Origin of the sequence: Nocardia sp. CC227C (genome assembly GCF_030767025.1) — a bacterium.
Classification (GTDB): domain Bacteria; phylum Actinomycetota; class Actinomycetes; order Mycobacteriales; family Mycobacteriaceae; genus Nocardia.
Genome location: NZ_JASITE010000014.1, coordinates 1 through 57,161 on the forward strand (window position 1 = coordinate 1; position 57,161 = coordinate 57,161).

The 57,161-nt window shown below is 68.6% G+C and carries 55 protein-coding genes and 3 pseudogenes (1 of these 58 running past the window's edge); 38 read left to right on the plus strand and 20 right to left on the minus strand.

What is annotated here, in order from left to right:
• From infB to car, 5 genes are all read left to right on the plus strand, one after another.
• Positions 1–2,011, plus strand: a 2,011-nt coding sequence (gene infB, locus QMO76_RS25760; protein WP_306363911.1) for a translation initiation factor IF-2, incomplete at its 5' end; no start/stop codon positions are given.
• 137 nt (positions 2,012–2,148) lie between these two features.
• A complete protein-coding gene (locus QMO76_RS25765) occupies positions 2,149–2,439 on the plus strand; it encodes a DUF503 domain-containing protein (RefSeq protein ID WP_306364100.1) in 291 nt (96 codons plus the stop codon).
• A 25-nt stretch (positions 2,440–2,464) separates the two neighbouring features.
• A complete protein-coding gene (gene rbfA, locus QMO76_RS25770) occupies positions 2,465–2,914 on the plus strand; it encodes a 30S ribosome-binding factor RbfA (RefSeq protein ID WP_306363912.1) in 450 nt (149 codons plus the stop codon).
• A gap of 145 nt (positions 2,915–3,059) precedes the next feature.
• A complete protein-coding gene (locus QMO76_RS25775) occupies positions 3,060–4,100 on the plus strand; it encodes a bifunctional oligoribonuclease/PAP phosphatase NrnA (protein WP_372342091.1) in 1,041 nt (346 codons plus the stop codon).
• Positions 4,101–4,428: 328 nt separating this feature from the next.
• On the plus strand, positions 4,429–7,896 hold the full coding sequence (gene car / locus QMO76_RS25780) for a carboxylic acid reductase (RefSeq protein ID WP_306363914.1): 3,468 nt from the start codon (positions 4,429–4,431) through the stop codon (positions 7,894–7,896).
• Here car and QMO76_RS25785 read toward each other — a convergent pair.
• Genes QMO76_RS25785 through QMO76_RS25795 form a run of 3 tightly spaced genes read right to left on the minus strand, consistent with a single transcriptional unit; the run spans position 7,893 to position 9,593 of the window.
• A complete protein-coding gene (locus tag QMO76_RS25785) occupies positions 7,893–8,750 on the minus strand; it encodes a helix-turn-helix transcriptional regulator (RefSeq protein WP_306363915.1) in 858 nt (285 codons plus the stop codon). The two genes, car and QMO76_RS25785, sit on opposite strands and share 4 nt — an antisense overlap.
• On the minus strand, positions 8,747–9,283 hold the full coding sequence (locus QMO76_RS35420; RefSeq protein ID WP_372342082.1) for a DUF6879 family protein: 537 nt from the start codon (positions 9,281–9,283) through the stop codon (positions 8,747–8,749). Before QMO76_RS35420 ends, QMO76_RS25785 begins: the two co-directional genes overlap by 4 nt.
• Positions 9,264–9,593, minus strand: a complete 330-nt coding sequence (locus tag QMO76_RS25795; protein ID WP_306363917.1) for a hypothetical protein — start codon at positions 9,591–9,593, stop codon at positions 9,264–9,266. Before QMO76_RS25795 ends, QMO76_RS35420 begins: the two co-directional genes overlap by 20 nt.
• A gap of 219 nt (positions 9,594–9,812) precedes the next feature.
• Here QMO76_RS25795 and QMO76_RS25800 point away from each other — a divergent pair, with 219 nt between their 5' ends.
• A complete protein-coding gene (locus QMO76_RS25800; RefSeq protein ID WP_306363918.1) occupies positions 9,813–10,313 on the plus strand; it encodes a hypothetical protein in 501 nt (166 codons plus the stop codon).
• A gap of 263 nt (positions 10,314–10,576) precedes the next feature.
• Entirely contained in the window at positions 10,577–11,542 is a 966-nt protein-coding gene (locus QMO76_RS25805) for a DUF222 domain-containing protein (RefSeq protein WP_306363919.1), read from the plus strand.
• 147 nt (positions 11,543–11,689) lie between these two features.
• On the opposite strand, the gene QMO76_RS25810 is transcribed toward QMO76_RS25805, so the two are convergent.
• Positions 11,690–12,013: a cysteine hydrolase family protein gene (locus QMO76_RS25810; protein ID WP_306363920.1), complete on the minus strand. Its 324-nt coding sequence runs from the start codon at positions 12,011–12,013 to the stop codon at positions 11,690–11,692.
• Positions 12,014–12,070: 57 nt separating this feature from the next.
• Here QMO76_RS25810 and QMO76_RS25815 point away from each other — a divergent pair, with 57 nt between their 5' ends.
• From QMO76_RS25815 to QMO76_RS25825, 3 genes are all read left to right on the plus strand, one after another.
• Positions 12,071–12,295: a hypothetical protein gene (locus QMO76_RS25815; protein ID WP_306363921.1), complete on the plus strand. Its 225-nt coding sequence runs from the start codon at positions 12,071–12,073 to the stop codon at positions 12,293–12,295.
• 167 nt (positions 12,296–12,462) lie between these two features.
• A complete protein-coding gene (locus QMO76_RS25820) occupies positions 12,463–12,906 on the plus strand; it encodes a DUF2628 domain-containing protein (protein ID WP_306363922.1) in 444 nt (147 codons plus the stop codon).
• Positions 12,907–13,044: 138 nt separating this feature from the next.
• On the plus strand, positions 13,045–14,475 hold the full coding sequence (locus QMO76_RS25825) for an MATE family efflux transporter (protein WP_306363923.1): 1,431 nt from the start codon (positions 13,045–13,047) through the stop codon (positions 14,473–14,475).
• On the opposite strand, the gene QMO76_RS25830 is transcribed toward QMO76_RS25825, so the two are convergent.
• Positions 14,472–15,599 carry a Rieske 2Fe-2S domain-containing protein gene (locus tag QMO76_RS25830; protein WP_306363924.1) on the minus strand — a complete coding sequence of 376 codons (1,128 nt, stop codon included), beginning with the start codon at positions 15,597–15,599 and terminating at the stop codon, positions 14,472–14,474. The genes QMO76_RS25825 and QMO76_RS25830 overlap by 4 nt on opposite strands.
• Positions 15,600–15,658: 59 nt before the next feature.
• Entirely contained in the window at positions 15,659–16,201 is a 543-nt protein-coding gene (gene grpE / locus QMO76_RS25835; protein ID WP_306363925.1) for a nucleotide exchange factor GrpE, read from the minus strand.
• A 50-nt stretch (positions 16,202–16,251) separates the two neighbouring features.
• Here grpE and QMO76_RS25840 point away from each other — a divergent pair, with 50 nt between their 5' ends.
• From QMO76_RS25840 to QMO76_RS25855, 4 genes are all read left to right on the plus strand, one after another.
• Positions 16,252–17,934: an Hsp70 family protein gene (locus QMO76_RS25840; protein WP_306363926.1), complete on the plus strand. Its 1,683-nt coding sequence runs from the start codon at positions 16,252–16,254 to the stop codon at positions 17,932–17,934.
• Positions 17,935–17,944: 10 nt separating this feature from the next.
• A complete protein-coding gene (locus QMO76_RS25845; RefSeq protein WP_306363927.1) occupies positions 17,945–20,491 on the plus strand; it encodes an Ig-like domain repeat protein in 2,547 nt (848 codons plus the stop codon).
• A 161-nt stretch (positions 20,492–20,652) separates the two neighbouring features.
• Positions 20,653–21,597 (plus strand): metallophosphoesterase, encoded by a 945-nt coding sequence (locus tag QMO76_RS25850; protein ID WP_372342092.1) that lies wholly within the window; start codon positions 20,653–20,655, stop codon positions 21,595–21,597.
• A gap of 118 nt (positions 21,598–21,715) precedes the next feature.
• The gene (locus QMO76_RS25855) at positions 21,716–22,918 is read left to right on the plus strand and encodes an XdhC family protein (RefSeq protein WP_306363929.1); all 1,203 of its coding nucleotides are present in this window, start codon (positions 21,716–21,718) and stop codon (positions 22,916–22,918) included.
• A 53-nt stretch (positions 22,919–22,971) separates the two neighbouring features.
• Here QMO76_RS25855 and QMO76_RS25860 read toward each other — a convergent pair whose 3' ends face one another.
• Positions 22,972–23,115, minus strand: coding sequence for a hypothetical protein (locus QMO76_RS25860; protein WP_306363930.1), 144 nt, complete (start codon positions 23,113–23,115; stop codon positions 22,972–22,974).
• 183 nt (positions 23,116–23,298) lie between these two features.
• A pseudogene (locus QMO76_RS25865) lies at positions 23,299–23,604 on the minus strand (DUF1214 domain-containing protein); the annotation flags it as partial.
• 502 nt (positions 23,605–24,106) lie between these two features.
• Here QMO76_RS25865 and QMO76_RS25870 point away from each other — a divergent pair.
• From QMO76_RS25870 to QMO76_RS25905, 8 genes are all read left to right on the plus strand, one after another.
• On the plus strand, positions 24,107–24,358 hold the full coding sequence (locus QMO76_RS25870; RefSeq protein WP_306363931.1) for an Arc family DNA-binding protein: 252 nt from the start codon (positions 24,107–24,109) through the stop codon (positions 24,356–24,358).
• On the plus strand, positions 24,359–24,787 hold the full coding sequence (locus QMO76_RS25875; RefSeq protein WP_306363932.1) for a type II toxin-antitoxin system VapC family toxin: 429 nt from the start codon (positions 24,359–24,361) through the stop codon (positions 24,785–24,787).
• A 2-nt stretch (positions 24,788–24,789) separates the two neighbouring features.
• Positions 24,790–24,936 (plus strand): hypothetical protein, encoded by a 147-nt coding sequence (locus QMO76_RS25880; RefSeq protein WP_306363933.1) that lies wholly within the window; start codon positions 24,790–24,792, stop codon positions 24,934–24,936.
• Positions 24,937–25,333: 397 nt separating this feature from the next.
• Positions 25,334–26,062: a hypothetical protein gene (locus tag QMO76_RS25885; RefSeq protein ID WP_306363934.1), complete on the plus strand. Its 729-nt coding sequence runs from the start codon at positions 25,334–25,336 to the stop codon at positions 26,060–26,062.
• Between the two features lie 35 nt (positions 26,063–26,097).
• Positions 26,098–26,463 (plus strand): hypothetical protein, encoded by a 366-nt coding sequence (locus tag QMO76_RS25890; protein ID WP_306363935.1) that lies wholly within the window; start codon positions 26,098–26,100, stop codon positions 26,461–26,463.
• A gap of 7 nt (positions 26,464–26,470) precedes the next feature.
• Positions 26,471–26,746, plus strand: coding sequence for a hypothetical protein (locus QMO76_RS25895; RefSeq protein ID WP_306363936.1), 276 nt, complete (start codon positions 26,471–26,473; stop codon positions 26,744–26,746).
• Entirely contained in the window at positions 26,721–27,011 is a 291-nt protein-coding gene (locus tag QMO76_RS25900; protein WP_306363937.1) for a hypothetical protein, read from the plus strand. The genes QMO76_RS25895 and QMO76_RS25900 overlap by 26 nt, the downstream gene beginning before the upstream one ends.
• Entirely contained in the window at positions 26,999–27,979 is a 981-nt protein-coding gene (locus QMO76_RS25905; protein ID WP_306363938.1) for a hypothetical protein, read from the plus strand. Before QMO76_RS25900 ends, QMO76_RS25905 begins: the two co-directional genes overlap by 13 nt.
• A 64-nt stretch (positions 27,980–28,043) precedes the next feature.
• On the opposite strand, the gene QMO76_RS25910 is transcribed toward QMO76_RS25905, so the two are convergent.
• The gene (locus tag QMO76_RS25910) at positions 28,044–29,222 is read right to left on the minus strand and encodes a serine hydrolase (RefSeq protein WP_306363939.1); all 1,179 of its coding nucleotides are present in this window, start codon (positions 29,220–29,222) and stop codon (positions 28,044–28,046) included.
• Positions 29,223–29,554: 332 nt separating this feature from the next.
• Here QMO76_RS25910 and QMO76_RS25915 point away from each other — a divergent pair.
• Positions 29,555–29,764 (plus strand): annotated as a pseudogene (locus QMO76_RS25915) (IS3 family transposase); the annotation flags it as partial.
• A gap of 114 nt (positions 29,765–29,878) precedes the next feature.
• Here the strand turns inward: QMO76_RS25915 and QMO76_RS25920 are convergent.
• A complete protein-coding gene (locus QMO76_RS25920; protein ID WP_306363940.1) occupies positions 29,879–30,091 on the minus strand; it encodes a hypothetical protein in 213 nt (70 codons plus the stop codon).
• Positions 30,092–30,224: 133 nt separating this feature from the next.
• On the minus strand, positions 30,225–30,710 hold the full coding sequence (locus QMO76_RS25925; protein ID WP_306363941.1) for a T6SS immunity protein Tdi1 domain-containing protein: 486 nt from the start codon (positions 30,708–30,710) through the stop codon (positions 30,225–30,227).
• A 334-nt stretch (positions 30,711–31,044) separates the two neighbouring features.
• Here QMO76_RS25925 and QMO76_RS25930 point away from each other — a divergent pair, with 334 nt between their 5' ends.
• Positions 31,045–31,455: a RidA family protein gene (locus QMO76_RS25930; protein WP_306363942.1), complete on the plus strand. Its 411-nt coding sequence runs from the start codon at positions 31,045–31,047 to the stop codon at positions 31,453–31,455.
• A gap of 324 nt (positions 31,456–31,779) precedes the next feature.
• Here QMO76_RS25930 and QMO76_RS25935 read toward each other — a convergent pair whose 3' ends face one another.
• The gene (locus QMO76_RS25935; RefSeq protein WP_306363943.1) at positions 31,780–32,181 is read right to left on the minus strand and encodes a VOC family protein; all 402 of its coding nucleotides are present in this window, start codon (positions 32,179–32,181) and stop codon (positions 31,780–31,782) included.
• A gap of 27 nt (positions 32,182–32,208) precedes the next feature.
• Positions 32,209–33,228: a YafY family protein gene (locus QMO76_RS25940; RefSeq protein WP_306363944.1), complete on the minus strand. Its 1,020-nt coding sequence runs from the start codon at positions 33,226–33,228 to the stop codon at positions 32,209–32,211.
• A gap of 63 nt (positions 33,229–33,291) precedes the next feature.
• On the opposite strand from QMO76_RS25940, the gene QMO76_RS25945 reads away from it, so the two are divergent.
• The 3 genes and pseudogenes from QMO76_RS25945 (at position 33,292) to QMO76_RS25955 (ending at position 35,283) form a co-directional block, all read left to right on the plus strand.
• On the plus strand, positions 33,292–33,645 hold the full coding sequence (locus QMO76_RS25945; protein ID WP_306363945.1) for a nuclear transport factor 2 family protein: 354 nt from the start codon (positions 33,292–33,294) through the stop codon (positions 33,643–33,645).
• A 110-nt stretch (positions 33,646–33,755) separates the two neighbouring features.
• A pseudogene (locus tag QMO76_RS25950) lies at positions 33,756–34,069 on the plus strand (acyl-CoA dehydrogenase family protein); the annotation flags it as partial.
• 185 nt (positions 34,070–34,254) lie between these two features.
• On the plus strand, positions 34,255–35,283 hold the full coding sequence (locus tag QMO76_RS25955) for an alpha/beta fold hydrolase (RefSeq protein ID WP_306364101.1): 1,029 nt from the start codon (positions 34,255–34,257) through the stop codon (positions 35,281–35,283).
• Here the strand turns inward: QMO76_RS25955 and QMO76_RS25960 are convergent, their stop codons facing one another.
• The 3 genes from QMO76_RS25960 to QMO76_RS25970 form a co-directional block, all read right to left on the minus strand.
• Positions 35,284–35,991 carry a TVP38/TMEM64 family protein gene (locus tag QMO76_RS25960; RefSeq protein ID WP_306363946.1) on the minus strand — a complete coding sequence of 236 codons (708 nt, stop codon included), beginning with the start codon at positions 35,989–35,991 and terminating at the stop codon, positions 35,284–35,286.
• Positions 35,992–36,098: 107 nt separating this feature from the next.
• Positions 36,099–37,235 carry a TfoX/Sxy family DNA transformation protein gene (locus tag QMO76_RS25965; protein ID WP_306363947.1) on the minus strand — a complete coding sequence of 379 codons (1,137 nt, stop codon included), beginning with the start codon at positions 37,233–37,235 and terminating at the stop codon, positions 36,099–36,101.
• Between the two features lie 49 nt (positions 37,236–37,284).
• Positions 37,285–37,881, minus strand: coding sequence for a TetR/AcrR family transcriptional regulator (locus QMO76_RS25970; RefSeq protein ID WP_306363948.1), 597 nt, complete (start codon positions 37,879–37,881; stop codon positions 37,285–37,287).
• 61 nt (positions 37,882–37,942) lie between these two features.
• Here QMO76_RS25970 and QMO76_RS25975 point away from each other — a divergent pair, with 61 nt between their 5' ends.
• Positions 37,943–39,316: an FAD-dependent oxidoreductase gene (locus QMO76_RS25975; RefSeq protein WP_306363949.1), complete on the plus strand. Its 1,374-nt coding sequence runs from the start codon at positions 37,943–37,945 to the stop codon at positions 39,314–39,316.
• A gap of 20 nt (positions 39,317–39,336) precedes the next feature.
• Here the strand turns inward: QMO76_RS25975 and QMO76_RS25980 are convergent, their stop codons facing one another.
• The 3 genes from QMO76_RS25980 to QMO76_RS25990 are packed head-to-tail and all read right to left on the minus strand — an operon-like array spanning position 39,337 to position 43,144.
• On the minus strand, positions 39,337–41,601 hold the full coding sequence (locus tag QMO76_RS25980; protein ID WP_306363950.1) for a xanthine dehydrogenase family protein molybdopterin-binding subunit: 2,265 nt from the start codon (positions 41,599–41,601) through the stop codon (positions 39,337–39,339).
• Positions 41,598–42,608 carry a xanthine dehydrogenase family protein subunit M gene (locus QMO76_RS25985; protein WP_306363951.1) on the minus strand — a complete coding sequence of 337 codons (1,011 nt, stop codon included), beginning with the start codon at positions 42,606–42,608 and terminating at the stop codon, positions 41,598–41,600. The genes QMO76_RS25980 and QMO76_RS25985 overlap by 4 nt, the downstream gene beginning before the upstream one ends.
• Positions 42,605–43,144: a (2Fe-2S)-binding protein gene (locus QMO76_RS25990; protein ID WP_372342083.1), complete on the minus strand. Its 540-nt coding sequence runs from the start codon at positions 43,142–43,144 to the stop codon at positions 42,605–42,607. Before QMO76_RS25990 ends, QMO76_RS25985 begins: the two co-directional genes overlap by 4 nt.
• Positions 43,145–43,365: 221 nt before the next feature.
• On the opposite strand from QMO76_RS25990, the gene npt reads away from it, so the two are divergent.
• The 5 genes from npt (at position 43,366) to QMO76_RS26015 (ending at position 49,360) form a co-directional block, all read left to right on the plus strand.
• Positions 43,366–44,040, plus strand: a complete 675-nt coding sequence (gene npt / locus QMO76_RS25995) for a 4'-phosphopantetheinyl transferase Npt (protein ID WP_306363952.1) — start codon at positions 43,366–43,368, stop codon at positions 44,038–44,040.
• 6 nt (positions 44,041–44,046) lie between these two features.
• A complete protein-coding gene (truB, locus tag QMO76_RS26000) occupies positions 44,047–44,982 on the plus strand; it encodes a tRNA pseudouridine(55) synthase TruB (protein WP_306363953.1) in 936 nt (311 codons plus the stop codon).
• Positions 44,983–45,194: 212 nt separating this feature from the next.
• Positions 45,195–46,346, plus strand: a complete 1,152-nt coding sequence (locus tag QMO76_RS26005) for a glycosyltransferase family 4 protein (RefSeq protein WP_306364103.1) — start codon at positions 45,195–45,197, stop codon at positions 46,344–46,346.
• Positions 46,343–48,487, plus strand: coding sequence for a glycogen debranching N-terminal domain-containing protein (locus QMO76_RS26010; RefSeq protein ID WP_306363954.1), 2,145 nt, complete (start codon positions 46,343–46,345; stop codon positions 48,485–48,487). The genes QMO76_RS26005 and QMO76_RS26010 overlap by 4 nt, the downstream gene beginning before the upstream one ends.
• Positions 48,488–48,658: 171 nt before the next feature.
• Positions 48,659–49,360, plus strand: a complete 702-nt coding sequence (locus tag QMO76_RS26015; protein WP_306363955.1) for a hypothetical protein — start codon at positions 48,659–48,661, stop codon at positions 49,358–49,360.
• A gap of 70 nt (positions 49,361–49,430) precedes the next feature.
• On the opposite strand, the gene QMO76_RS26020 is transcribed toward QMO76_RS26015, so the two are convergent.
• A complete protein-coding gene (locus tag QMO76_RS26020) occupies positions 49,431–50,111 on the minus strand; it encodes a metal-dependent transcriptional regulator (RefSeq protein WP_306364104.1) in 681 nt (226 codons plus the stop codon).
• 406 nt (positions 50,112–50,517) lie between these two features.
• Here QMO76_RS26020 and QMO76_RS26025 point away from each other — a divergent pair, with 406 nt between their 5' ends.
• The 5 genes from QMO76_RS26025 to QMO76_RS26045 form a co-directional block, all read left to right on the plus strand.
• Positions 50,518–51,453 (plus strand): bifunctional riboflavin kinase/FAD synthetase, encoded by a 936-nt coding sequence (locus tag QMO76_RS26025; protein ID WP_306363956.1) that lies wholly within the window; start codon positions 50,518–50,520, stop codon positions 51,451–51,453.
• Between the two features lie 105 nt (positions 51,454–51,558).
• Positions 51,559–51,828, plus strand: coding sequence for a 30S ribosomal protein S15 (rpsO, locus tag QMO76_RS26030; protein WP_282784635.1), 270 nt, complete (start codon positions 51,559–51,561; stop codon positions 51,826–51,828).
• Positions 51,829–52,209: 381 nt separating this feature from the next.
• Positions 52,210–54,450 carry a polyribonucleotide nucleotidyltransferase gene (locus QMO76_RS26035; protein ID WP_306363957.1) on the plus strand — a complete coding sequence of 747 codons (2,241 nt, stop codon included), beginning with the start codon at positions 52,210–52,212 and terminating at the stop codon, positions 54,448–54,450.
• A gap of 127 nt (positions 54,451–54,577) precedes the next feature.
• Entirely contained in the window at positions 54,578–55,945 is a 1,368-nt protein-coding gene (locus tag QMO76_RS26040) for a pitrilysin family protein (RefSeq protein WP_306363958.1), read from the plus strand.
• 133 nt (positions 55,946–56,078) lie between these two features.
• On the plus strand, positions 56,079–57,161 hold the 5' portion of the coding sequence (locus QMO76_RS26045) for a tetratricopeptide repeat protein (RefSeq protein ID WP_306363959.1). The gene runs 624 nt beyond the window's last position; only the first 1,083 of its 1,707 coding nucleotides appear in the window; its start codon is at positions 56,079–56,081; the stop codon falls past the right edge of the window.

Here is a 57,161-nt window from a genome sequence, read left to right on the forward strand (position 1 = left end):
CCCGGGTGCCGGTGGCGGCGGTGGCGCCGCGGGTGGTTTCCGCGGTCGTCCCGGTGGCGGCGGTGGCCGTCCGGGTGCCGGTGGCCGCGGTGGCGCGGCCGGTGCCTTCGGTCGTCCCGGTGGCGCTCCGCGTCGTGGTCGCAAGTCGAAGCGGGCGAAGCGCGCGGAGTACGAGTCGATGCAGGCGCCCGCCGTCGGCGGCGTGCGGCTGCCGCGCGGCAACGGCGAGGTCATCCGCCTCGCCCGTGGCGCGTCCCTCTCGGACTTCGCGGAGAAGATCAACGCCAACCCGGCCTCGCTGGTACAGGCGCTGTTCAACCTCGGTGAGATGGTCACCGCCACCCAGTCGGTGAGCGAGGAGACCCTCGAGCTGTTGGGCGCGGAGATGAACTACGTGGTGCACGTGGTCTCGCCCGAGGACGAGGACCGCGAGCTGCTGGAGAGCTTCGACCTCACCTACGGCGAGGACGAGGGCGGCGAGGAGGACCTGCAGGTCCGTCCGCCGGTGGTGACCGTCATGGGTCACGTCGACCACGGTAAGACCCGACTGCTGGACACCATCCGCAAGGCCAACGTCCGCGAGGGCGAGGCCGGCGGCATCACCCAGCACATCGGCGCCTACCAGGTGCTCTCGCACGTCAACAATGCCGACCGGCTCATCACCTTCATCGACACCCCGGGTCACGAGGCGTTCACCGCCATGCGTGCCCGCGGTGCGAAGGCGACCGATATCGCGATCCTGGTGGTCGCCGCCGACGACGGCGTCATGCCGCAGACGGTGGAGGCCATCAACCACGCGCAGGCCGCCGACGTGCCGATCGTGGTGGCGGTCAACAAGATCGACAAGGAAGGCGCGAATCCGCAGAAGATTCGCCAGCAGCTGACCGAGTACGGTCTGGTGGCCGAGGAGTACGGCGGCGAGACCATGTTCGTCGACATCTCCGCCAAGCAGGGCGTCAATATCGAGTCGCTGCTGGAGGCCGTCGTGCTCACCGCGGACGCGGCGCTGGACCTGCGGGCGAACCCGGATATGGACGCCCAGGGTGTGGCCATCGAAGCGCACCTCGACCGCGGTCGCGGTCCGGTCGCCACGGTGCTGGTGCAGCGCGGCACGCTGCGTGTCGGTGACTCCATCGTCGCCGGTGACGCCTACGGTCGCGTGCGCCGCATGGTGGACGAGCACGGCGAGGACGTCACCGAGGCGCTGCCGTCGCGTCCGGTCCAGGTCATCGGCTTCACGTCGGTGCCCGGCGCGGGTGACAACCTGCTCGTCGTCGAGGAAGACCGCATCGCGCGCCAGATCGCGGACCGGCGCAACGCGCGCAAGCGCAATGCCCTGGCCGCGCGCAGCCGCAAGCGCATCTCCCTGGAAGATCTGGATGCCGCTCTGAAGGAGACCTCGGAGCTGAACCTGATCCTCAAGGGCGACAACTCCGGTACCGTCGAGGCCCTCGAGGAGGCGCTGCTCGGTATCGACGTCGGCGACGAGGTGCGGCTGCGGGTCATCGACCGCGGTGTCGGTGGTGTCACCGAGACCAACGTCAACCTGGCCTCGGCCTCGGACGCGATCATCATCGCGTTCAACGTGCGTGCCGACGGCAAGGCGACCGCGCTGGCCAACCGCGAAGGTGTGGACGTCCGGTACTACTCGGTCATCTACCAGGCCATCGACGAGATCGAGAAGGCCCTCAAGGGCATGCTCAAGCCGATCTACGAAGAGGTCGAGCTGGGTCGGGCGGAGATCCGCCAGATCTTCCGCTCCTCCAAGTTCGGCAATATCGCCGGTTGCATGGTGCTGTCGGGTTCGGTCAAGCGCAATGCCAAGGCTCGCCTGCTCCGCGACAATGTCGTGGTCGCCGAGACCATGACCATTGCCTCGCTGCGACGCGAGAAGGAAGACGCCGTGGAGGTCCGCGAGGGCTTCGAATGCGGTATGACCGTCACCTTCAACGACATCAAGGAAGGCGACATCATCGAGGCCTACGAGCTGCGGGAGAAGCCGCGCGACTAGGCGAGTGACAACACCGTCCCGCCGGACCCTGGAGGTCCGGCGGGACGGTGCTCCCGCCGCGATGAGCGACGGGTTCTGATATCCCTGTCCGGGTAACTCACGCGCATTTCCCGGGGCGCGTTCATATGACTGAAAAGCTGTTTTTCGGAGCGCTCGAATTCGATATCTTGCTCGGTGACGTGCGGTCGCTGAAGGAGAAACGTTCCGTCATCCGTCCGATCATCGCCGATCTGAAACGCTTCGGCGTGAGTGTCGCCGAGGGCGGGGAACACGATCTGTACCGGCGTTCGCTGCTCGGCGTGGCGATTGCCGGCTACGGCATGAATCATCTGACCGAAGTGTTGGACAAGTGTGAACGGCACGTCGCGTACCGGCCGGAGTTAGAGTTGCTGTCGGTACGCCGCCGCGTCTTCGGACCCGAAGACTGAAAGACCGAGTTAGGAGGGACGTCCCATGGTTGACCAGGCCAGGGCACGCCGACTCGCGAAGCGGATCTCCACGATCGTGGCTTCTGCCATCGAATACGAGATCAAGGATCCGCGGCTGCGTTTCGTGACCGTTACCGATACCAAGGTGACCGGCGATCTACGCGAGGCCACCGTCTACTACACGGTGATGGGGGAAACCCTGGACACCGAACCGGATTACGCGGAAGCCGCGGCCGGACTGGAGAAGGCCAAGGGCATTCTGCGTTCGAAGGTGGGCGCGGGTACCGGGGTGAAGTTCACCCCCATCCTGTCCTTCGCTCTCGACACCGTGCCGAACGCGGCGCGCGAGATGGAGGAGCTGCTCGCCCGCGCCCGGGCCGCCGACGCCCAGGTGGCGCAGGTGGCGGCGGGAGCCAAGCCCGCGGGCGACGCTGATCCGTACAAGTCCGACCGTGACGACGATGCCGAGGACTGAGGCGGGTGACGGCGCGGGCCGGTGGGTACTACCCCGGTAGTGAGTATTACCGACCGGTCCGCTATCGGGCGGGAATGGAGCCGTCGTGAGTGAGGCCGTGGATGCCGATAACAGCACCGCCGCGAGCGCCGATCCCTCCCCTGTGATGAGCGAATCGGGTGTCGCACCCGTGGTGGCCGGGATCGGCACCGAAGAACCGAGCGGTCCGGTCGACCTGGCCGCCGCCGTCGATGTGCTGGACACCGCCCGATCGGTCACGGTGCTCTGCCACGTCCAGCCCGATGCCGACACCATCGGCAGCGGGCTGGCGCTGGCGCAGGTACTGCACCGGCGCGGGGTGCCGGTGTGGGTGTCCTTCGCGGAACCGGCCGAGGTGCCGATCTCCATGCGCTCGCTGCCCGGTATCGAACTCCTGGTGCCGCCGGACCGGGTGCCAGCCGAGGTCGACGTCCTGGTGGCCGTGGACTGCGGCAGCGTGGGCCGCCTCGGCGCGCTGGGCGACCGCCTCGCCGCCGCCCGGGTGAGCCTGGTGCTCGATCACCACCGCTCCAACACCCGCTTCGGCACCGTCAACGTCATCGACGAATCCGCCGAGTCCACAGCGGGTTTGGTGGCCCGCGTCCTGGATGCCTGGGGCGAGCCGATCGACCGCCCGGTCGCGCACTGCCTCTTCGCGGGGCTGGTCACCGATACCGGTTCCTTCAAATGGCCGCGCCCCGGTTCGCACACTCTCGCCGAACGCCTGCTGGCCACCGGCATCGACGGTCCGGCCATCACCCGCACCCTGATGGACACCCACCCCTTCGCCTGGCTGCCCATGCTCGCCAAGGTCCTCGGCTCCGCCCGCCTGGAGCCCGCGGCGGCCGACGGCGCGGGCCTGGTCTACGCCTTCGTCCGGCGTGACGACATCGCGGGCGTCCGCTCCGAGGAGGTGGAGAGCGTCGTCGATATCGTCCGCACCACCGCCGAGGCCGACGTCGCCGCCGTATTCAAGGAATCCCGCACCACCCCCGACCTCTGGACGGTCTCGCTGCGCTCGCACGCCCGTCCCGACGGCACCCCGGGCGTGGACGTCGCCCGCATCGCCACCGCCCTCGGCGGCGGCGGTCACCGCTACGCGGCGGGTTACACCACCTCCGGCGCGCCGGAGCAACTCGTGGTCACCCTGCTCGCCGAACTCGGCTGACGCGCAGGACGATTCACGCCGTCGTGCCCGCCCGGCTGCGATAGCCGGTCGGCCGACGTGACGACTGTCACGATCGGTCTAACTCGGCGGTTCCGTGCGGCCATCCCGACCGAGGGCAGCGGCGTGATCGTGGGGACCGAGCGGCCGGCAGCCGCATCCGGCACCGCTGTCGGGCAGCGCACCGCGCCATGTTGTGACCCGATGGTTCTTGACAGTGGCCGTTGTAAGGCGGACCCTGAAATAGTTACTAAAGCTAAGTTAATTGTGACATGTCCTGTCCGCCACGTGCGGATGTCCTTGATGCGGCAATTGTGCAGGAGGTTTGGTCATGCTCGACGACGCACGCACCACACGGCGTGAACGGCGGATCGCGGACGCACTGGCCGATCACCAGGTGCGCGAGGCGGTGGCGGACGCTGTCGTGAGCGAATCGGTGCGCCGGGACGGCGCGCGACTCGCGGAGATCGTCGACGTGGTGATGACGGGGTACGGGGAGCGGGCGGCCCTGGCGTGGCGGCGGTCGGAGATCGTCGACGGGGCGGTGCGGCTGCTGCCCGATTTCTCGACCATGACCTATCGCGAACTGTGGCGACGGGCCGGTGCGCTCGCCGCCGAGTGGGACTCCGACGCCGAATCCCCGGTGCGTGCGGGCGATTTCGTATGCACGCTGGGATTCACCAGCCCCGATTACGCGGCGGTGGATCTGGCCTGCGTGCGACTGGCGGCGGTGGCGGTGCCGCTACAGGCCGGTGCGTCGGCGGCGCAATGGCGTTCCATCATGGCCGAGACCGAGCCCCGGATGCTGGCGGTCAGCGCCGAAACGCTGTCGGCGGCCGTGGATGCCGTATCGGGCGGCTTCGTGCCGCGCCGGGTGCTGGTCTTCGACTACCGGCCCGAACTCGAGGGGCAGCGGGCGGCGGTCGACTCGGCACGGGAGCGGTTGGCCGAGGTGGGCTGCACGGTCACCACGGTCGCCGATGCCGTCGAGCGCGGGGCGGATCTGCCCGCGCCACCGCGCATTCCATCCGACGCCGACCGGCTGGCCCTGCTCATCTACACCTCCGGCAGCACCGGCGCCCCCAAGGGCGCCATGTACACCGACCGGCTCGTGGCCAGTATGTGGTCGTCGGCGAACGCCATTCGGGTGCCGGCGCTCACCGTGAACTACATGCCGCTCAGCCATGTGGCGGGCCGGATGACCCTCTACGGCACGCTGGTGCGCGGCGGTACGGCGCATTTCGCCGCCGCCAGCGATATGTCCACCTTGTTCGACGATATCGCCCTCGCACGGCCGACCGAACTGGTGTTCGTGCCCCGGGTGTGTGAGATGCTGTTCCAGCGCTATCAGGGCGAACTGGATCGGCGGGTGCTCGCGGGAGACGATCCCGAGACCGCCGCCGCGGCAGTGCGAACCGAACTGCGGGAACGGGTGCTGGGCGGCCGCTACCTCACCGCGCTGTCGGCGAGCGCCCCGCTGGCCGCCGAGATGAAGACCTTCATGGAGGCGCTGCTCGAGGACGAGTTGCACGACGGCTACGGTTCCACCGAGGCCGGTGGCGGGGTTCTCATGGACAACCGCATCAAGCGGCCCCCGGTGCTCGACTACCGCCTCGCCGACGTCCCCGAACTGGGCTACTTCCGCACGGACAAGCCGTATCCGCGCGGGGAACTGCTGCTCAAGACCGAGACCATGTTCCCCGGCTACTACAAGCGCCCGGAGATCACCGTCGAGATGTTCGACGCGGACGGCTTCTACCGCACCGGTGACGTGGTGGCCGAACTCGGGCCGGATCACCTGGTGTACGTGGACCGCCGCAACAATGTGCTGAAACTGTCGCAGGGCGAGTTCGTCACCGTGGCCGCCCTGGAAGCCGTGTACGCGACGAGTCCGCTGATCCGGCAGATCTTCGTGTACGGCTCGAGTGAACGCGCGTACCTGCTGGCCGTGGTGGTGCCGACGGATGAGGTGCTGGCGCTGCCGCCCGACCGGGCGCGCGCGGCGGTGGGGGAGTCGCTGCAACGCATCGCGAAGGAATCCGGCTTGCAGCCCTACGAGATCCCGCGCGAGGTCCTCCTCGAATCCGAGCCGTTCACCCTGGACAACGGTCTGTTGTCGGGTATCGGGAAACTGTTGCGGCCCAAGCTCAAAGAGCGTTACGGCGAGCGGCTGGAGCGGCTGTACGCCGAACTGGCGCGGCAGCGCGAGGACGAGCTGACGATGCTGCGGCGCGGCGCGCACGACCGCCCGGTTCTGGAGACCGTGACCCGCGCGGCCGGTGCCGTGCTCGATCTGGCCGCCGGGGAGGTGCGGCCCGATGCCCACTTCGCCGATCTGGGCGGCGATTCCCTGTCCGCGCTGTCGTTCTCGACCCTGCTGCGGGACATCTTCGGGGTGGAGGTGCCGGTCGGAGTCATCGTCGGACCGGCCACCGATCTGGCCCGGATCGCCGAATACCTGGTCGCCGAACGCGATTCCGGCACCCGGCCGACCGCCGCCACGGTGCACGGCGACGACGGCCTGCTGCGCGCCGACGATCTCACCCTGGAGGCATTCCTCGACTCCGCCACCCTCACGGCGGCCGCACGGCTGTCGGCCCCGACGGACCCGCCGCGCACGGTGCTGCTGACCGGTGCCAACGGCTACCTGGGCCGCTTCCTCGCACTCGAATGGCTACAGCGCCTGGATGATTCGGGCGGCACGCTGATCTGCCTGGTCCGCGGCCGCGATGCCGACGCCGCCCGCCGCCGTCTCGACTCGGTCTTCGCCACTGGCGATCCGGAGCTGGAAGCCCGCTACCGCGACCTCGCCGGACGGCGGCTGCGGGTGCTGGCGGGCGATATCGGCGAACCGAATCTCGGTCTGAGCGAACAGGACTGGCGCGACCTCGCCGACACCGTGGACACGATCGTGCATCCGGCCGCCCTGGTCAACCACGTGCTGCCCTACGACCAGCTGTTCGGCCCCAATGTGGTCGGCACCGCCGAGGTGATCCGCCTGGCCCTCACCTCCCGCCTGAAGCCGGTCACCTACCTGTCCACCGTGGCGGTATCCGCCGGCATCGATCCGGAGACCTTCACCGAGGACGGCGACATCCGCGAGATCAGCCCGGTGCGCCGCCTCGACGACGGCTACGCCAACGGCTACGGCAACAGCAAATGGGCCGGTGAGGTCCTGCTCCGCGCCGCTCACGACCGTTTCGGCCTCCCCGTGGCGGTCTTCCGCTCCGACATGATCCTGGCCCACAGCCACTACGCCGGGCAGCTCAACGTGCCCGACATGTTCACCCGCCTGCTGCTGAGCGTCCTGGCCACCGGCCTCGCGCCCGGCTCCTTCCACGACGCGCACGGCCGCCGCCACCGCGCCCACTACGACGGCCTCCCAGCCGATTTCACGGCCGCCGCCGTCACCGCCCTCGGCGCCGCGCCCACGAGCGGCTTCGACACCTACGACGTCCTCAACCCGCACGACGACGGCATTTCCCTCGACACCTTCGTCGACTGGCTCATCGAAGCGGGCCACCCCATAGACCGCATCGACGACTACGCCGACTGGTTCACCCGCTTCGACACGGCCCTGCGCGCCCTACCCGACCAGCAACGCCAACACTCCCTGCTACCCCTCCTGCACGCCTACCGCCGCCCCAGCCCACCACTGCCCGGAGCCGCCCTCCCCGCCAAGCACTTTCGCGCCGCCGTCCAGCAGGCGAAACTCGGCCCGGACAGCGACATCCCGCACCTGAGGCGGGAGTTGATCGAGAAGTACGTCAGCGACCTGCGGCTCTTGGGGCTGCTCTAGAACCGCGGGCCCTTCGGTGGCTGGCTGCGAGCGCCCATCGCCCTATGGATGAGCGCTCGCGCCTCGTCGCCGGTTACCGATTTCCGCACCAGGATGTCGAATGTGCGGTGGTACACCCTGATCTCGCTCGGCTGGGTGATGGTCAGTTCGGCAGCGATCGTCTCGACCGTCACGCGCCGCTCGTCGAACATGACGAAGTTCGTCAACTGCATCGGCAACTCCGCGCCTATCGGGACGATCCCGAAGCTGACCCGCGGTAGCACCGTTGTCGCGAGCAGCCGGTCCAGCTGGCCGAGCATGACGGAGTCTCCGCCCACTGCGTTGTACAAAGCCAACTCGCCCATCAGGATATGGAACTTTCGCATGCCCTGATACAGGATCTGTTGCCGTTCCATCCGCTTGGAGACGCCTTCGTCGATATCGTCCGGGATGTTGTGGAACTTGATCGATCTTCGCAGCACCGCGTAGGCGTACTCGGTTGTCTGTAGAAGTCCGGGAACCAGCGAGGGCTGATACATCCGCAGGTTTGCGGATTGCCGCATCATGCGCGAAATCTCATGTTGTTTCCGCTTCGTACCACCGCTGAGGGCCCGCCGCCATTCACGGTAGGCGGCGTCGATGTTCCGAAGGGTGGCGATCAGGTCGGGAACTTCGCCCTCGGTGCCCGTCAGGGCGCACCACGTCCTGATGTCCGCTTCCGACGGCTTCGTCTTTCCGTATTCGATTTTCGGAACCCTGGTCTGATGCCAGCCTGCGCGCCGAGCGAGTTCGCTCCCACTGAGTCCTGCGGACAGGCGAAGCCCTCGCAGTCGTTCCCCGAGGGCAACGCGCGCTTGCTGCACTGGATCGGTCACGTGATCGGTTCCACCGCGTTACCGGCCGCGTACTCGTGGAACGGAATGGCTAGCCGCCAGAGCCGTTCTTTCACGCCCCGACAGTATGCGGCAATACCCGCGTCGGTGGTTATCGCCGCACCAGCAGGTCTCCCGTCCTCGTCTACGAGGTTGAAACCGACCTTTTCGTCATCGAACAACCACCAGTCGTCGGTAGGGACTTCCCCGGCCGACTGGCGGGGTAGATAGCGAATATCTTCGCCAGCCGCCACGTTGCTGGCCGTTACGGACAGCAACCAGCGCTGATAGTCGCTGTGCGGCACGGTAACCACGCGGACTCGGGTAACACGCGCTCCACGGCTCACGGTCTGTCGCACCAATTCCGTCCAGGGACGCTCGCTGTATTCCGGTAGTGGTGGTTCACCGTTCAGGAACCGGCGCAGCGGTTCTGACTCACCGGAGACGGAGTAGGTATCTCTGACCTCGAGATGGAATGCTTCCCTCTGAGTTTCCCGAAAGAGTTCGGGCCACGGGCTAGGCTGCCGCAGTAACACCGAAATATGTCCTCTCCGCCTTCGGTACTTCGATGGCGGCCTCGTGGGGCTGCATGCTCATCTGATCCAACGTCGCACGATCGGTGATCGGTCGACCGGACAGCAGGAAGGTTCCCCTGCCCGTGTCGCTCATGGTCGCACCGATGAAGGTATCCGGCTCGGTGAATCCGAGCAGCAGGTGGGGGATTTCGACCGTTTCCGGGGTCTGAGTCCTCCAGCCCACCACCACGTACGTGCCCGAGTCCGCCGCGAACAGCGACGGGCACTCGCCATCGGCTGAACCGCCCTTGCCGAGGAATGTCAACCACATGATGAGCCTCCCGTGCAGGTTAGGCGCAACTATGCTTGCGCGCGTCCATCATCGCGCCACTCACTTCGCTCTGACTAGGATTCGACGCAATTTCAGCATAGTTCGGCATAGATGTCGCGCTCGGCGGTCAGGAGTTCCTAGCGTGAAGTCCGAGCGCTCGAGGGCGGTGCGGTAATCCCGCCCCCGAGCGTCGACCAACCACCGGACAAGGGGAGCGGGATGGCGAGGCGGACCTGGCTCGGCGAGTTCCCCGGCGGCGTACTCGAACTCAACGCCTACGACGATGACCCCGCCGATGGGCATCCGGGCGTGTATCTGGAGATGCACGGCGCCGTCGACGATGCACTGCGAGGAGACGAGATGCGTTACAGGCCAACGGCAGTCGGGTACCTGCGCACCGACATCTCCGGCGCGGCGCGGCTCCAGGACGAGGCCCTGATCCGAAAGCTGGCCGCCCGACTCGGCTACGACTTCGCCGACATGATCGTCTACGACCCGAAATTCGGTCGTCCACCACTGGCCCGGCTGAAGGCCCAGGTCGGCCGGCTCGGCGCGCGAGCTGTCATTGCGCCCGGTCTCGAGCATTTCGAGGGCGGGCAGATACCCGGATCGCTGACCGAACTGGTGGACGTCGTCACCGTGTCGCCGGAGGCGACCTTCGAGCATCGAGCAGTACTACCATTACCAAACCTGCCACCCCGCAAGGCAAATGGAGCCTAATGGCATCCTCGCCCCGTGTGCCGAGCTGGATAGCCGTCATGGTCGTATTCGCCTCGACTTTTTCGTTCCGATAACCGGCTCGGAAATCTGCGCGTAGGCGGCAGCGGAGATTCGGGTAATCTCCGGCTTTGCTCAGCTTGTCTTTCGATGCCGGGGACGTGCCCTGACGAAGGGCGATGAATCCGGCATATCGGGTCTGAATATCCGCAGTTCGGATAGCCTGTTCGCTTCTGCCGCAACCGATTTCGCGATAGAATAGACGCATGAATCCGGGGGAGGGAATCCACGACACCAGCGGTCTCGCCGCTGTGCGCGCGGGCTTGACCGCGTTGCAGACCGTGGACCTCACCGGCCTCACCGATAGCGAGTTCGAGGGGTTGCTGGCCGAATTCGAAACCTGCCGCCGCATAATCGAATCCGTCTCCCATCGCCTGCTCGTCGAGACCGGGGACCGGGACCTGCCCCGCATGATCGGACGGCGGGGCCTGCACCAGTACTTGGTGGAAACCCTGCGCCTGTCACGGTTCGAGGCCGCCTCCCGCATCGACGCGGCCGAGGCGTTGGGGGTATTCCGCGAACCCAGCGGCGCGGTACGCGAACCCGCCCTGCCCGCCACCGCGACCGCGCAGTCCGAGGGCGCGATCTCGGCCACCCACGCCCGCGCGGTCATGCGGGTGATGAACCGGCTCCCCGACGCCGTCGACACCACCACCCGCGCGGTCGCCGAACACCACCTCGCCGACGCCCGGATGTTGGCTCCCGAACAGGTCACCCACGTCGGAGACCGACTGCTGGGATACCTCGACCCCGACGGCACCCTCACCACCGATCGTGACCGCGCCCGCCTGCGCGGGCTCACCCTGTCCCCGCAACGCATCGACGGCATGTCCGAGATCATCGGCTGCGTCGACCCCGAACTGCGGGCACTGCTCGACACCGTCCTGGCCAAGTGGGCACGCCCGGGCATGTGCATGCCCGACGACCCCGACAGCCCCCACCCCGACAGCCCTCACCCCGACGGACACGACTCCGACCGACACGACTCCGACGGGCACCACCCCGACCGACACGACTCCGGCGGGCGCGACCCTGCCGGGGACACCCCCGACGGGCATGTCCCCGGCACCGCCCACTCCTCCGGACGCGGCCCCCGATCGACATCGACCCGGCCCGCCGCCCGCAGGTCAACCACCTGCACCACCCCGAACACATCCTGGCCGAAAGCATGAAACGCTACCGCGCCAAACTCACCCACCTGCGCAACTAACCCATCCGCACCGAGACCGCGCGAGCCCGCTCACGGTGTCGGCACCGAGACAGCTGTTTCATCCCAATAGCTGGCGTCACGCCCGTAGTTGGGTGTGGTAGGCGCGATCTCACGCAGCACCATCGGCGAGCAGTTCGCGCCAGGGTGCGACCTTGACGTAGAGCACCCGCATGGAGTCGAGGACTCCGTGGTGCAGCGCGGGTCCGTCGGTGGAGACGACGTCTTCGGCGACCGCCACCTCGTAGTTGCGCTCCAGTGCCGCGCGTACGGTCGCTTCGACGCAGACGTTCGTCTGCAATCCCGCGACGAGGAGGCGTCGCACCCCGAGGTTTCCGAGAATCGGGTCCAGTTCGGTGTAGACGAAGAAGCTGTTCCGGGTCTTCTCGAGTACCAGATCGCCCGGCAGCGACGGCCGCTTCGAACCCTGGCTCATCGGCAACTCGTGATGTCAGGAGCGGATGTCCGCTCCGTTCGAACGTAGAGTGAGCGCGTGGAGTCGGACAGCCAACTGGAGAACTTACGGTCGGTCCTCTCATGCGTATTCGAAAAGCTCGGCGCCGAAAGCCTCACCGAGCCCGACCGGATCGAATTGGTGGCGCGCGCCGAGGTCATGCAGGACCGGATCGACGCGATACAGGACGCCGTCGGCGACGAGGAGCACGCACCCACCCGGACCACGCCGGTGCCGGAGCCCGCGGGCGATCGGTTGTTCTGATGCGGCGCTGAACCGCGTCTCGGATCCACGGTCGAATGTCCGCTTCGTGGCTTGTGCTACCGTCCTGGACGCTCCGGCCGATCAGGCTGAACCGTATGTGTCCTGCCGGTGTCGAGCGCGGGCCACGAGGCTGGAGATGCCGAACGACCTGGATGGGGGAAACACCGATGGGGTATCCGACGAGCACACCGGCCACGTACGACGATCTGAAGCCGAAGTGGCGCGAGCGGTTCGCGTTCTTCGATGCCAACGGGCATCCCGGAGCGCCGGAATACCGGCAGGCGATGCGTGGTCTGTCGTTCGGCAAGCAGATGCGCGTGGGATCGAATGTCGTCGCCTTCTTCTTCGGGCCGATCTACTTTTTCGTTCTCGGGCTGTGGAAGAAGAACCTTTCGCTGCTCGGAATCTGGCTCGGCGTCGTCGTCGCGCTCGTCGGACTGGAAGCGATCACGGGGGTGACGGTGTCCGATCTGGTGGCCCGGGCCGTCGGTTTCGGTATGGCCGCGCTGTACATGTCGACCGCGAATTACGCCTACTACCTCCACCGCACGCGAGGAATCCAGGGCTGGAATCCCTTCGAGGGCACGGGGAAGCGCGCGCCTGTCCGGTGATCGCGCCGGGGCGCCGCACCCGGACACGTTCCGGCTGGTGCCCGGGGCAGCCCGCCAACCGACGGCTTCGCGCCCGGCCTGTTGGCTCGCCGCTACCGGTGACCAGAGCGTGTCGGCGGAGTGTGCGATCGTGATCGAATGCGCGAGGGTGATGGTGAAGTGGTCGAGGCCGGGGAGTCGGAGGTGGCGGCGCGGGGTGACGCGGCCACGGTGACCTCCCCGCATCCCGGCCGGGGCGCGGATGCGGCTGACGCGGGCCCGCGCCGGATTCTCCGGATTGCCGTGCCCACGCTCGGCGTGCTGGTGGCCGAACCGCTCTACCTGCTGTTCGATATGGCCGTCGTGGGTCGGCTCGGGGCGTTGGCGCTGGCCGGGCTGGCGGTCGGGGGATTGATTCTGGTGCAGGTGTCGGCGCAGTTGACGTTCTTGAGTTACGGCACCACGGCGCGGGCGGCGCGGCGGCACGGGGCCGGGGATGAGCGCGGGGCCGTGGGGGAGGGGGTGCAGGCGAGTTGGATAGCGGTCGGGGTGGGGCTGGCGATCGTCGTTGTCGTGCAGGCGTTGGCGGGGCCGGTGACCCGGGCCATCGCGGGTGGTTCCGAGATCGCCGACGAGGCGCTGCCGTGGTTGCGCATCGCCCTGTTCGGGGTGCCGCTGATTCTGCTGTCGATGGCCGGGAACGGGTGGATGCGCGGCGTGCAGCAGACGCGGCGTCCGCTGCTGTATGTGGTTGCGGGACTGGCGCTGTCGGCCGTGGTGTGCCCGGTGCTGGTGCACGGGCTGCTGGGCGCGCCGCGCCTGGAGCTGGCGGGTTCGGCCGTCGCCAATCTCATCGGGCAGTGTGTGACCGGCGGGCTGTTCGTGCGTGCGCTGTTCCGCGCCCGGGTGCCGCTGGCTCCGCGACCCGACATCATGAAGGCGCAACTGGTGCTGGGCCGCGACCTCATTGCCCGCAGCCTGGCCTTCCAAGCCTGTTTCGTTTCCGCGGCGGCGGTGGCGGCCCGCTTCGGCGCTGCCTCGGTGGCCGCCCACCAACTGGTCCTGCAACTGTGGAATTTCCTGGCCCTGACCCTGGACTCGCTGGCCATCGCGGCGCAGACGCTGGTGGGTGCGGCGCTGGGCGCGAACGACGTCCGGGGCGCACAGGGACTCGCGCGCCGGATCACCGGCTGGTCCACGATCTTCGCGGTGGCGCTGGCGGTGGTTTTCGCCTTGGGGCACATCGTGATTCCGCTGCTGTTCACCGACGACGCCGGAGTGCTGGACCGCACCCACGTGGTGTGGTGGTTCTTCGTCGCCATCATCCCCATCGCGGGCGTCGTCTTCGCGTTGGACGGTGTGCTGCTCGGCGCGGGTGACGCCGCCTTCCTGCGCAATGCCACCCTCGGTTCGGCCCTGCTCGGGTTCCTGCCGGTCATCTGGCTCTCGCTCGCCTACGACTGGGGGATCGCCGGAATCTGGTGGGGCCTGGTCGCTTTCATGGTGCTGCGCCTGATCGCGGTGTCGTGGCGGACGCTGTCGGGACAATGGGCGCGCACGGGCGCGGAGCTGCCGCGCCGCCTCGCCTAATCCCGCTGTTCCAGGTTGGCGGCCACCTCGGCCTGCCAGGCCCGGTTGGCGTGCGCGGTGTCGACCTCGAATTCGAAGCGCTGCGTCATCTCCGGCGTCACATCGGCGACATCCACGTAGAACTGCTCGTACCAGCGGCGGTGCTGGTACACCGGCCCGTCCTCCTGGGTGAGCAGCGGATTGTCGATGCGGGTCTTGTGCTTCCAGATCTCCACGTCCTGGAGGAAGCCGACGCCGAAGCTCTTGGCGAACGCCTTGGCCAGCTTGTCGGCCTTCTCCGGCGGCAGTCCGGGTATCCGCTGCACGCTCACCCCGTACTGGAGGATGAACGAGTCCTGGGTCACCGGGTAGTGGCAGTTGATCAGCACGGCCTCGACGGTGTAGTCCTCGAAGTCGTTGTGCAGGTAGTTGATCATGTACGAGGGCCCGTAATACGAAGCCTCCGAACGCAATAGCGCCATCTGTGAATAATTCGACCCGGTGGCCGTATCGGGCCGACCCTTGGATCGCAGATACTGCGTCGCCACATGTCCTTCGAAGACGTTCTTGAAGTACACCGGATACGCGAAGTGGATATAGAAGAAGTGCGCCATATCCACGTTGTTGTCCACGATTTCGCGGCAGTGCGAGCCCTCGATGAGCATGGAGTTCCAGCTCCAGTCGCTCCACAGGTCGGTCTCGATGCCCTCGATGTGCGGAATGGCGACCTCGGGCGGCGGGGGATTGCCCTCCGGGTCGTTCCACACGAACAGCTGGCCGTTCTCCTCACAGGTGATCCACGACCGCGTGCGCGCCAGCGGCGGCACCCGGCGCGCGTAAGGGATTGCGGCACAGCGTCCGTCGCCGCGCCAGCGCCAGTCGTGGAACGGGCAGGCGATATCGTCGCCCTTGATGCTGCCGTAGGACAGGTCCGCGCCCATATGGCGGCAGTAGCCGTCCAGCACGTGCAGTTCGTCGTGGCTGTCGGCCCACACGACGAGCTTTCCGCCGAAGGCCTGGATTGCGTGGGGTTGCCCGTCGCGGAAGGTCTCCGCCAGTCCGAGGCAGTGCCATCCGCGCGCGTAGCGGGTCATCGGCTGCCCCACATCGATGGACCGATAGGTCTGGCTTCGAGTGTGCGCCATGTGCCGAGGTTAAGCGCCTCGGCCCAAAATTGCAACCTGTTCTAGTTTTGTGGTGCCGCTCAGGGGCGGTGCCGACGCACCACCACCCGCGCCGGACGCACCGACCGCTCCGCCACCAGCAGTCCCGGCTGCACCACCGCGTCGACCGTGCGGTCGGCCTCCGGATCGTCGGTGGCGGTCACCTCGGCGGCCTCCATGGTCAGCGCATCGAAGGCGGCCCCGGGTGCCGGCTCCACGAGCCGCCCACCGCGCCCGGTGAGCAGGCGCTCCACCCGCCCCGCGAAGGTCTCGAACGCGGCGCGCTCGGTATCGGATCCCGCCGTGTCCGCGAGCGTCCGGGCGTCGCCGTAGAGCGAGAACAGCTCCACCACCAGCGGCAGATCCGCCCCGGCGCGCTCCCGCTGCGCCCGGGCCTTGGCCTCGTCGACCAATCGCTCGATGGTGCCCGCCTGCCGGGCGATCACCCGGGCGAGATCGTCCACGCGCTCGAGCACCCGCTCGGCGAGATGGTCGGTCACCGGCGCGGACACCCGCGGAGCGGGTCCGGTCCCGGCCGTATCGTTGGTCTCGGATTGTCCGGCGGCTGCGGCGGATTCGGTCACCGGCAAACTGTATCGCCGCCGTCGGATTTCGGCTGCTACGATCGCCAGCCATGGGGGTCTTCGGCATAGACCTGGGCACGACGAATTCCGCTATCGCGCGCATCGACGCGGATGGTCGCCCAGAGGTTCTGGTTGGGTTGAACGGTGAACCGACGGTCCCCTCGGTGGTGCTGTTCGCCTCCGCGCACGACCACGTGGTCGGCGAGGGCGCGCGACGGCAGGCGCGACTGGATCCGGAGCACGTGTGCGCCCTGGTGAAGCGCCGGATGGGTGATGCGGACTGGCGGTTCATGGCGCACGGGCAGGCGTGGTCCGCGCCCGCGGTGTCCTCGCTCATCCTCGGGAGCCTCGCCGCCGACGCGGAGTTCGCGGGAGCGCAGCCGGTGCGGCGGGTGGTGATCACGGTGCCCGCGTACTTCGGTGACGAGGAGCGCCGCGCCACCATGCAGGCCGGTAGCTACGCCGGATTCGATGTGGCGGGCGTGCTCTCCGAACCCATCGCGGCCGCGCTGTCCTACGGTTTCGGGCGGCTCGACGGCAGCCTCGACATCGGCAAGGGCGACACCCGGGAAACGGTCCTCGTCTACGACCTCGGCGGCGGCACCTTCGACGCCACCGTCATCGAACTGGCCGACCGGCGCATCTCCGTCCTCGCCGTGGAGGGCGATCACCAACTGGGCGGCGCGGACTGGGACGAGCGCATCGCGCTGCACCTGTCGCAGCGGTTCTGCGCGGAGCATCCGGACGCCGAGGATCCGCTGGACGATTCGGCCGGATCGCAGATGCTGGTGCTCGCCGCCGAACGCGCCAAACATGAACTGAGCGAGGCCGAGAGCACCGAGGTGGTGATCGCCCACGACGGCGTTCGCGCGGTCGTCACACTCACCCGCGCCGAGATGGAGGCCATGACCGCCTCGCTCATGCGCCGCACCCTCGACCTCACCAAGGCGTGCCTGGCCGCCGCCGGACAGCGCGGCGTGCACGCGGTGGACCGGGTGCTGCTGGTCGGCGGTTCGTCCCGCATGCCCATGGTGGCGCGGGAATTGCGGCGCGAACTGGGCTTGGTGGGCGAACTTCGCGACCCGGACCTGTCGGTGGCGCGCGGCGCGGCCCTGTACGGCGAGAAGCTGGAGATGGAACGCCTGGTGGTCGCCGATCTGGTGACCCGCGGGCGGCTGCGCGACGGTGCGGAACTGCGCGAGGCGTCCCCGACCGACCTGGACCAGTCCATCGCCCGGGTGGCCGACTCCTTCGGCCAGCCGGTGGGCCTGGTGCGCCGCATGCTGGAGATCCGGGTGGACACCGTGGTGTCGCGCGGATTCGGGGTGCTGGCGCTGGACCCCTACAGCGGCCTGGCCGCCAGTTGGCTGGTGCACCGGAATCAGACCCTGCCCATCCGGGTGCGCCGCTCCTACGGCACCGTGCGCGCCGATCAGGATCAGATCGAACTCACCATCGTCGAGCAGCAGGGCCAAGCCGCCTCCACCCGGCCCGATGATGCGAAGGTCTTGGTGGCGGGCCATATTCGCAATATCCCGCCCGGCTATTCGGCGGGCAGCGAAGTGCAGGTCACCTTCGAGATGGGGTTCGACGGGGTACTGCACGTCACCGCCTATCACGTGGAGGCGCGCATGCCGCTGACCCTGTCGGTGCAGACCGGCGCGACCCTGTCGCAGGCGGATGTGGCGCGCGAACTGGACCAGTTGCAGCGCACCCGCCGCCGCTCCGCCTAGGCGAGAACAGATGCAGCCCTTCAGCCCCAACGACTATCGCAAACGCGTGCTCGCCGCCGTGGAACGCCGCGGCGGCCCGGAGCATTCGGATGCCTTCGAGCTCTACGACATTCCGCTCGACGAGGCGACCACGCTCACCGACGCCGCGGTGGCGGCGCGGATGGAGGAGGTGTGGGGCTTCTGGCAGAAGCAGCGCGACCATCCGAAGTACCGGGTGCTGGTCGGACTGCTGGTGGACGGCCACGAAGAACTCTCGTACCCCTTGTTGTCGGCGGCCTCGCGGCGGGTCGAGGCCGATCGGGTGCGGCAGCTGCGGGCGCGGCGCGAGGGTGAGCGCTACGAGATGCTCGATACCGCCATCGAGCGAATGATCAACCGGCACGGCGGTATTCCCGCCGCGAAGCTGCCCGGTCTCGAGGATATCGGCAAGCTCAGCGGGCTCGACGCCGACGAGATCGCCGCCCGCCTGCGCCGACACCGGATTCTCGACGAAACCCCCACCGCCGCACCACCGCCCACGACCGAGGTGACCGCGCAGCGGCGACAGCAGATCCGCCAACTGCTCACCGAATACGAACGCCTGCTCCCCGGGGACCCCGTGCCGACCCTGCTCGTCCTGCTCGGTCTGGACTACGGCCGCGCTCACGAGACCGCCGAGATCCGGCTGCGCGCCGAAGCACTGCGCGCCCGCACTCGCGAACTGCCCCCCGGCCGCGTCCGCGTTGTACTGGACGAACTGCTGGTACACGTCCAGGACCTCCTCGAACCCGGCGGCCGCACCGTCGACGAGTATCTGCGCGCCATCGCCGCCGATGTCGCCGACCAACTGCGCCCCCAGGTCCGCGCCGCCGTCCTGGTGGAAGATCAACTGGTGGAGGCGGATTACGACTTCCTGGTGCACGAGGCCATCGCGGGCGGACTGGACCACTCGACCGCGCAACAGGTGGTGATCGGGCTCGCGACCGAGCTGGGATCGACCGTGGCGGGCGTCACGGGCTCCTCGCCCGGTGCGGGACCCGGCGGCCCGGCCCGAGTGCCCTCCGGCCGCGATGCCCAACCGGGTGGCGCGACCCACGAGCCGTCGCCTCGGGACGGGGCCCACGGTGGTTCGGCCCACGGTGCGTCGCCCGGAGGTTCCGGGTGGGAGAGTCCGGCGCGCGGTGCCGAACCTGTTGGGGCGCAGGGCAGTTCGACGCCTCGTTCCGAGCGCGACCGCGCGCGCGGAGGAAGCGCGCACGGCGGCAGTGGCTCCCACGCGAGTCCGCGTCCGCGTGCCTGGGAGGAACCCCTGAAGGCCGCGCGAGCCGCGCTGCGCGCCGGACACCCGCGCAAGGCCGCTCACCATGTGGAGCAGGCACGTCGCGCGGTCGGCGCCGACGGCACCGGTATGACATCGGTGCGCCCCGTCGCCGAGGAGGTGGATCGGGTTCTCGCCGAGGCCGTGGTCCGCTGGCGTTCCGCCATCGTCGGCTGCGCGGGCAAACGCTATGTCGAGGCGCTCGACCACCTGCGATACCTGGAACGCCACGCCTCCGACGTCCCCGATCCACAAGGCGGCCAGGATCTCTCGCGGCTCCTCGCCGAGGCCCGCGCCGCCATCGCCGAGGCGGATCGTCTGCTCGCCGCCGCCCCCACCGGCCCCCTGGACACCCGCATGCGGGCCATGCGCGCCGTCCTCGAGCTGTGCGCCGACCACACCGGCGCCCGTGCCGCTCTCGCCGCGGTCCCCATCGACCCGCCCGGCGCGCTCACGGCCGCCCGTCGACCCGATGGCACCGTGACCCTCACCTGGGCTCCCTCAACTACGGCGGATGTCGAATACCGTGTCACCCGTCTCCAACCCGACGACTCCTGGCGCGTGGTCGGCCGTACCCGCATCACCGAACTGGAGGACGGCGGCGCACCCGACGGCCCGCTCCCGGTCTACGGCGTGGTCGCCTCGCTGTCCGGCCGCACCTCGGAAATGAGCCGCACCGACACTCCGAGCGCCCCGCCGCCGACCGCCACCCCGCCGCCGACCGCCAGCCCGTTGCCCTCCGGCCGCATCGACATCACCCGCCCGGACCGCCGCGCCGCCCGCGCGAATGCCGCCACGGCCGCTGCCGCTGGGAGTGCGGCTGGCTCGGGTGGCGCGATGGATGCGAGTGCCCCCGCTGATGCGAGCGGCACAGCGGTCCCGGCCGCCGCGTCGGGTTCGGCCGCGCCCGCTGGGTTCGCCGGTGCCGACGACCCCGCCACCCCCGCTCCCAGCGGCATTCCGGTCGTGGCCGCTCTCGCGATCCGGGGCGGCCTGCTGACCTTCGACTGGCCGCTCGGCGTCACCGAGGTCATGGTCGTCGTCCGTACCGATGCGCCACCGGTCGCTCCCGACGATCCCGACGCCCGCGCCTGGAAGGTGACCAACACCCGCTACCAGATCGACGGCGGTGTCCACCTGCCCGCCGGTATCCCGCGGCCCTGCCATATCGCCATCGCCTCCACCCGTCGGGAGTCCAATGGAATGCTCACGGTGGCGGTCGGGTTCGCGCCGTCCGCCCGGATCCGCTGGGAGCCGTGAGCCCGCACCTTCGTGGGCGTATTGATCAGCACAGCCGTGGGCGGGTTGAACGGCGTGGGACCGCGCATGGGAATCTGGTGGGGGCCGCCGCTGTTGCCGCAGAGAGTGTGCGCGGCGCGTGGTCGCGAGCAGAGAGGCGGAGCTGGGTGAATCCGAAGCTGATGGCGGTGAGCGACATTCATGTCGGTCACCAGGGCAACAAGCCGGTGGTGGAGCGGATCCGGCCGGACTCGCCCGAGGACTGGCTGATCCTGGCCGGTGACGTGGGTGAGAAGACCGACGACATCCGCTGGGCGCTGGAGACCCTGCGCGGCCGCTTCGCCAAGGTGATCTGGGTTCCCGGCAACCACGAATTGTGGACCACCGCAAAGGATCCCGTACAGATCCACGGTGCGGCCCGTTACGACTACCTGGTCTCGCTGTGCCGGGATCTGGATGTGCTCACCCCCGAGGATCCGTTCCCGGTCTGGACCGGTGCGGGCGCGGAGGAGTACGGCGGCGCGGTCACCCTCGCTCCGCTGTTCGTCCTCTACGACTATTCGTGGATGCCCGAGGGCGCGCTCACCAAGGCGCAGGGCCTGTCCATCGCCCGGGACCGCAATGTGGTCGCCACCGACGAGTTCCTGCTCTCGCCGCAGCCGTACGCCACCCGCGACGCCTGGTGTCACGCCCGCGTCCAGTACACCCAGCGCCGCCTGGACGCTCTCGCCCCCGACACTCCGCTGGTGCTCATCAATCATTTCCCGCTGCTGCGCGACCCCACCAGGATGCTGTTCTACCCGGAGTTCGCGCTCTGGTGCGGCACCGAGCTGACCGAGGACTGGCATATCCGCTACAACGTGGTGTGCTCGGTCTACGGTCACCTGCATATTCCGCGCACCACCTTCCACGAGGGCGTCCGCCACGAGGAGGTGTCGCTGGGCTATCCGCGCGAGTGGCAGCGGCGCGGACTGCCGGACAAGCTGCTGCGCCAGATCCTGCCGACGCCGCAGTACGGCCCGGACGACCTGAATGCCTGGGGCGGGCACTTCAAGATCACTCCCGAGATGGAGAAGATGGCGGCGGAGATGCGGGCGCAGGCCGACAAGCGGCGCGGACTGGCCTGAGGGAACGGGATTTCGCTGGTTGAAGGCTTGCGGATGGCACAGCTATTCCGATAGCTGAATATTCGCCACATCCGTGCTGCGGCGTGCATACCGACCGCCTCGCTGTGATGATGGGGGAGTGCGCGAGCTGCTGCCGCAACTGCTCGACCGGGTCCGTCGCGGACCGGTCGCGCTCGCACGCGTTATCGACGTCACCGGCGCGGGACCTCGCGAGGTGGGTGCTGCCATGCTGGTCACCCCGTCGGGTGAGGTCATCGGTTCCCTGTCCGGCGGCTGCGTCGAATCGGCCGTGGTGGACTCGGCGGCCACCGTCCTGCGCGGCGCGGACGCCGTTCTCGAACGCTTCGGCGTGGCCGACCCCGACGGTATCGCCGTCGGGCTGACCTGCGGCGGCGAGATGGAGATTCTCGTCGAGCGGGTCGACGCCGCGCATCTGCCGCTGCTCGAGGCCCTGTACCGCGACATCTGTGCTGGTCACCCGGTCGCCCTGGTGACCAGTGTGCACGCCAGCCCGTCCTGGCAGCTGCTCCACCCCGGCCGGACCGGTGCCCCACCCCGAGCCGCGTTGTCCCGTGACGCCCTGCCCGGTGACGCGCCGTCCCGTAACGCCCCACCCCGAAACCGTCCGGCCCGGGGTGCCCCGGCCCCGTCCCGAGAGGCCCCGGCCGCGTCCGGAGAAGCCCCGGTCCTGTCCCGTGACGCCGTCGGCATGGCCAGGGCGGGGCGCACCGGTGCGATCGGCTCCGACGAATGCGAGGGCTCCGCCTACCCGGCGCGCGCCTTCGTGCAGAGTTTCGGTCCGCCCGCTCGCATGATCCTGGCCGGAGCCAATGATTTCGTCCGCGCCCTCAGCCGTACCGCCGCCCAACTCGGCTACCGCGTCACCGTCGTCGATGCCCGCGAAACCTTCACCACCCCGGCTCGTTTCCCCGCCGCCCACGAGGTGGTCGTGGACTGGCCGCACCGCTACCTGCGCCGGGAACGCGAGGCCGGCCGACTCGACCCCCGCACCGTGGTCTGCGTTCTCACCCACGACCCCAAGTTCGATGTCCCCCTGCTCGCCGAGGCGCTCACCATCCCCACTCTCGCCTTCGTCGGAGCGCTCGGCTCCCGCCGGACGCACCACAACCGTCGCACCCGTCTCATCGAGGCGGGTCTCACCACGGATCACCTGCGCAGCCTCCACAGTCCGCTCGGTCTCGATCTCAACGCTCGCACTCCGGAGGAAACCGCCATCTCCATCGCCGCTCAGATCATCGCCGAGACCGGTGGCGCCTCGGGCCGCCCGCTGGCCGCCCTGGACGGCCCGATCCATTACTGAGGCAGCATCTTTCGCCAAAGCCGGGATGGAAGTCATCGGCGCGGAGGTCGGCGCTAGCCGATCGCTCGGTTGACGAGCAGCAGGGCGGCGACGAATCCGGCCGCCACTACCAGAGGATAGTTACCCGATGCCGTGGTGTAGTCGAGCATCGACGCCACCAGGAGAATCGCGAGGATGAGGAAGAGAAGCCGCTTCACTGGATGCCCCCTTGACCGGCTTCCAGCATAGAAAGTGCGGATTACTCAGTGCCACAGGCGGACTCGTTCGTGGCAGTACCCGGTCATCGATGGGGCAGGGGAGGGGCGGGCCTGCCCTCCGCAACGGCGTCCGGCAGCTGAATTACGCTGCCGGACGGTCGGTTCCGTGCGTCGGCTGCGTGTGACGGCGGGCGGGTTCCAGCTACCGTCGATAATCCCCTGATCGGGCCAGTAGAGCCGCAGCAGCATAGTGAAATCTCCGGCCGCGGGGGTGGGCAGCCAGTTGGGTTCCTTGTCCGCGCCGGGGTTTTCGCGCTGAATATAGATGTCGACCGACCCGTCGGGATTCTTGGTCGGCCGCTCGCCCCGCACGGCGTAGCGGTTGTCCGGATTGTCGACGAAGAATCCTTGTTCGTCGTACATGGTGAGCGACCAGAAGCCTTGGACGGGCGGGAGTTGGTCGGCGTCGAAGTGCAGCACATAGGAGTGCTCGGAGGACCGGCGTAGGCGACGACGGCGCGGGCGGCGCGGTCCTTCCGGCGAGAAGAACACCAACCTGATCAGGGACAACTGTCGCGGCCAGATCGACGGCACGCAAACCTGGCCTGTTGTCGAACTCTGCCGCCGGAGGAGATTCCGAAACGCGGGTGGCGAGTGCGGATCTTCGGTTCAGGACGCCTTCGCGCTACTGCTGAGGCTGGATGAGCCGGTGCTCGAGATAGCCAGACAGCTTGGCGTTCCGGGCTAGGTAGACCACGACCCTGCTTACGTCGTGGGGTAGTTCGTCGGTGTTCATGATCGAAGTCTTCCCGGCGCAGCCGAGCGGGAACGGACCGCCTGTGCCAATCTACGGCGCACCTATCACCCCATATATCCACTGTGTCCCATATGGCTGGCCGTCTATAAGCGTCCTTGTAGGCGGCCGAACAGTCCGGCGATATCGCCTCCAATTTCTGATATCGTTGATATCGAGTCTAGGAGTTGATATCACATGAAGAGTGTCGTAGTCCGCAATCTCAGCGACGAGGTACACCGCGCGATCCGTCAGCGCGCGGCCGCGCACGGCCGCAGCGCCGAGGCCGAGATCCGCGCCATCCTCACCGAGGCCGTGCAACCGCCCGACCGGATCAAGCTCGGCACCTATCTGGCCCAGGTCTGGGGACAGGACCCCCTGACCGAGGAAGAGCACGCCGCCCTCGACAACCGCGACCGCACCCCCCACGAACCCATGGAGTTCGCCTAAGTGATCATCCTGGACACCAACGTCATCAGCGAACCCATGGGCCCCACCCCGGACCCGCGCGTACTCGCCTGGTTCGACGCCCAGAACTTCGAAACCCTCTACCTGACCGCCGTCACCGTCGGCGAACTGCGCTACGGCCTGGCCATCCTGCCCGCTGGCCGCCGCCGCGAAACACTCATCGAGCGGCTGGAAAAGCACACGCTACCGCTGTTCGAGGGCCGTATCCTGCCCTGCGACCTCGCCGCCACCACCGAATACGCGCAGCTCATGTCGGCCGCCCGCGCATCCGGGCGCGCCATCGCCCTCGCCGACGGCATGATTGCCGCCACGGCCGCCGCCGCGGGCTTCACCGTCGCCACCCGCGACACCTCGCCCTACGAGGCCGCCGACGTGCCCACCATCAACCCCTGGCAGGCGGAGACCCCCTGATCATGCGTACCGCAATCGGCACGACGAAGCTGGCCGAGATCGAGGCTGCACTGACCGACGACACCTTGACCGATACCGAACCCATCGAGCGGTTGCGCGCGGCGGGCCTGCCGGAGGTGGCGCGCGTACTCGCGCAGTCGGTTCGGTGACGGCCTAGGTCACCTGGCCGCGCGCTGGCGGCGCGACCGCCCGGTCCCCGCGCGGGTAGAGCGGGTGCCAACTGCGGAGTCGGAAAAGTCAGCTCACGCGAGGGGGACCGGGCGGCCGGTGCCACCGGGATATGCTGGGACAACGCCGGCTCGGAGAGCCTGTGGTCGTGCGTAGTCGGCGAGCGACCCGTTTCCTCTGCCTCGGTCGCGCGGCAGTGCACCCTCTTGGTTGCTACTCGCTGCTCTGAGGCTGCATGAACCTATCATGAGTTCTCATATGATATGTATTCGATCGCCATGAACTCATTGCGAGAGTGGTGTGAGCGTTCTGTGGTGTCATAGCTTGGATTCAAGGTCGGAGGAGATCATCGAACGTGGGTCGCATAGGGTTCGGCCTGTGGTGACACGGGATCTGCAGCAGCGCTTCGGTCGGATCGTTGCTGACCGGCGTGAGGAGCTCGGGCTGTCGCGACCGGACGTTCGCGGGGCCGGCGGGCCTTCGGTTGCGACCATGGCGCGCGTGGAGAATCCGGGGGCGGGCACGGCGGCACCGAGCCCTGCGACGCTGCGGTTGCTTGATATCGGTCTGCGATGGACCGAGGGCAGCGCGGCGAGAGCGCTGCATGGTGGTGATCCAACGCGTCGAGGCGAGCAGGCGCCCGACGCGGGTGGTCGCGATAGATGCCCTGGCCGCGAACGCGATCCGCTGAATTTCCGCCTGGTGGAGCTCGATATCGATGTCGTGGATGCGCTGATCGCTGCCGCGGACCGTTGCTTTCAGCTCTGCGACCGTGCTGATCTTCCCGCGCCAGCTCAGGAGGCTGCTCGGGCGGTGAAGGATCAACTCGGTGTCGCGGTCGGCAGGCTCGCGGCTGCGCAGGCGACCGAAGTACTCGAGCGGGCCGGTGGGCCGGGAAACGAAGTTCCAAGGAACATAGAGAGGCTCATCGGTGCGCTGCTGGCGGCGCCGCCGACGGCAACGGGAATCGAGCGGGAGAACCAGCAGTACCGGAGGTGGCTCGCGGGAAACGCAACGGATCTGGATCCCGTTCTCGCGGAGAGTTTCGTCAGGCGGTGGCGGTCTAAGCTGGACCGGATCAGCTTGATTGAGGGAGAAGGTTGTTGAGTCAAAGCAGCGGAGTCGTGCCATTGGAGGAGCGGGTGAACCTGCTGTTCGCCACCGTTCTCGACGGTGCCGGAGCTGAAGTGAGTACGACGACTGTGGCGCAGGCACTTTCGGATTCGCTGGGGCGGGGCGTTGAGGTGCGAGACATCGAGGTCCTGCGGCAGCCCGGTGCAGGGAGGACCGACGATGATCTGCTTGACGGGCTGGCTCGCTATTTCGATATGCCGGAGAGCTTCCTTTCCGATTATCCGGAGCAGTACTACAGCTCGTTCCTTCAGCTGAGTCTGCTGATCGTGCAGCGTGACAAGAGAATTCCGTTCGTGGCACTGCGTTTGAGTTCGGACCGAGTGGGTGACAACGGATTACACGAGTTGAAGAGGTATCTTGAATCGCTCGGTTAGGCAGGGTGTGGACGAGGATCGTCTCATCGCCGAACGGGCAATCGCGAAGCTGACGCTGCGGCGCCCGTGGTCGATGCAGCGTTTCGTGGAAGAACTCAGTCTGCAGCGCGACCGGCCGATCGAGATCGTCGAGGGGTTAGGCGAATTCGAGAGCATCGACTACTCCGGCATCTGGATCCCGTTCCCTGAGAAGGACCTCATCCGGCATCGATCAGGCGTCACCCAGGTCGAGCGCGACGGAATCATTGCGCACGAACTTGGGCCACATCGTCCTCGGGCATGAAGTCCCACCCGAAGAGCGGATCCAATACTTCGAGCGGACCGCACCCTCGATCCCAACGGCCGTCATCAAACGGCTCCTCGATCAGCAGGCATGTCTGCGCTCGAACTTCGATCTGCCTTTGGAGCGTCAGGCCGAGTGGTTCGCGACCTTGCTGATGGAAGCCGCGGCCGCCCTGAGTCAACCACTGTTCCCGGCCCGGAATCTCAACCCGAGGCAACGCCTCATGCTCGAACGCGCCGCCGCGATCTTCGGATGGACATCGTGAAAATCGTTATCGGCGCACTCATCCCAGCGGTGCTACTCGCGCTGGCACTACACCGAATTCGAACGAACCGGCACGGCAATCGACTCCGAACCCCGACCGGGCTCACCAACCCGCTGACGCAGCTCTTGCTCGTTCTCGGGCTGGCGAAACTGTGCCGAGTCCCGGTAATCACCGACGATGTCATCAACCCTGTGCTGCGCAGCGCGACCGGCGTCGCCAACATCATGCCCCTCGCCGGAATGACATTCGGCGCGCTGGCAGCCATCCCGGTCCTGGGCGTGAGCTCGTACATCACCGGCCGCAACGTCACGCCACGTACCCAGCTCGGGATTGCGCTCGTCATCGTCGCGGCGATGATTACGACATTCCTGCGCACACCTATGGCAAACACCCCGACGTCGTATATGAGCAACGATTTTCCGGTGTCAGGGCCAGTCATGGCCTATTGGCTCGCCTTCCTGATGCCGTTGGCAAGCGCGTTGGTCGTCGGCTGCGTGTACATCGTCCGCGAGCTGTTGTGGGTCCGTAGCGGTCCGTTCGCGCGGGCGTTGGCCGGCATCGCCCTGTGCGAGATGCTGGGCTTGGTCTACTGCGTGTTCAAGGTCTACAACCTTTATCTGCAGCGTGCGGGGATCGACAACTTCTGGCACCGGAACGCCGCAACGGTTTCCATCGCGCTCGGGCTGGCGGCATTGGCCGCTGCGGGGATATCCGCCGGAATCTACGCCTCGCACATTCTCCGGGATCGGTTCGAGCGCTATCACCTGTTGAGGCGTTTCGGTGACCGGTGGTTGGCGGCCCGGGCCGCGAATCCCGATGTCGTGCTGGATAAGTCCGATGAGTTCCGCCCTACACGGCGGATGTGCTGGGCAGCGTCGCGGTCGGGGGCGACGGCTTATCGGCTGCAGATAGAACTGGCCGATCATCTGCACCAGAGCGGAGCGGGAAGCTCCCCCGCGGTCGCCTGACCACCGTATCGCGACACCGTGCGGGGTTCGACCATGGCCGAACCCCGCGTACGTTCTGCTTACCTCAGGTGAGTGCTGAGCGCAGTGCTTCGGACCAGTGCTGCCAGCGCGGATCGGGGCCGCCGGTGTCGTCGCCGACCATGTTGGTGCACGTGTAGCCGACTGCGACACCGGATTCGGGGTGGGCGAAGCCAATTCGCCCGCCATTGCCGACCTGACCGAAGGCTCCATCCCCGAGCAGTTGGGCAGGGCGAGTGAGCTCGTAGCCGTGGGCAAAGTAGTTGCCGCGCGGCATCATGCCCAATGGTGCTGGGTGGCTGAGGCCCTCGGTTTGTGGCTGCCGTGCCCGCTCGACCGCCTCGGGCGTGAGTATCCGGACACCGTCGATCTCACCGATCGTCGCCGCAAACATCCGCGCCACCGAGCGCGCGTTCCCGATTCCATTGCCGGACGGCACCTCCGCTGCGTGACCATCCCGCGTATTCAGCAGCGAGAGACCCTCGTCCCGCGCCGCGACCGTTGCAAGGGTCGCGCGCACCAGCCGCGCGGTCATATCGACACCCATACGGCTCAGCATCGCTTCCACGTCGGCGACGCCGGGCAGGTGTCGGCGGGTGAACTGCGGGACGACGCGGTATTCCTGGCTTTCCGGTAGACCGATCCACAGGCTCAGCCCGAGAGGCTCGGAGACCTCGGCGGCTAGGAACTCACCGACGCTCTTCCCGGTGACTCGGCGGATCAGCTCGCCGGCCAGGTAGCCCCAAGTGAGGGAATGGTAGTAAAACGCAGTGCCCGGTTGCCACAGCGGAGTCATCGATTCCAGGGCGGCCACGCACGCCGACCAGTCCGTCAATTCCCAAGCCCCGATGCCGGATTCGGCATCGAAACTCGACAGGCCGCCACGGTGTGACAGCATGTCGGCGACCGTGATGTCGGCCTTTCCGCTCGCCGCGAACTCCGGCCAGTACTCGCGAACCGGGGCATCGAGGTCGAGTAGGCCGCGATCGACCAGAATGTGGACACAGGTCGCGGTCATCCCCTTCGACACCGACATGAGCACCGTCAACGACTCCGCGTCCCACGTCTTCCCGGATTCCGGGTCCTGCCCCGCCCAGAGATCAACAACAACGCGCCCGTGCTGGTAGACGCACAGCTGCGCGCCGCCCGCATCTCCGTCCTGCGCGTGCGCGAAGCCGTCCCGGACCCTCTCGAACCCACGCTCGACAAACCCTTCCACCAACACCTCGAACCTCCTCGACGAGCGTCACAGCGTGCCGAAACCTCAACGCGCCCGAACAGTATCTATACGACCGGCTGACGGTCCATGTAGCCTCTTGCCATCATCCAGCGCGCCACCAACACCAGGCCCGGCACAGCCCTTCCGCGGCCAGCGACCAGCTCGGGTCCGCCGCCGTTCGGGTTGGGCACCCTTTTCTGACCCTCCGGTCGGACGGCCGGAATCAGCCTTCGTACAATACTTCTGGTTGGTTGCATCGTTCGTAGGGGATGCCTGTAGGATCTTGTGCGGGGCAGCTGTTTACCCCCCTTAACAGTTGGCTCACGATGGTGGGCACCACCGTCACCGAGGTCCTGGCCGGCTACTACGAGCCCGACGAGCACGGCAAACGCCCACCAGAGTGCCTGTACGGGGCGGCGAAGATGTGGGCGCACCTGCAACGCCGGGGTATCCCGGTCGCCCGGTGCACGGTGGAACGGCTGATGCGGGCCAACGGTTGGCAGGGTGTGGTGCGGCGCAAGAAGATCGGCACCACGCAGGTCGATCCGGCTTGGCAGGGACAACTGTCGCGGCCAGATCGACGGCACGCAAACCTGGCCTGTTGTCGAACTCTGCCGCCGGAGGAGATTCCGAAACGCGGGTGGCGAGTGCGGATCTTCGGTTCAGGACGCCTTCGCACTACTGCTGAGGCTGGATGAGCCGGTGCTCAGCAGTTGCAGGATGTTCTGGAAGAAATCGCACCCGCCCGGCGCGCCGATGGGGAACTCGACGCACGCGGCGACCGGGGCCACAGGTTCGGTGGCGGCTTGGGCGGTGGCCAGTGGGGTCAGTATCAGGCCACCGGCCAGTGCGGCCGTAGTGAGCGATCGTTTCATCGGAGTTCCTTGCTGCTCAGAGCCTTCGAACCGTCCATCTGCCCCCCGGACAGCGAAGGTCACGCTAATTGACGCAACAGTTCGGCTCCAGCCCCAGATTCCGTGGCCCACTGGTCCGGGGGCACTGCTCGGTTCACCCGCGACGTGACCACCAACGCCGCTTGGTCCTGCTCGCGCCCGCCCCCAGAACCTGCCCGACCAGATCGAGGAACACCCACACATCGCCTGCCTTGTAGGTCTCCGGCTCCTCGGTGCCGCCGAGAATTGGGTACGGCACCGGGATGTACACCTGATCGGTTCCCAAGGGCCCTTCGAGATCTCGAATCGCCGCGACATGATCCGGCTGAAGCACATACTGGGCGAATACCGGTTCCCGCAGCACCTCGTCCACAAACGCTGCAGTGTCCGCGAACACTCCATAGCTCTTAACCGCGAACTTGAATGGGTGCAGCACCGCGTGCTCTCCCGTGCGTCGGTTGGCGAGGAAGATGTGTCCCAGGTCGGAGTACCCGACAACGGTGTCGAAGCCATGGAAGTGCGGTGTCCGATCCGGCATCGCTGTAGCCATGGCGATCGGCCCGACTACCCGGAAACATTCTTGATTCACAAGGAGATTCAAGCACGCATGGGTTATGGTAAGCCCTGAACTCTTACGACAGTTGCCGCGCGCAGGCATGTTCATCGGGTTCACAGCCGTCGGAGGCGCGACCTGATTCCTCGACGGTTACGACAACCACCTTCGCCGAGGAAGCGGTCCTCCTGCTCTGGCCTGATTACGCGCCCAACTCGTCGAAAGGCAGGCGGCGGTGGACGGCTGGGTGGGGGGCAATCGAAATCGGGAACGTCAGTGATGCGCACCCTCGTGCGGAAGCTCGCGCGGTTCGCCGCCGGTCCGCTGACGTCGAGCTCGCCCCGCTCAGCACAGCGGAATGTGCTTGCGGGATTATGGCCCCATGCCTGAACATATCTCCCTCATTCGCTCCGGCGCTCTCTCGGACACCGCCGAATACGCTTACGCAGCAACAGCTCCTGCCGATGCCCGCTTGATCTTCATGGCCGGAGCCTGCCCGCTCGAGTCCGACGGCTCCACCGCCGCGGTCGGTGATTACGCCGGTCAGGCGAGCAAAGTCATGGAGAATCTGCGGATCGCACTTTCCGATGCCGGCGCCTGCCTGGACGATGTGATCAGTACCCGTGTATATGTGGCCTCTTCGAATCAAGCCGACCTGGTGGCGGCCTGGGAGGTGGTCAGGGACACCTTCGCCCCGCATGACCCACCGAGTACGTTGCTCGGCGTCACCGTACTCGGCTACGACGATCAACTCGTCGAGGTGGAGGCCGTCGCGGCGGTGGTGAACGGCTGATCGGGGACAATCCGGATCAGCCCCGCGCGATGTGCACCCGGTCCACCGTGCAGGTACAGCGCAGGTATCGACACGGCTCGAACCTATCGCAGGCTGCCCCGCTCATCGACGTACCGCGTCGGGGTTCCGAGGAATGTGTCCGGTTCCATCGGGCCGTAGGCGAGTCGGGCGCTTCCGGGCCGAGATGCGACGGCGGACCTTGCTGCTGTGGGGAACTGGGCGTGAGGATGCGTGGCGGATCGATGTTTCGGACGGGCCGGTGGATCCGCGGTGGGCAGTGTTTCGGCAGATCATCGGCCCGGTGACGGTCTGATCGCTGCCGTATCACTGTGCGCCCGAAGCGCTTCGCACCGCCTCCACACGCCGTCGCAGGAGGCAGAATTCGTTGCCCTCCGGGTCGGCGAGGACGTGCCAGGAGACGTCGGGGCCCTGGCCGATGTCGACCGGGCGGGCGCCGGCGGCGAGGAGGCGTTGCAGTTCGGTGTCCTGGTCGCGGTCGGTGGGGTTGAGGTCGAAGTGCAGGCGGAGTTTGGTGCGTTTGGGTTCGGGGTGGGGGAGGAACATGAGGGTGGGTTGGGGGCCGCCGAATCCGGTGTCGGGTGGGCCTATTTCGAGGGCGCCGTCTTCCCAGCCGAGTTCCACGTAGCCGAGGACCTCGCACCAGAAGTCGCCCAGTCGTCGCGGGTCGGCGCAGTCGATGAGGAGTTGGGTGATTCGGCAGGCCATGGAGGTGACGGTACCTGCGCGGGAGTGTTACGGACAGTCGTTCACGCCGCTGGTCGGCGATGGCTGGGCGGGGTCGGGGGATGCCTCGTAGTGGCGCACGAGCGCGGCGGCCCGGTCCCGCAGGGAGGTGCGCAGCCATTGCGGCGCAAGGACTTCCGCGTTCGTGGCGAGCTGCCACAGCGCCCATTCGGCGTGTCTCGCATCCTGGAAGGTCACCTCGAGACGGAGCCAGCGGTCCGGGTCCTCGGTTTCGGCGCCGACCGTCAGCGCGGTGCCCACCAGTTCCGCCCGCTGCGCCGGGTGCACCCGTGCCAGCACGGTGACCTGCTCCCCGCCGGTCCGGAATCGCGTGGCGCGCTCCTGCCAGGCCCGGCCCAGATCGACGCGGTCCGGTCGCCGGGCGGGTTCGGGCAGTGCCTCGGCGGCCCGGATCCGGGACAGTCGATAGGTGCGCTCCTCGCCGGAACGCATGGCCAGCAGATAACCCAGACCGCGCACGGTGACCAGGCCGATCGGGTCCACCGTGCGCCACATCGGGGCCTGGTCCACGGCGGCGTAGTGGATGCGCAGCCGGTACCCGGCGAATACCGCGCGCCGGACCTCCGCCCCGATCGAGTCGGGCACGTCCTCGGCGATCAGGCGGCGCGCGAGCAGATCGGTCTCCGGTTCGATGAGCAGCCGCTGCGCCGCGCCGGTCGCGGTGGCTCGATTGCCTTCCGGGAGCGCGTCGACCACCTTGCGCATGGCCGAGGACAGCGCCGTGCCGAGGCCGAAAGCCAGTGCGCCGCGCCGTGATCCGGCGACCAATAGGGCGAGCGCCTCGTCGTGGTTGAGTCCGGTGAGCTCGGTGCGGAAACCGGGCAGCAGCGCGAAACCGCCCCGCCGCCCCCGTTCGGCGTAGACCGGAACCCCGGCCGCCGACAGCGCCTCGATATCGCGCAGCACGGTGCGGGTGGATACCTCGAGTTCGCGGGCGAGCACGGTGGCGGACAGCCGACCGTGCTGGCGCAGCAGCAGCACCAGCGAGACCAAGCGGTCGGCGCGCATGCCGAGAACTCTATCGGAAATACCTGACAGTAGATGTCGTGTTTCGTTGGCAGGGTTGTCGGCATGACACACAACGACAAGGCCACCGACCCCAACGACCTGGGCAAGTACTTCATCGAGCGCGCCAATGCGGGCGACGTCGACGGACTGGTGGCGCTGTACGAGCCGGACGCCGTACTGGCCTTCCCGCCCGGCAACCTCGCCACCGGACACGCGGAGATCCGCAAGGTCTACGAGCAGTTCGTCGCGGTCGCGCCGGTGCTCACCCCGGGGAGGCAGCATGCGGCGCTGGTGAGCGGCGACCTGGCGCTGACCGCGTCCACGCTCACCACCGGCGAGATCACCGTCGAGATCGCCCGGCGTCAGCCGGACGGCTCCTGGCTGTGGGCCGTCGATCAGCCCGCACTCGAGGCGTAGCGCGACGGTGGTGGGCCGGTACGAACCGGCCCGCCACCGTACGACGACCGGACCGGGAACGGTGATCCGAACGCGCGGTTCGATGACACCGGACCGGGTATCGACCAATCGTGACCTTCGATCTGACACCGACGGCGGCGCAGCACGAACTGGCCGAGCGGGCACACGAGTTCGCTCGCGACCACATCAGACCGGGGGCGCCCACTACGACCGGGTGCGGGAGTTCCCGTGGCCGGTCCTGGAGGAGGCCGCCGCACGCGGGTTCTACAGTCCGCTGTTCTACCGCGATCTCATCGGGGACCCGACCGGGCTGTCCCTGCCGATGTTCATGGAGGAACTGTTCTGGGGTTGCGCCGGAATCGGTTTGGCCATCGTGATGCCCGCCCTGGCACTGTCGGCGATCGGCCGCGCCGCGACGCCCGAGCTAGATGATCCGCTGCGCGCGCGCCGCCATGAAGGTACTGCGGCCCCCGCGCTGAACCGGCCCACCTAGGTGGCGATTCGCGCCACCCTGGGCGGCGGCGCCCACCCCTCGGTGGGCTGATATCGGCGGTCCGGACGGCGGACAGTGGAACATGTCCCGCCCAGCAACCGGAGCCACCGATGTCGATGACGAGCACCACCGCCACCTCGGCGCACCGTCGTGCCACGGTGCGGACAGCGGACGGCGTCGCCCTGGCGGTGCGGGAGTACGGCCCGCGCGACGCGGAGCTGACGGTGGTGCTGCTGCACGGGCACTGCCTGCGCGCCGAATCCTGGACCTATGTCCGTGACGCCATGGCGCGGTATCCCGGCGCGCGCATCGTCTGCTACGACCACCGTGGCCACGGCGCGTCCGCCGCCGCGCCCCGGCGCACCTACCACCTCGACCAGCTCGGCCGCGATCTGCGCGACATTCTCGACGCGGTCGCCCCGACCGGACCGGTGGTCCTGGTCGGACACTCCATGGGCGGCATGACCGTGCTGACCTACGTCAGTCAGCAGCCGCACGAGATCGGCACCCGCATCGTCGGCGTCGTTCTCATCGCCACCGCCGCGAGCGGTCTGGCCGCCGCCGGCTTCGGCCGTCTGCTGCACAACCCGCTCATCTCCCTGTTCCAGACCGCCGTCCGGTTCGCGCCCACGCTGATGCAGCGGGCGAAACTGTTGGCCTGCAAGGTTTTCGCGCCCATCGTACGGGCAGCCGAATTCGGTGACCGCAAGGTCAGCCCGCGCGTGCTCGCACTCGCCAACGCCATGCACAACCAGACCTCGATCGTCACCATGGCCAGCTTCCTGAACTCCTTCATGACCTACGACCAGACCGACGCCCTCGCCGTCCTGTCGAAGATCCCCACCCTGGTGGTGTGCGGTGCGGCCGATCTGATGACGCCGCCCGCGCACTCCGTCGCCATCGCCGCCGCCGTCGACTACGCCGATCTCGTCATGATCGACACCGCCGGTCACTCGGTGATCCTCGAACAGCCGGTGCCGGTGGCCGCGGCGATCGGCCGCCTGCTCACCCGGGTGGTTCGGGACGCCGCACCCCGCAGCGTCGCCGAGCATCCGACCGGGCTGCCGCAGCCGCTCCGCCGTCCGGTCCGCGCATCCGGGTGCGGCGTGCGGGGTGCGGCCGAGCCGTTCCCGGACGCGGCGTGATCACGGCGTGGCCGCGACCGTCGAATCCGCGCGGGATCGCCGCCAGAGCCGGTAGCCGCGGTGGGCGGTGAACGCGCCGAGGACCGCGACCACGCACCAGACCGCGATGGCGGTGTAGGCCAGCGGGGCGGACAGATCGCCGATCGACGCGCCGAGCGCGGTGTAGACGAAGGCACGCGGGGTGGAGCCGATGAGTGCGCCGACCGCCATCTGCCACAGCGGGATTCCGAGCCCGCCGAACAGATAGGCGGCCATGGCATCGGAGACGCCGGGAATGAATCGCTGGCCGACGACGGCCCACAGGCCGCGGCGGCGGAGTTGGGCGTCGAGCGCTGCGGCGCGGTGGGTGCCGAGCAGTTCGCGGGCGCTCGCATGACCGGCGCGTCGTCCGAGGAAGGCGCAGCAGGTCGCCGAACCGACCGTGCCGCCCAGCGTGACGAACGTCCCGACCAGGGGACCGAACAGGATGCCGCTGCCCGCCGCCAGGATCGGCCCCGGGACGAAGGTCGCGCCGAGCAGCGCCGCCGTCGCCGCGTAGGCCAGGGGCGCGGCGGGGCCGGTCGCGGCGACCAGGGTGCGGATACCGTCGACGTCGATCACGCGCGCGATGGCTACGAGGTAGAACATCGTAGACAGGAACGCCAGGCACAGCGCGAGGCGCAGAACATGCCGCCGCCGGCTGGTCGGCGGCCCGTCGATCGCGGTCATGGTGCATCACCCTGCCGCATCCGAGACCGACCCCGCGACCCGGGCGCTCATTCGCGACCGACCCAGCGACCCGGGCGGTCATCCGACGTCGACCCGCGCGCCTCGGATCACCGCGCGGCCGGAACGCGCACCCGTCGGGTATTGCGTCGGGGTGAGCGCGGGGCGCGGCGGCGTTCCGGTGCGGGAGCGGGTAGGTCACCGAGTTCCGCGAGCAGTTCGCGCCGCCGGGCCGCGGAGACGCTGCGGCGATCGCGATAGGTGAGCGCGGCCTCCATCGCCCACAGCATGTCGAGGGTCAGACCCGGCACTCGCGCGGCGTGCAGGCGGCGATAGGTCTCGACCACGCCGAGGTCGGCGAGCTCGCCGAGAGTGGTCACATCGGCATGCGCCAGCATCGCGGCGGCGTCGCGGCCGAGTTCGTAGCCGCGATCGCGCCATTCGCGGATGCTGAGATGAGCGTCGCCCCGGACCGATTCGGCCTCGCGCCAGACCGCGAAGCGCAGGGATTCCGGATCGGTCGGTGCGTTGCCGCGCGACAGGACCTGCGCTCGGGCCTGGTTGGCCACGCTCACCATCGGTTGGAACCGCCGGAAGATCTGGATCTCGCCGTCGTATCCGTGGTCCCAGGGGCCGAGGTAGGCGTAATCGCTGCCGTATCCGTTCGCCGTGTCGAGCCCCGCCGCGTGCAGCGCCCATGCGCGCGCCTCGTCGGGAGTGCGCGGGGCCAGCACGAGTAGGCCACTCTGACGGCTCACGCGGCCACCCTCCTGGTGTCGGCGGTAGCCGTCCCACCAGGCTTCCCGTGTCGCGGGGTCCGGTGTCCGATCGAGACCGAAGGTGTGCCAGCGCACGGTGCCGACCGGTTTCGACAGCGGCAGCCGGTTCTTCAGGTGCCGGGCGACATGGTCGTCGAAGGGCGTGCACCAGCCGGGGACCAGCACGATGGGGTCGGCCGGGTCCGCGTCGAACGGGTTCGGGCACAGGAACGGGCGGTCGATGAGCACGACCGTATGCGGGCGCGCCTGATACGCCAGCCCCCACAGCAATCGGGCCAGCAGCCGCGCGCCGTGGTCGTCCGAGAGCACATGCCAGGTTTCGTGAAACCGGTTGGTGCTGAACCTGGCGCGGGTGCCCGGTCGCAGGGTGATCACGGTGTGGACGCGACCGGGTGACCGCACCGCATGCCGGTGCAGTTTGAGGCCGTCGGATACGGATCGGGCGGTGGCCGGACGTTGCTGCTTCATCGTGATCCATGACGCCACATCGGTGTTCGCGCCACAACCGAATTTCGCGCTACGGCCGGTCGGTGGCCAGCCCGCCGAGCAGTTCGCGCACCAGTCCGGCGCTCAGTGCCCGAGCGTGTTCGGGGTCGGCGGTCTCGGTGATGGTCAGCGGCAGCTCGGTGAGCGCGCCGTAGAAGGCGCTCGCGATCAGCTCGGCCGGGTAGGGGCGGATGAGTTCGGCGGCCAGCAGTTCGCGGATCGCCTCCAGGAGCAGGCCGCCGAGATGCCGCTGGTCGAGTTCGCGCCAGCGCCGCCAACCCAGTGCGATCGGGCCCTGTTGCAGCACGATGTGCCGGTAGTCGGGTTCGGCGCAGATCTCGAGGAATTCCGCGATGCCGCGGTCGATCCGCTCGAACGGGTCCGGCACCGCGGTGATGGCACGCCGGATGCGTTGTGCCGCTCGGTCTTCGAGCAGTTCGACCACAGCCTCGAACAGGCCGCGTTTGCCGCCGAAATGGTGGTAGAGCGCGCCACGGGTGAGCCCCGCGCTCCGCACCAGTTCCTCGGCCGAGAGGTTCGCGTACTCGCGTTCGGCGAACAGGCGCGCGGCCGTGTCGATCAGTGTCTGGCGGGTGTTCTCGGCGTACTTCTCCCGCAGGGATTCCATACGCCATGATTATCACATACCGTGTGCATGTCAGATACATTGTGTATGAGAGTGGGCGGTCATGGACGAGTCGGTGGATGTGGTGGTCGTCGGCGCCGGGATCGCGGGACTGGTCGCCGCCCGCGATCTGGTCCGCGACGGGGCCGACGTGCTGGTGCTGGAGGCGCGCGACCGGGTCGGCGGACGGCTGCTGAACGGCGAACTGCCCGGCGGGACGCCCATCGAGGTGGGCGGCCAGTGGGTCGGGCCGGGGCAGCATCGCATTCTCGCGCTGCTCGAGGAACTGCGCCTGGACACCTATCCGACGCATACCGCCGGGCGGAGTATCGCCGAAATCGGCTCGGGCCGATCGGAATACACCGGCCGCATCCCGAAGCTGAACCCGCTGGCGCTGGCCGATGTCGCGCAGACGCAGTGGCGGCTGGACCGGACGGCACGGCGCGTCGCGGCGGCGGAGCCCTGGCTGGCGACGGGGGCCGAGGCGCTGGACGGGCAGACCTTCGCGACCTGGTTGCGGCACACCGCCCGTACCCCCGGCGGCCGGTCGTTCTTCCGGATCATCACCGAGGCGGTGTTCTCCGCCGAACCCGAGGACATGTCGGCGCTGTGGGCGGCGTTCTACGTCGGCGCGGCGGGTGGTCTCGACGCCCTGATCGGCACGGCGGGCGGGGCGCAGCAGGACCGCGTCGTCGGCGGTTCGCAGACCATCGCCACGGTGCTGGCCGAGGAACTGGGGGAGCGGGTCGTCCTCGGGGTTCCGGTGCGCGATATCGAATGGGACGCCGCGGGGGTCCGGGTCGTCGCGGGCCGCACCGCCGTGCGCGCCCGGCGCGCGGTCGTGGCGGTGCCGCCGCCGCTGGCGGCCCGCATCCGCTACACGCCGGGGCTGCCCGGTGATCGTGATCAACTCGTGCAGCGGATGCCGATGGGCCGGGTGATCAAGGTCAATGTCGCCTATGATGAACCATTCTGGCGGCGAGCGGGTTTCAGCGGTCAGGCCAACAGCGATCGACGTGCGCTGGGCACCGTCTTCGACAACACCCCGCACGACGGCGCACCCGGTGTGCTGGTCGGATTCCTGGAGGGACGGCACGCCGACGCCGCGGCGCGCCTGAACCTCGCCGACCGCCGCGCCCGGGTCATCGACGACCTCGTCGGCTATTTCGGCCCGCGGGCCCGCAACCCCATCGACTACCTCGAACGCGACTGGGCCGAAGAGGAATTCAGCCGCGGCTGCTACGGCGCGTTCACCCCGCCCGGCGTCCTCACCCGCTTCGGCCCCGCCCTGCGCGCCCCGATCGGCCCCCTGCACTGGGCGGGCACCGAAACCGCCACCCGCTGGGCCGGATACATGGACGGCGCGGCCGAATCGGGCCACCGGGCCGCCCGGGAGGTTGCCGCCGCCCTGGCCGCCGCCCCGCGCCTGACCGCGTGAACCCACCCGCTAGCCGACCGTCAGGGCGTCGTCGGCCTGGCGAGCAGATGTTCGATGCGGAGTGGAATCTCGTGGACGGTCCGGCCGGTGGCGTGGCGAACCGCGTTGACGATCGCCGCCGCCGCGCCGACCATGCCGAGTTCGCCGAGCCCCTTGACGCCCAGGGGATTCACCACGGAATCGGCGACCTCGACGAAGGAGATGTCCACCTCGGGCGCGTCGGCATTGACCGGCAGCAGGTACTCCAGCAGCGACGAGTTCGCCCAGCGGCCGTCGCGGGTGTCGGGCAGGCTGGCCTCCATGAGGGCCTGCGACAGACCCCAGTTCATGCCGCCGAGCACCTGGCTGCGGGCCAGCTTGGCATTGAGGACGCGGCCGGGCGCGAACGCGCCGACCATGCGCCGCACCCGCACCAGGCCCAGGTCCGCGTCCACGGCCACCTCGGCGAACTGCGCGCCGAAACTCATTCGGCCGTAGGGCATGTCCTGCGCCGGGGGATGCCAGGTGCCGATGGTTTCCACATCGGTGAGATGGTTGCGCGACAGCAGATCCGAATACGCCTCGGCCACACTGGGATCGGACTTCAGGCGCAGCATGCCACCGCTGCCCTCGATGGCATGCGCGGGCAGTCCGTGCAGGACCGACTCGGCATCGGCGACGGCCAGCGCGATCAGCTGGCCCAGCAGTTCGGTGCAGGCCGTGTGCACCGCCGCGCTGATCATGCCCGCGCCCATGGAGCCCACCGCCGCCGCGATATTCGGATAGTCGGTGTCGCCGATATCCACCCGCACCCGCGCCCACGGGACGCCGAGCGCGTCGCCCGCCACCTGCGCCATGGTGGTCGCCACCCCGGTCCCGAAATCCTGGGTGCCCGCCTGCACGATCAGCGAGCCGTCGGCCAGCAGGCGGGCGTGCGCGCGCTGCGGCTGACCGGGCAGGAAGACCGGATATCCGGCGGTCGCCACACCCCACCCGATGAGCCAGTCGCCGTCCCGGCGCATCCTGGCGCGCCGGTCGGCCGCCGACCAGCCGAAGCGTTCGGAGGCCAGGTGCAGGCATTCGGCGTAGCCGTCCGACGACCACGGATGCCCGCTCTCGGGATCGAGCGCGGCGTGATTGCGCAGCCGCAGTTCGACCGGATCGATCTCGATGGCGTCGGCCAGTTCGTCGATGGCGCACTCCATGGCCACCATGCCGGAGGTCTCCCCGGGTCCGCGCATGAAGGTGGGCGTCATGGTGTTGCCGCGCACCAGCCGATACCGCCCCTCCCAGTTCGGGATTCCGTACGCCTGCCCGGCCACGCCCAGCGACAGTTCCGCCCAGTCGTCGAACGGGGAGGTGACCGACAGCTTGTGGTGCCGCAGCCCGGTGAACATGCCCTCGTTGTCGCAGACCAGCGTGACCCGCTGCTCCTGCTCCTCGCGCAGGCCGGTGCCGTAGAACATCTGCTCGCGGGTGAGCACCAGTTTCACCGGCCGGCCCAGTTCCCGCGCGATCATGGGCGCGAGCGTCACATGCGGCCACATCATGGCCTTGGCCCCGAATCCGCCGCCCACGTAGTGCGCGATCACCCGCACATTGCTCGGTGAGATGCCGAGGTAGGCGGCGATGGTGGCCTGGGTGGCGCTCACCCCCTGGGTGGTGTCGTACACCGTGACGGTGTCGCCGTCCCAGACCGCCGCCGTCGCCGAGCATTCGATCGGATTGTGATGGTTGGCGGCGAAATGGTAGGTGGCGTCGACGGTGTGGGCGGCATCGGCGGCGGCCGCGGCGAAGTCGCCGCGCGACTGCACGGCGGGCACCAGTCCGCAGAAGACCGTGTCCGGCTGATACTCCCGATCGCGGCCGTCGGCCAGCCGCACCAGCGCCGGGCGCTCGTCGTAGTGGGCGTCCACCATCTCGGCCGCCTGCTGCGCCGCCTCGAAGGTGTCGGCCACGACCACGGCGATGGGTTGTCCGAAGTAGTGGATCGCGGTGTCCTGCATGGGAAAGAAGGTCTGCCCGGGTGCGGGGCCGCCGAAACCGGACGGGAAGACCGGCGGCACCGCCGCCACCCGGGGCAGGTTCTCGTGGGTGAACACCGCGACCGCGCCCGCCGCCATGGCCCGGCGGGTGTCGATGTACCGCACCGCGCCGCTGCCGATCCGGGCACCGACGATCACCGCGTGCGCCACCCCGGGCAGCGGGATCTCGGCGGTGTAGTGCGCCGCGCCGGTCACCTTGGCGCGGCCGTCGACCCGGTCGAACTCCCGGCCGACGAGCGGTCCGGAGACGGTGGCGGTCATCGCGGACCTCCCAGCGGATTCACCTGCGGGCGAACGGCTTCCAGGGCTCGGACCAGGGTGCGCTGGCCGAGCTCGATCTTGAACCGGTTCAGGGGGTGGGTGTCGTCGGCCGCCTCCAGCTCCGCCGCCGCGGCCAGCGCGAAATTCGGTGTGGTGGCGGACTTGCCGAGCAGCAGTTCCTCGGCGATCCGGGCCCGCCAGGGTTTCGTCGCCACTCCGCCGAGGCCGATCCGCACGTCCACCACGGTTCCGTCGGCCACGTCCAGGGCCACCGCCGCCGAGGCGAGGGCGAATTCGTAGGATTCGCGGTCGCGCACCTTGAGGTAGTGCGAGTTCCGCGCGAACGGCAGCGCGGGCACGTCGATGCGCGTGATGAGTTCGTCCGCGGCCAGCGGATGTTCCAGGTGCGGGGTCTCACCCGGTGCCAGGAAGAAGTCGTCGAAGGCGACGGTCCGTTCCCCGCGCGGCCCCCACACCGTCACCGCGGCGTCCAGGGCGATCAGCGGAACCGCCGCATCCGAGGGGTGGGTGGCGAAGCACAGCGGACTGGTGCCGAGCACCGCGTGCCCGCGGTGGATGCCGTCGACGGCCGCGCAGCCCGATCCGGGATCGCGCTTGTTGCAGGCGGTTCCGGGCTCCCGGAAGTAGGCGCAGCGCACCTTCTGCATGAGGTTGCCGCCCATGGTCGCCATATTCCGCAGCTGCGCCGACGCGCCCTTCCACACCGCCATCGCGAGGAAGGGAAACCGGTCCACCACACCGGAATCCGCCGCCACCTCGCTCATCTTGGCCAGTGCGCCGATGCGCAGCCCGCCGTCGGCGGTGTGCTCGATGCCGCCCAGCGGCAACCAGGTGATGTCGACGAGATTGTCCGGCTCCACGGCTCCGGTGCGCAGTAGGTCCACCAGAGTCGTTCCGCCCGCGAGGAATACGGTGTTCGGGCGGGAGTTCACGGTGCTGACGGCCTGCTCCAGGCTGGTCGGGCGGGCGTAGGCGACCGGCTTCACCGCGCACCCCCGCGCATGGCGTCGCGGCCGGTGCGCACCGCGTCGCGAATGTTCTGGTAGGCCGCGCAGCGGCAGATATTGCCGCTCATCCACTCCGCGATCTCGGTGTCGGATTCGGCGTGGCCCTCCTCGATGCACTTGATGGCCGACATGATCTGCCCGGGCGTGCAGTATCCGCACTGGAATCCGTCGGCCTCCAGGAAGGCCCGCTGCACCGGATGCAGGTTCTCGCCGTCGGCGACGCCCTCGATGGTGGTGATCTCCCGGCCCTCCGCCGCCAGCGCCAGGGTGAGGCAGGCCAGCACCCGGCGCTTGTCGATCCACACCGTGCATGCCCCGCAGCCGCCTTGATCGCAGCCCTTCTTGGTGCCGGTGAGCTGGAGGTGTTCGCGCAGTGCGTCCAGCAGGCTGGTGCGCGGCTCCAGCACCGCGTAGCAGTCGTGCCCATTGACGCTCAACGTGGTCATGATGCGGGACGGCCCGATGAATTCGGCCGGATCCGCGGTGGACCGGCTGGTCGACGGCTCGACGGTCATACCTCACCCTCCTGCCCCGCGGTCGTGTGGACGTGCCGCGGAAAGTGCTGGACTGCGTGCGGATATGAATCAGCAACATCGTAGCAACCGGTTGGTGTGCGCGGGTGGGACGGATCGCCCGGTCGCGCGTCCGGGGCGGCGGGATAGGCTCGTGACGGCACAATCACGAGCAGGAGGCGGTCATCGAACAGCGGGCAGTCGCGACCGAGGGGTCGGCGCGTTTGATCGGCAGAATTCTGCCCATCGGGGTCGCCGCGGCCGAACTGCTGGCGTACCCGCCGGAGCTGAAGGCCCATCCCGGCGAGGAGCATCTCATCGCCAAGGCGGTGGAGAAGCGCCGCCGCGATTTCATCGGCGCGCGCCACTGCGCCCGCCAAGCCCTGGCCGAACTCGGCGAACCCGCCGTCGCCATCGGCAAGGGCGAGATGGGCGCACCCGTCTGGCCGCGCGGGGTCGTCGGCAGCCTCACCCACTGCGACGGCTACCGCGCCGCGGCGCTGGCGCACCGGCTGCGTTTCCGCTCGGTCGGCATCGACGCCGAACCGCACGGCGCCCTGCCCGACGGAGTCCTGGACTCGGTCAGCCTGCCCGCGGAACGCTCCTGGCTGGCGGCCGCGCTGCCCGGCACCGACCTGCACCTGGATCGCCTGCTGTTCTGCGCCAAGGAGGCCACCTACAAGGTCTGGTATCCGCTCACCGCGCGCTGGCTGGGCTTCGAGGACGCGCACATCACCTTCACCGTGGACGAGGAGTCCGAGGGCGGCGGATCGGGCACCTTCCGCAGCGAACTGCTGGTCCCCGGCAACACCACCGACGGCGGCCCGCCGCTGACCTCGTTCGACGGCCGCTGGCTCATCACCGACGGCCTCATCCTGACCGCCATCGTGGAGGGCTGAGACCGCATGGGTGAGAAGCGAACCCCCGTCGTGGACGCGCTCGGCGGCCTGCTGATCGTGGACAAGGACGGCGGCTGGACCAGTCACGACGTGGTCGCCAAGGCTCGGCGGCTGCTGCGCACCAAGAAGGTCGGGCACGCGGGCACCCTGGACCCCATGGCCACCGGGGTGCTGGTGCTCGGCGTGGAACGGGCAACCAAGATGCTGGGCCTGCTCACCCTGACCACCAAGGCATACACCGCCACCATCCGGCTCGGGCAGTCCACCGTCACCGACGACGCCGAGGGTGAGGTCACCGCGACCACCTCCGCCGGACATCTCACCGATGCCGAGATCGCCTCGGGCGTGGCGGCATTGACCGGTGACATCCAGCAGGTGCCCGCCACCGTGAGCGCCATCAAGGTCAACGGCGAACGCGCCTACGCCCGCGCCCGCGCGGGGGAGGACGTCCGACTGGCCGCGCGCCCGGTCACCGTCGGCCGTTTCGACGTGCTGGCGCGCCGGGATGTCGAGGGGGATGCCGGGCGGTTCGTGGACCTGGATGTCGAGGTCGAGTGCTCCTCGGGCACCTATGTGCGGGCGCTGGCTCGCGATCTCGGCGAGCGGCTGGGCGTGGGCGGGCATCTGACCGCCCTGCGCCGTACCCGCGTGGGGCCGTTCACCCTCGAGCACGCGCGCACCCTGGCGGAGTTGACCGCGGCGGCCGAGGCGGAGGAGCCGCTGCTGAGCCTGGATGTCGACACCGCCGCCCGGACCGCGTTCGCGGTGCGGGAGATCGACGAGCGGCAGGCCGACGATCTGCGTAACGGCCGCTGGCTCGAACCGGTCGGTCTCTCAGGTGTTTACGCCGCCATCGACCCCTCCGGCCGGGCCATCGCCCTGCTGCAAGAAAGCGGCAAACGTGCTTCTTCGGTCATGGTCGTGCGACCGGCTAACCTCTGAATCCGGCCCGCCACCTCGCTGAGGTTTGAGTTCCGCGCATTGGTGGAATGTGCTACGCGGAGTCATTCACCTCAATGAGGAGGCTTGGAATGAGTTTCGAGGAGCCGGAATCCGACGAGGATTATCCCGCCACCATTTTCGATTTCGTACGTACGGTCAGGGCGGTTTCGCCCGGTTCGGGCACAGGTCCGGACAGGCCGTTGAATATCGTCATGGTGGCTCCGCCGTATTTCGATATCCCACCGGCAGGGTATGGCGGCGTAGAGGCGATAGTGGCGACACTGGCCGATGAACTCGTGGATCGTGGACATCGAGTGACCCTCATCGGCGCAGGTCGGCCTGGTACCAAGGCCCGATTCATCCCGGTTTGGAATGAAATTCAGGCGCATCGGCTCGGCGAGCCGTATCCTGAGATCGTGCATGCCATGAAGGCTCTACGCGTCATCATGGAATTGAACGGAGAAGACTCCGTCGATATCGTGCACGATCACACTTTCGCCGGTCCGCTGAACGCCGCGGCGTATCGCACGCTCGGCATTCCGACGGTGGTCACCGTGCACGGACCCGTTGACCCGGACATGCACGAGTACTACCGGTCCTTTGACCAGGACGTGCAACTGGTCGCCATCAGCGACCGGCAGCGCGCATTGGTGCCGGATCTGAATTGGATTGCCCGCGTACACAATGCGATTCGGCCCGAAGAATGGCCGTTCCGCACCGAGAAGCAGGATTACGCGCTGTTCCTCGGACGGTACGCGCCCTACAAGGGGCCGCATCTCGCGCTCGAGGCCGCGCACGCGGCCGGACTGCGCCTGGTGCTGGCGGGCAAGTGCAACGAGCCGCCCGAGAAGAAGTACTTCGAGGAGGCCGTCCGTCCATTGCTCGCCGACGGCGACGACGTCTTCGGTGAGGCGGACGCGGTCGCCAAGCGGCATCTGCTGGCGGGCGCGCGCTGTCTGCTCTTCCCGATCCGCTGGGAGGAGCCCTTCGGCATCGTCATGATCGAGGCCATGGTGTGCGGCACCCCCGTCATCGCACTGCGCGGCGGCGCGGTCGACGAGGTGATCGAACACGGTGTCACCGGCTTCATCTGCGACGATCCGGAGCAGCTTCCCGAATTCATCGCGCGTGCGGGCGACATCGACCCCTTCGCCTGCCGGGAGCGGGTGGAGCGGCTGTTCGCCTCCGACCGGCTCGCGTCCGGCTACGAGACGGCCTACCGCCGTGCCGTGGCCGCCCGGGCCGCAGCCAGGGCGCAGGCCGAGGCCGACGCGGTGCCGATCCTGGTACCCGAGCAGCGGTTGGCGACCCCGACCGTGCTGGGCACGGCGGCGATGAGCGGGGCGGTGCGAAGCCAGCAATGAGTATCTTCAATGCCGGTCAGCCCCCGATCGCCGACGGTCACGGCGGTATCGTGACCATGGTCGAGGCAAGCACCTTCTGTCTGTCGGACCAACTCGGCGATATCCACGCGGGCACCTCGCAGGGCCTGTTCTACCGGGACGCCCGCGTCCTGGCCCGCTGGGAGCTCCGGCTCGACGGCCATGTCCCGGAACAGCTTTCGGTGATGATGCCGGAAGCGTTCCGGGCACGGTTCGTCGCGCGGAAACAGCCGCGGCCCGGCGTGGCCGACGCCACCGTGCTGGTACTGCGCAAGCGAATGATCGGTGACGGCATGCGCGAGAAGATCGTGGTGCACAACCTCGGCGACGAGGACACCGCCATGACCATCACGCTCACCGCCGACTCCGATTTCGCGGATCTGTTCGCGGTCAAGGCGGGCCGGGTGGACGGCGGCGGATGTGAACTCAACATCTCCGACAGCGCCCTGCACCTCACCGATCGCAAGGACTCCGGTCGCGGTCTCACGGTGACCGCGACCGGAGACCCGGTCGTCCAGCTCGGCACCATGAGCTGGCGGATCGTCGTACCCCGCCGCGGCACCTGGCAGACGGTGGTGCTGTGCCAGCCGATCCTGGAACACCGCGCGGTGCCGATGAACCTCACCGCGGACGACGAGGACAGCCCCACCAACAAGATTCGCCAGTGGCGGGCCACCGCCACCCGGCTCACCACCGGCGACGTCGGACTGACCGCCGTGCTGCAACGCACCGAGAGCGATCTCGGCGCGTTGCGCATGGACGATCCGGCCGACGGCACCGCGTACGTGGCCGCGGGCGCGCCCTGGTTCATGGCGCTGTTCGGCCGCGACAGCCTGCTCACCTCCTGGATGGCGCTGTTGCTGGACTCCGACCTGGCGCTGGGCACCCTGCGCCAGCTCGCGAAACTGCAAGGCACCCAGTTGGATCCGGTCACCGAGGAGGAACCCGGCCGCATCATGCACGAGATGCGGCACGGGCCCGGCGGCGACCAGGTGCTCGGCGGCACCGTGTATTTCGGCACCGCCGACGCCACCCCGCTGTTCGTCATGCTGCTCGCCGAATGCTGGCGCTGGGGCGTGGAGGAATCCGCCATCCGCGAACTGCTGCCCGCCGCCGACGCCGCCCTGGAGTGGATCGACCGCTTCGGTGACAGCGACGGCGACGGATTCGTCGAGTACCGCCGCAAAACCGATCGGGGCCTGGCCAATCAGGGTTGGAAGGACAGCTGGGACTCGATCAGCTTCGCCGACGGGCAGCTGGCCGAACCACCCATCGCGCTGTGTGAGGTGCAGGCCTACACCTACGCCGCCAAGCTGGGCCGCGCCGAACTGGCCGAAGCCTTCGGCGAGCACGGTCGCGCCGCGCGGCTGCGCTCGGAGGCGGAGAAGCTGCGCGAGCGCTTCGACGATGCGTTCTGGCTGCCCCGATCCGGTTGGTACGCCATGGCTCTCGACGGCGGCAAACGCCAGGTCGACGCGCTCGGCAGCAATGTGGCGCACTGCCTGTGGGCCGGGATCGTGCCCGACGAACGCGCCGCCCACCTCATCGAACATCTCGGAAACGCCGATATGGACAGCGGTTTCGGGCTGCGCACGCTGTCCTCGGGCATGCGGCGGTTCAACCCCATGGGCTACCACAATGGTTCGGTGTGGCCGCACGACACCGCCATCGCGGTCGCGGGGCTGCTGCGCTATCGGCATCTGCCCGGGGCCTGGGAGCTGGCGGAGCGGCTGGCGGGCGGACTCACGGAGGCCGTGATGAGCTTCGGCGCGCGGCCACCGGAGCTGTACTGCGGCTTCGGCCGATCCGAATTCCGTGCTCCGGTACCGTATCCCACCTCCTGTTCGCCGCAGGCCTGGGCCAGTGCCGCGCCGCTGCTGCTCATGCGTTCCTTCCTCGGGCTCGCACCCAATGTGCCGCGCCGCACCCTCACCGTCACCCCTCGGCTGCCCGAGCGGGCCGGGCGGGTACGGCTGGCGGATCTGCGCTTGGGCGCGGCGACGGTGACCATCGAGGCCGAGGGGACCTCGGTCACCGTGGAAGGGCTGCCGGGGGACTGGGAGCTGATCCAGGACGGGGCCGGTCCCGCCGTGCCCCAGGAAATAGGGGGTGACCAGCGGTAATCACCGCCGGTCCGGACGCGATACTCCGGTGTCGGGATGATGCGACCGGAGGGGTCCACGGCTATGCGAACGCGGCGAATACTACAGGCGGCACTCCTGAGCGGGGCGCTGATGGCGGTGACGGCATGTGAGAACGCCGAACCGGATCCGCCCCGCGGTACCGCCCCCACGGTGACGACGTCGCCATCCGACGGGCCGACAGCCGTTCCGGGCGTGCCGAATCCGAGCGCGCCCGCTACGACGCGGACCGATCCGGGCACCACCGTCGCGCCCGATTCCGCTCCGTCGCGCGGCGGCGGCACGGTGGTGCTCCGGACCCTCAGCCTGTCCGGAATCGCGATTCCGTATGTGCCGGTGGAACTGGCGCTGCTGCGGCCCTGCGATCCGCTCGGTCACGATCTGCCGGAAGGCACGCCCGAGGTCCGGCGGTGGGACGCGACCACCGGCATCGACGGGCAGGCCACCTTCTCGGTTCCGGTGGGCTGCTACCGGTTCGGCATGAATGCGCCGCCCGGAACCGATCCCGTGCCGGAGGGCATGCATACGCTGTTCGTGGAGTCGGACGGACAGACCGTATTCGGCAGCCTGCGATTCCAGGACCCGGCGCCCGAACCGGTCTGCGCCCCGCAGACCATCGTTCACGATCTCGGCGAGGGGCCGCCGTACACCACCGCCACACCCACGGTGCCGGAATGCGACGGCTACTGGGCCGTCATCTCCTGGGACATTCCGGGCGACAGCCAGCGCATCGTGCGGCGTGCGCACGGCTCGCCGTGGCGCACCTACGTGTCCTTCCCCCATGATGTCTGCCGCGCCGAGGCCGCAGCCGACGGACTGCCCGTGGAACTCGAGAAGTACTTCTCCGTCTGCTGACCGGCGGTGGCGTCGGCCACCCGGTTGGCCCGAACCAGCGTGGCGCTATGCCACCGGCCGGTTGGCCCGGCTACGCCGTCAGCCAGATGGCCTCGGCGGCGATGCCGCCCAGGTCGATGGTGCGGTCGTCCACGCGGATGGCGATGGTGCCCGCGAAGTCCCGCCGCTCCACCACCGTGATCGGGGTGTCCAGCGCGATGCCGAGCGAGTCGAAATAGCGCAGCATGGCCGGATCCGAATCGGAGATCCGCGCGACCCGGCCGGATTCGCCGTCGTGGAAATCCGAGAGCTGACGGGCCGGGGGAGTGGGCACCGCGCCGTCGGCCGACGGAATCGGATCGCCGTGCGGGTCGCGGTCCGGGTGCCCCAGTTTGGCGTCGATGCGCGCCATGAGGGTCTCCGAGACCGCGTGCTCGAGCACCTCCGCCTCGTCGTGCACCTCGTCCCAGCCGTAGCCGAGCTCCTGCACCAGGAAGGTCTCGATGAGCCGGTGCCGCCGCACCATGGCGACGGCCGCGCGGCGGCCCTCCTCGGTCAGCGTGATGGCCCCGTAGCGGGCGTGCTCGACCAGCCCTTGGTCGGCGAGCTTGCGCACGGCCTCCGACACCGTCGAGGCCGACACCCCGATCCGTTCGGCCAACAGCTTGGTCGACACCTTCTCCTGCGACCACTCCTGCGCGGTCCAGATCACCTTCAGATAGTCCTGCGCGACCGACGACAGCACCGGTGCGACACTCGTGGTCGAGCTCACCGCGGCGGTGGCGACATCTCCGAGGGGTGCGGATGCGGACGGATCGGCCAGCTCGCGGCGCGTGGCGATGTCTCGTTTTCCTGGCACGTCCCCGAGCTTAGATTAGGGAAGTATCCGACACCGTGATCGACCTGTCGGTCGCTTTCGCGAACATTGGGTGTCTGCCCGGTGCCGTTGTCGGGCGCGGGCCTGAGGTGGCCGGCATCGCTGAAAGGCGGCGTCATCTACGGGCGTGTCCGACCGGCGCCTGCCGGTCGGGCGGGCGTGTGACGGGGCGAACGGGGTGGTGACCGTGGGTAGCGGGGACTCGGCGCGGAGGTGAAGCGGGGGTGGCGGGAGTGGGGTCGGCGGTGAACATCACCACGGCCGAATATTGTCTGTGACGCGCTTTCCGTAAGCTGCGCTTGTGCAGAGATGGCGAAGTCTCGATGAGATGCCCGCGGAGTGGGGCCGGTGCGTGCTCACGATCGGGGTGTTCGACGGCGTGCACCGGGGTCACGCTCAGCTCATCAGCCGCGCGGTGAAATCCGCTGCGGCACGGGGCGTTCCCGCGGTGCTCATGACCTTCGACCCGCATCCGCTGGAGGTGGTGCGGCCCGGTTCGCATCCCGCGCAGCTGACCACGCTGGACCGCCGTGCCGAACTGGTGGCCGAGCTCGGCATCGACGTCATGGTGGTGATGCCGTTCACCCAGGAATTCATGAAGCTGACCCCCGAGCGCTACGTGCAGGAGCTGCTGGTGGACAAGCTGCACGTGGCCGAGGTGGTGGTGGGCGACAACTTCACCTTCGGCAAGCAGGCCGCGGGCACCGTGGACACCATGCGCGAGCTGGGCGGCCGCTACGGCTTCGACACCGACGGGGTGCAGCTGCTCGGCGAGCACGCGGTGACCTTCTCCTCCACCTATATCCGCTCCTGCGTGGTGGCCGGTGACATGGCCGCCGCCGCGGAGGCGCTGGGCCGTCCGCATCGGGTGGAGGGCATCGTGGTGCGCGGGGACGGGCGCGGCAAGGGGCTCGGTTTCCCGACCGCGAACGTGGCCCCGCACCTGCATGCCGCCGTCCCCGCCGACGGCGTGTACGCGGGTTGGTTCACCGTGCTGGACTCCGGCGAGCCGGTCCGGCGCATGGCCGCCGTCTCGGTGGGCACCAACCCCACCTTCGACGGCCGCAACCGCACCGTGGAACCGCACGTGCTGGACTTCGACGGCGACCTCTACGGCAAGCGGGTGGCGGTGGACTTCGTCGAACAGCTGCGTGGGATGCGCAAGTTCGAATCCGTCGACGAGCTGGTGGAGGCCATCGGCCGCGATGTGAAACAGGCCCGCGAAATCCTCGCCTGAGGGTTCGTGTACTCTGGTCCGCTGGGTTTGCTGCGGTCCGCGGCGGCACCCACCCAGGGCTACCTGGCACTACGAGCGCGGACTGGAAAATACAGGAGAAATTCTGTGGCTCTGACCACCGAGCAGAAGAAGGCGATCCTCACCGAGTACGGCGTCCACGAGAAGGACACCGGTTCCCCGGAGGCGCAGATCGCGCTGCTGTCGAAGCGGATCGCCGACATCACCGAGCACCTCAAGAAGCACAAGCACGACCACCACACCCGCCACGGTCTGATGGCGCTCATCGGTCGTCGCAAGCGTCTCTCGAAGTACCTGCAGGACAAGGACATCGAGCGCTACCGTGCCCTGATCGAGCGGCTCGGCCTGCGTCGCTGATCATCGCGACACAACTCCGGGTTCCCGGAGCCTGTTGACGAAGCAGCCAACGGGGAGGCTTAGAATCTCCTCGTTGGCTATTCGTGCATGCGGCCGCGTCGCATGCATGACCAACGCACAGCCGTATGCACCCGTCGCGTGGCGTCGGTCTTCGGTAGTGGCTCTTCGGTGCGCCGCACTCGCGCGGCCCGGAGGGCTTCGATCGATGACCGCCTCCGCGTCGCCGTATCCAAGGGGATATCGGCACGGGTGTGCGCGCTGCCGCCAGGAGGCTGCGGCGTGTCCACGCCGGGTACGGCTGACGATGCCGGATCGCGCGCTGACCTAGCGCACGCGGGTCCGGCGAGACGAGAGGTTGAGAGAAGAACAATGACAGAGACTGTGACAACCGGTTCCGCCGCCGAGGTCGAGCCCGGCGTTTTCGAATCCGTGGCGCTCATCGACAACGGTGAGTTCGGCACCCGCACCGTCCGCTTCGAGACCGGCCGCCTGGCCAAGCAGGCCGCCGGTTCCGTCGTCGCCTACCTGGACGACGAGACCATGCTGCTGTCGGCCACCACCGCGGGCAAGCACCCCAAGGACCAGTTCGACTTCTTCCCGCTGACGGTGGACGTCGAGGAGCGGATGTACGCCGCGGGCCGCATCCCCGGTTCGTTCTTCCGCCGTGAGGGCCGCCCGTCCACCGACGCCATCCTGACCTGCCGCCTGATCGACCGGCCGCTGCGCCCGTCCTTCGTCGACGGCCTGCGCAACGAGATCCAGGTCGTGGTGACCGTCATGTCACTCGATCCCAAGGATCTGTACGACGTGGTGGCGATCAATGCCGCGTCGGCGTCCACCCAGCTTTCCGGGCTGCCGTTCTCCGGCCCGGTCGGCGGTGTGCGGGTGGCCCTCATCGAGGGCCGGTGGGTCGCGTTCCCGACCGTGGAGCAGCTGGAGAAGGCCGTGTTCGACATGGTCGTCGCCGGTCGCGTGGTCGAGTCCGGCGATGTGGCCATCATGATGGTCGAGGCCGAGGCCACCGACAATGTGCTCGCGCTGATCGACGAGGGCGCGCAGGCCCCCACCGAAGCCGTGGTGGCCGAGGGGCTCGAGGCCGCCAAGCCGTTCATCGCCCGGCTGTGCAAGGCGCAGCAGGACCTGGCCGCCCTGGCCGCCAAGGAGACCGAGGAGTTCCCGCTCTTCCCGCCCTATCAGCAGGACGTGTTCGAGGCCGTCGAGGGCACCGCCAAGCGTGAGCTGAACGAGGCGATGTCCATCGCGGCCAAGCAGGAGCGCGAGGAGAAGATCGACGAGATCAAGCTCGCGGTGCTGTCCAGCCTGGCCGAGGACTTCGAGGGTCGCGAGAAGGAGATCGGCGCGGCCTTCCGCTCGGTCACCAAGAAGCTGGTGCGCCAGCGCATCCTGTCCGACGGCTTCCGTATCGACGGTCGCGGGCTGGCCGATATCCGCGCCCTGTCCGCTGAGGTCGCCGTGGTGCCGCGGGCCCACGGCTCGGCGCTGTTCGAGCGTGGCGAGACCCAGATCCTGGGGGTCACCACCCTCGATATGGTGAAGCTGGCGCAGCAGATCGACTCGCTCGGTCCGGAGACCTCCAAGCGCTACATGCACCACTACAACTTCCCGCCGTTCTCCACCGGCGAGACCGGTCGCGTGGGTTCGCCCAAGCGCCGCGAGATCGGTCACGGCGCGCTCGCCGAGCGGGCCTTGGTGCCGGTGCTGCCGTCGCAGGAGGAGTTCCCCTACGCCATTCGCCAGGTGTCGGAGGCGCTGAGCTCCAACGGCTCCACCTCCATGGGCTCGGTGTGCGCCTCCACCCTGTCCCTGCTGAACGCCGGTGTGCCGCTGAAGGCTCCGGTGGCCGGTATCGCCATGGGCCTGGTGTCGGACACCGTCAAGAACGACAAGGGCGAGGACGAGGTCCGCTACGTGGCCCTCACCGACATCCTCGGTGCCGAGGATGCCTTCGGCGATATGGACTTCAAGGTCGCCGGTACCCCCGACTTCGTGACCGCCCTGCAGCTCGACACCAAGCTGGACGGCATTCCGTCGCAGGTCCTCGCGGGTGCGCTGAACCAGGCGAAGGATGCTCGCCTCACCATCCTGGACGTGATGGCCGAGGCCATCAACACCCCGGACGAGATGAGCCCCTACGCCCCGCGCGTCACCGCCATCAAGATCCCGGTGGACAAGATCGGCGAGGTGATCGGACCCAAGGGCAAGGTCATCAACCAGATCACCGAGGACACCGGCGCGAATATCTCCATCGAGGACGACGGCACCGTGTACGTCGGCGCGACCGACGGCCCGTCCGCGCAGGCCGCCATCGACGCCATCAACGCCATCGCCAACCCGCAGCTGCCGAAGGTCGGCGAGCGCTTCCTGGGCACGGTCGTGAAGACCACCGCCTTCGGCGCGTTCGTCTCGCTGCTGCCGGGCCGCGACGGTCTGGTGCACATCTCCAAGCTGGGCAACGGCAAGCGGGTCGCGAAGGTCGAGGACGTGGTGAACGTCGGCGACAAGATCCGGGTGGAGATCGCGGATATCGACAACCGCGGCAAGATCTCCCTGGTGCCGGTCGAGGAGGAGTCCGAGGCGGCGGCCCCGGCCGACGCGGAGTAACCTTCGGCCGTCCGTAACGCGCGGTGGCCCCTCACTCCGATAATCGGGGTGAGGGGCCACCGGATTTTCATTGCCGGGTTTCATTGCCTCGGATGCCATCGTGTGGTCAACATGCTGTGTGGGAAACATGGTTCGGAAGAAGGACACTCCACTGTCGGGTAGCAAAGCCCCTTCGCTGCGGCTCTCCACCACCGAAGCGCCGCTGGCGGATACCGGTGTGCGCAAGACCGTACTGCCCGGCGGGCTCCGGGTCGTCACCGAACATGTGCCCGGGGTGCGCTCGGCCTCCATCGGAGTGTGGGTCGGCGTCGGCTCGCGCGACGAGGGGCCCACCGTGGCCGGGGCGGCGCACTTCCTCGAACATCTGCTGTTCAAGGCGACGCCCTCGCGCTCGGCCCTCGATATCGCCCAGGCCATGGATGCGGTCGGCGGTGAACTCAACGCGTTCACCGCCAAGGAGCAGACCTGCTACTACGCACACGTCATCGACGAGGATCTGCCGCTGGCGGTCGATCTGGTCTCCGATGTGGTGCTGCGCGGGCTGTGCCGTGCCGAGGACGTGGCCGTCGAGCGGCAGGTGGTGCTCGAGGAGATCGCCATGCGCGACGACGACCCCGAGGACATCGTGGGCGACACCTTCCTGTCGGCGCTGTTCGGCGACCACCCCGTCGGCCGCCCGGTCATCGGATCCATCGAGACCGTCGAAGCCATGCAGGCCCACCAGCTGCATTCGTTCCATCTGCGCCGCTACCGGCCCGACCGGATGGTGGTGGCGGTGGCGGGCAATGTCGAACACGAGCACACCGTCGAATTGGTGCACCGCGCCTTCGCCGACCGGCTCGAACCCGGTCGGGATCCGGCCCCGCGCCGGGAGGGCAGATTCCGGCCGCGCGGCGCCCCCGAACTGCACCGCATGTACCGCGACAGCGAACAGGCGCACCTGGTGTTCGGTACCCGGGCCTTCGGCCGCCACGAGGGCGAGAAGCGCTGGCCGCTGTCGGTGCTCAACACGGTGCTCGGCGGTGGCCTGAGTTCGCGGCTGTTCCAGCGCATTCGCGAGGAGCACGGGCTGGCGTACTCGGTGTACTCGAGTGTGGACACCTTCGCCGACACCGGGGCGTTCTCGGTGTACCTCGGCTGCCAGCCCGAAAATCTCGGCAAGGTGGCGGCTTTGGCGCGCGGCGTGCTCGAGGAAGTGGCCGCCGACGGCATCACCGACGCCGAATGCGCCCGCGCCAAGGGGTCGCTGCGCGGTGGACTGGTGCTCGGCCTGGAGGACTCCGGCTCGCGCATGAACCGCATCGGCCGCAGCGAACTCAGCTACGGCAATCACCGCAGCGTTTCCGAAACCCTCGCCCGCATAGACGAAGTCACCACCGACGAGGTGTCCGCCATCGCCCGCACGCTGTTCTCCCGCCCGTTCGGCGCGGCGGTGGCGGGTCCGTACCGGCGCACCCGTGATCTGCCCGCGGCGGTCCGCCGCCTGGTCGGATAGCCCGCCCGGATCGGTTCGGCTACCTTCCGGCGGCACGCGTGCGAGACTGTCGGCGGTTGTCGGCCGGGTGCCGCTGCCCACCGGTCGCGGGCAGGCTAGTCTCTGCGGCTGGAGTGCTTTGATCGGGAGAGGGATGAACGACACCTCGCAGGTGCTGGAAAGAGCGCGTGCCGCAAGTGATCTCGGGCGGCTGGAAGAGGCTCGGCGGATTGTCGGCGACGCGTTGGAGGACGCACCGCACGATCCGGAACTGTTGACTTCGATGGCCGATATCGCCTATCGGCTGAATCGGGTGGATGAGGCGCTACGGATGGTCGGCTTGGCCATCGCGGCCGACCCCGATCGCGTGGAGCCGCATCTGACGGCGGCGTTGGCGTTCGAGGCGTCGGCGCGGTGGGATGAGGCGATTCGGCATGCGCGGGTTGCCGTTTCGCTCGCGCCGGAGAGCGCGAACGCGCTGCTCACGGTGGCGGGGGTGATCGCGCGGAAGTTCGGGCCGAGTGAGGCCGAGCGCTCCGAGGCGCGGACCGCCGTGGTGCGGGCGCTGCGGATCGCGCCGACCGCCGACACCCATGCCGCGGCGGCCGAGGTGGAACTCGAGTTCTCCGACCGCATCGCGGCGGCCGAGCATGTCGAGGACGGGCTGGCGCTGAACTCGCTGCACCCGGACCTGCTTGTGCTGCAAGCGCGCTTGCAGGCGTGGCGCGGGGGTCCCGTGGGTGTGCTGCGCGGGCTGCTCGCCTCGCGGCCGGACCATCTGCCCGCGCGCCAGACACTGTCCGCCCGCACCTGGCGGGGACTGCTGCGGCTGGCCGAATGGGTGTGGGCGTGCGCGGGAATCGCCGCGCTGGCGTCGATCTGGCTGCCGCCGGCGGGACTGCTGGGACTGCTGCCGGTATTGCTCGCGGTGATTCCGGTGGCCTGGTTCGTGGTGTACCGGATGCTGCGGCGACAGCTGCCCGAGGGGTACCTGAAGCGGCGGATCAGCGCCCGGCCCGGAGCGCTCGCCGGACTCGTGACCCTGGTGGTGGCCGCGCTCATGGCCGGGTACGGGGGCGTGCTGCTGGCCACCGGCCACGAGGCGGCAGAGGTGCACGACGCCCAGGTGCTGCTGGTGGCCGCGGCGGTCGGCGCGGGTGTCGGCCATGTGCTGATCTTCCTGGCGTGGTTGCGGCGCAAGGGCGGCGAGGAGGACGCGCTGGGCAGCTACCCCTAC

Excerpts from the sequence above, each read along its gene's own strand:
- rbfA (WP_306363912.1), top strand. The coding sequence starts at position 2,465 with ATGGTTGACCAGGCCAGGGCACGCCGACTCGCGAAGCGGATCTCCACG.
- QMO76_RS25775 (WP_372342091.1), top strand. The coding sequence starts at position 3,060 with ATGAGCGAATCGGGTGTCGCACCCGTGGTGGCCGGGATCGGCACCGAA.
- car (WP_306363914.1), top strand. The coding sequence starts at position 4,429 with ATGCTCGACGACGCACGCACCACACGGCGTGAACGGCGGATCGCGGAC.
- QMO76_RS25795 (WP_306363917.1), bottom strand. The coding sequence starts at position 9,593 with ATGTGGTTGACATTCCTCGGCAAGGGCGGTTCAGCCGATGGCGAGTGC.
- QMO76_RS25800 (WP_306363918.1), top strand. The coding sequence starts at position 9,813 with ATGGCGAGGCGGACCTGGCTCGGCGAGTTCCCCGGCGGCGTACTCGAA.
- QMO76_RS25805 (WP_306363919.1), top strand. The coding sequence starts at position 10,577 with ATGAATCCGGGGGAGGGAATCCACGACACCAGCGGTCTCGCCGCTGTG.
- QMO76_RS25810 (WP_306363920.1), bottom strand. The coding sequence starts at position 12,013 with ATGAGCCAGGGTTCGAAGCGGCCGTCGCTGCCGGGCGATCTGGTACTC.
- QMO76_RS25820 (WP_306363922.1), top strand. The coding sequence starts at position 12,463 with ATGGGGTATCCGACGAGCACACCGGCCACGTACGACGATCTGAAGCCG.
- QMO76_RS25825 (WP_306363923.1), top strand. The coding sequence starts at position 13,045 with ATGCGCGAGGGTGATGGTGAAGTGGTCGAGGCCGGGGAGTCGGAGGTG.
- QMO76_RS25830 (WP_306363924.1), bottom strand. The coding sequence starts at position 15,599 with ATGGCGCACACTCGAAGCCAGACCTATCGGTCCATCGATGTGGGGCAG.
- QMO76_RS25840 (WP_306363926.1), top strand. The coding sequence starts at position 16,252 with ATGGGGGTCTTCGGCATAGACCTGGGCACGACGAATTCCGCTATCGCG.
- QMO76_RS25845 (WP_306363927.1), top strand. The coding sequence starts at position 17,945 with ATGCAGCCCTTCAGCCCCAACGACTATCGCAAACGCGTGCTCGCCGCC.
- QMO76_RS25850 (WP_372342092.1), top strand. The coding sequence starts at position 20,653 with ATGGCGGTGAGCGACATTCATGTCGGTCACCAGGGCAACAAGCCGGTG.
- QMO76_RS25870 (WP_306363931.1), top strand. The coding sequence starts at position 24,107 with ATGAAGAGTGTCGTAGTCCGCAATCTCAGCGACGAGGTACACCGCGCG.
- QMO76_RS25880 (WP_306363933.1), top strand. The coding sequence starts at position 24,790 with ATGCGTACCGCAATCGGCACGACGAAGCTGGCCGAGATCGAGGCTGCA.
- QMO76_RS25905 (WP_306363938.1), top strand. The coding sequence starts at position 26,999 with ATGGACATCGTGAAAATCGTTATCGGCGCACTCATCCCAGCGGTGCTA.
- QMO76_RS25920 (WP_306363940.1), bottom strand. The coding sequence starts at position 30,091 with ATGAAACGATCGCTCACTACGGCCGCACTGGCCGGTGGCCTGATACTG.
- QMO76_RS25930 (WP_306363942.1), top strand. The coding sequence starts at position 31,045 with ATGCCTGAACATATCTCCCTCATTCGCTCCGGCGCTCTCTCGGACACC.
- QMO76_RS25935 (WP_306363943.1), bottom strand. The coding sequence starts at position 32,181 with ATGGCCTGCCGAATCACCCAACTCCTCATCGACTGCGCCGACCCGCGA.
- QMO76_RS25940 (WP_306363944.1), bottom strand. The coding sequence starts at position 33,228 with ATGCGCGCCGACCGCTTGGTCTCGCTGGTGCTGCTGCTGCGCCAGCAC.
- QMO76_RS25945 (WP_306363945.1), top strand. The coding sequence starts at position 33,292 with ATGACACACAACGACAAGGCCACCGACCCCAACGACCTGGGCAAGTAC.
- QMO76_RS25955 (WP_306364101.1), top strand. The coding sequence starts at position 34,255 with ATGACGAGCACCACCGCCACCTCGGCGCACCGTCGTGCCACGGTGCGG.
- QMO76_RS25960 (WP_306363946.1), bottom strand. The coding sequence starts at position 35,991 with ATGACCGCGATCGACGGGCCGCCGACCAGCCGGCGGCGGCATGTTCTG.
- QMO76_RS25965 (WP_306363947.1), bottom strand. The coding sequence starts at position 37,235 with ATGAAGCAGCAACGTCCGGCCACCGCCCGATCCGTATCCGACGGCCTC.
- QMO76_RS25970 (WP_306363948.1), bottom strand. The coding sequence starts at position 37,881 with ATGGAATCCCTGCGGGAGAAGTACGCCGAGAACACCCGCCAGACACTG.
- QMO76_RS25975 (WP_306363949.1), top strand. The coding sequence starts at position 37,943 with ATGGACGAGTCGGTGGATGTGGTGGTCGTCGGCGCCGGGATCGCGGGA.
- QMO76_RS25980 (WP_306363950.1), bottom strand. The coding sequence starts at position 41,601 with ATGACCGCCACCGTCTCCGGACCGCTCGTCGGCCGGGAGTTCGACCGG.
- QMO76_RS25990 (WP_372342083.1), bottom strand. The coding sequence starts at position 43,144 with ATGACCGTCGAGCCGTCGACCAGCCGGTCCACCGCGGATCCGGCCGAA.
- truB (WP_306363953.1), top strand. The coding sequence starts at position 44,047 with ATGGGTGAGAAGCGAACCCCCGTCGTGGACGCGCTCGGCGGCCTGCTG.
- QMO76_RS26005 (WP_306364103.1), top strand. The coding sequence starts at position 45,195 with ATGGTGGCTCCGCCGTATTTCGATATCCCACCGGCAGGGTATGGCGGC.
- QMO76_RS26010 (WP_306363954.1), top strand. The coding sequence starts at position 46,343 with ATGAGTATCTTCAATGCCGGTCAGCCCCCGATCGCCGACGGTCACGGC.
- QMO76_RS26040 (WP_306363958.1), top strand. The coding sequence starts at position 54,578 with ATGGTTCGGAAGAAGGACACTCCACTGTCGGGTAGCAAAGCCCCTTCG.